Source organism: Microbulbifer mixtoriginis (SeqCode), assembly GCF_052467945.1.
In genome coordinates this window covers 3,877,988-3,934,151 of sequence record NZ_CP174328.1, presented here as the reverse complement: position 1 = coordinate 3,934,151, position 56,164 = coordinate 3,877,988, and the positions used below count along the sequence as shown (strand labels likewise).

The following is a 56,164-nucleotide window of genomic DNA, read 5'->3' as shown; positions in this document are numbered from 1 at the left end:
GCCGATGGCTGGCGGGTAACCGCCATGCATCGCAAGACCTCCAACACAGAGAGGCTGCGCAACATGGGGGTGGAGCTGGTTGAGGCCTCCCTGAACGATTCAGACTCACTGCGCTCAGCTATTCCTGACGATGTCGATGCCCTTTTCCATATGGCGGCCAATACTAGTATGTGGCGCGGTGGCAATGCACAGCAGTGGAAGGACAATGTGGAGGGGGCGGCGAATATTGCAAAGGTTGCGAGGGAGAAAAATGTTGGCCGTATGATCGTGACCAGTTCGATCTCCGCCTACGGTTACCACAGGGATACGATCACCGAAGAGAGCGAAAAGCGTGCAGACGATCCCCGCCATCATTATCTGTATACCAAAAAGCGTGAAGAAATAGCGGTGTGCAAAGAGATCGACAAGGGATTGGATGCGGTATTTCTCAATCCTTGTGCAATCGTGGGGAAATTCGACACCAGTAGTTGGGCGCAGACATTTTTTCTAATCGATAAAAACCAATTGCCTGGCGTGCCGCCGGGTTGGGGGTCTTTCTGTCATGCCGGGGCGGTGGCTCGGGCGCATATCGAGGCGGTCGAAAAGGGTCGCTGTGGAGAGAATTATATCCTTGCCGGCACCGATGCCAGTTTTCTGGAATTTTTTGGCAAGATAGCCGAGCTGCTGCACAAGCCTGTGCCGAAGCGTACAACTCCCGCCTTCGTTATTCAGTCTATCGCCTGGTTCTCTGATGTATGGTCGCGTGTGAGTGGTAAGGAACCGGTAATTACCCCGGAAAAGGCCACCCTGGTGACGCGCCGGGTTGTAGCTAGCAGTTCCAAGGCAGAACGCGAACTCGGTTATCAATCAGAGGTGACATTGGATGCCATGTTGTGCGAATGTCGCGACTGGTTAGTAGAGCAAAAATTATTGGAGATAAAGTGAATCGCAGTAATATTATTTTTATCCTGGTTTCCTTGTTGTTGGTTCTGCAGTTGATTCAGCACTATTTCTTTTCCGGAGCTCAATAGCGCTAGTCCTCTCCTTTTTGCTGGCTGTGCTCGGTATTGTTACCGAGCGCCGTCACTGCTTGAGATTAAGGAAAATAAATTTTAGGAACCTATTATGGAAGAGAAACGCTGTGGCTGGTGCCTGTCCACCCCGCTATATCAAAGCTACCACGATGAGGAATGGGGGCGCCCGGTAACCGATGAGGCCACCCTGTTTGAGTTTCTGCTGTTGGAGGGGGCCCAGGCCGGGTTGTCATGGATAACCGTATTAAATAAGCGGGATAACTATCGCCGTCTTTTCGATAATTTCAATGCAGAAAAAATTGCGCGCTATACGCCGCGCAAGATAGAAAAGTTACTACAGGACCCGGGGATCATACGCAACCGTCTCAAAGTGGAGTCTGCGGTTAAAAATGCCCGCGCAACTCTGGCACTGCGAGAGAAAGGGCAAACACTCTCTGACTTTCTCTGGCAATTTACCGACGGCAAGGTGATCGTGAATAAACCCCGTTCCCTCAAGCAGGTACCGGCCAGTACAGCGGAATCTGATGTGATGAGTAAAGCGCTTAAAAAAGCCGGCTTTAGTTTTGTTGGCTCTACCATTATGTACGCCCATATGCAGGCCACGGGGATGGTTAATGACCATTTGCACACTTGCCCTGCGCGTCAGCGCTGCCTGGATGAAGCCGAGGCGGCGGGACTACTTTAGAAAGCAAATAACCGCTGTGGTTAGCCGGTTCCGATCTTTATTATCAGCGCATTTGCCAATGAACAGGAGGCCCTTATGAGTCTTGATGGTATTGGTGAAAGTTACTGGCCCCTTTTCACTGCTGGCTTTTTACGGATTGCGGCCGCAGTGCTGGTTATTGCAGTGACTCTGGGGGTGGCCCACCTGGCGCGAAGTGCTATAAATCGATTAACCAGCCGGCTCGATGCGACACTGGTGCCGGTGTTGCGCAATATTGCGACCTGGGCCATTTATATTGTCGGGGCGCTGGTGGTTCTGGATGTGTTTGGGATCAATACCACGAGTCTGATCGCCTTACTCGGTGCCACCGGTTTGGCGGTGGGGCTGGCCTTAAAGGATACCCTGCAAAATATTGCGGCCGGTTTTATTTTGCTGAGTTTGCGCCCCTTTCGTGTCGGCGATGTGATTCAGTTTGGCCAGACCATGGGCACTGTGCGTCAGGTGGGTCTTTTTACCACTGCGTTGGATACTAGCGATGGCCTGCGAATTACAGCACCGAACAGCACCATTTGGGGGCAGACCCTCACCAATTACAGCCACAATCAGACTCGTCGTGTCGAAATAGTGGCGAGCATCGCCTACGGAGACGATATCGAGGCGGGTATACAGGTATTGCGCCGACTAGTGGCAGATGAACCGCGAATTCTACCGGAGCCCCAGCCGAGCTTCGCGGTTCGCGCACTGGGGGATAGTGCGGTGAACCTGCAAGTTCGGATTTGGACACCGACTGTTGAGTACTGGGATGTCTATTGGACTCTCATGAAGCGCTTGAAGCCCGCCCTGGAGGGCGCGGGTTTAACGATCCCCTTCCCCCAGCGGGAGCTGCATATTGTGCAGAAGCCCGAGTGGCCCGATCCCAGCTCCCCCGAGCCGAAGACATAACACAGAGTCCCGAATGATCCGCCATTTTAGGCGAAACCCTCACCAAGACTGCTCGTCTCGACGCGCAGATATAGCGTTTGAAAGAGCTCGAATCGACAGTTCAAAGATTTCGTGTCAAAGTTAGCGGCGTTTTTTTGTACAACTTTTGACCGAGATAGGAAAATGCCGATTAAGCTGAACAACCCTTTGATCCCCAGCCTGCTGGCTGTCGCTATCCTTGCGGGCTGTCAGGGCGATAAGAGCGCTCAAGCAGGAGCGAATGCCGACAAAGCTCAAGGTGCCGTTGCCGAGGCCCCTGTAACCGTTGATGCGGTGGCTGAGACCAAGCGTCTGACCGAATGGCTGGATGCGCGTTACGAAGAGCAGCTGCAGTTCAGCCCCATGCAGCTGTCCTATCTCGGCCGCAAGGAGCAGTACGACCAGATCGACGATATGAGCGAAGCTGCCGAGGCGCGCCAGCTGGCCTGGATGGAAAAGGCCGTTGCAGAGCTGAAGAAGAACTTCGACTACGACAAGCTGAGTCAAGAAGGGAAAACGTCCTACGATATTTGGGTTTACCAGTTTGAGCAGGCCAAAGCCGCCGAGCCCTTTAAGCGCCATGGCTATATTTTTGAGCAGATGGGCGGCGTGCAGTCGCAACTGCCCAACTTTCTGCTGAACTTCCACAAGGTGGACAATATCGAGGATATGCAGGCGTATATCGCCCGTATCGGCGGTATTTCCCGGGCTATCAATCAGCTGCGCGAGCGCGCTGAGCAGTCTGCCAAAGAGGGCATTCGCCCACCGCGCTTCGCTTACGAGGGCGCGATCGAGCAGTCCAGCAAGCTGATCGACGGCGCCCCCTTCACCGATGGTGAGGACGCCCCCCTATGGGCCGGAGCCAAAGGCAAAGTCGCTGAACTGTTGGAAGCCGGCAAGATTGACCAGAAGCAGGCCGATAAGCTGACCGCAGACGCGCGCAAGGCCTTGGAGACCGAGTTCCTGCCTGCCTATAAGACCCTGGTTGCCTGGCTGAAGAAAGATGTACAGAAGGCCTCTGCAGAGCCTCAGGGCGCCAGCAGTCTGCCGAATGGTATGGCCTACTACAACCAGCGCCTGGCAAATACCACCACTACCAGCCTGACCGCTGATGAAATCCACAATATCGGCCTGAAGGAAGTAGCGCGTATTCGCAGCGAGATGGAGACCATCAAGAAGCAGGTGGGCTACGAGGGCAACCTGCAGGAGTTCTTCACCTTTATCCGTGAAGATGGCCAGTTCTACTACCCCAATACCGACGAAGGCCGCCAGGGTTACCTGGATGATTCCACGGCTTTCCTTGACGACATCACCAAGAAGCTGCCGGATTACTTCGGCCTGCTGCCCAAGGCTGAGCTGGTGGTTAAGCGGGTGGAATCTTTCCGCGAGCAGGATGGTGGTGCCCAGCACTACTACCCGGGCACTCCAGACGGCTCTCGCCCTGGCATCTACTATGCGCACCTGTCTGACATGAGTGCCTACTCCACGACCGATATGGAAACTGTGGCTTACCACGAGGGCAACCCCGGCCACCATATGCAGATTTCCATTGCGCAGGAACTGGAGGATATCCCACAGTTTCGTACCCAGGCGCACTTCACCGTATATGTCGAAGGCTGGGCCCTTTACTCTGAAAAACTGGCTAAGGAGATGGGTGCATTCGAGGACCCCTACAACCTGTTTGGCCATCTGACCGCAGAAATGTGGCGCGCCATCCGCTTGGTAGTGGATACCGGCATGCACGCCAAAGGTTGGAGCGAGGAGCAGGCGATAGAATACTTCCTGGAAAACTCCGCGATTCCTGAAACAGCCGTGCGCTCCGAAGTACGCCGCTATCTGGTGTGGCCGGGTCAGGCTACCGCCTACAAGATCGGGATGCTGAAGATTCAGGAGCTGCGCAAGCAGGCCGAGGAGCAGCTGGGCGAAAAATTCGATATCCGCGGTTTCCACGACACCGTACTGGGTGGCGGTGCACTGCCGGTACCAGTCCTGGAGAGCCGAGTGGCTGCTTGGGTGGACTCAATTAAGAGCGCTTAAAAGCTAACTTGGTTATTGAATTAAAGCCGGGCATTGCCCGGCTTTTTTTATGAGGGTGACTCTTACCTTTCCCATTTTTTAATTGTTTGGCCAAAGAGAAAAAGTTAAAACTCTCATTATTCATTAAACCTTAAGAGCGCAACGGAACTGCTGGGTAAATTTCCAGCTGAAACTGCTGGGAAAGTTTGACAGTGAACTATGTGGGTTGGAGGGAGTTAAAGAATTGTTTTCTCAGAATTATTAGGTTGACTTAAGATTTTCTCAGCTTTTTCAGGTTTTTTAAAGTCGACGTTAATCCATTCGGTTGAGGTGTCGGATAATGTTTCTTAAGCTACATTTATTCTCTTTGATTAATTTTTCTGAGTAATATTTAAGGTGATGCAATAAGTCATAGTCGAATATGCCCACGAAAGGCTGGTCAATATCTACGTTGAGAAAATCGTATTCGATACGCCCCTTTTGGGAAAGAATCTTGGCAATCTCTAAAGTGTAAAGTTGGTTTTTATCCATAGAACGCTGTATGTTGGTTAAAGCATCATGAGCCCAGTGAATGCGTCCCCATTTTCTCAGCGAGTGGTACTTCATACTTGAGCTTAGTAGTTTTGGGTATCCAGAGCACAAGACCAGTATGTAGTATTTTTTTTCTGGAAATTCATGAATAATGTCTCTTAGGATTAAACTAGACGGGTTGTTTATAGCTATAGCCGCATCTGCAAATACACAACAAATACCCTTTTCTTTAGCTGTTGGGTAAATTTTGAAGGAAGATTGAAAGTTGGACTTCATCGATTCAAAAGAGACTGGAGGGAAAGCCGTCTCGGCACTAGCTGCAGCTGTTACCAGTTGGTATAGGCTATTTGTAGGTAAATCTAGGGCCGCATCTCCTCGATTTTTGAATAAAAAGATTTCTCCACTATCTATGTTTAATGTTGGAATAATAACGTAGTTATCTAAATCATTAAATTTTAAATCTTTTGTGTAGTATTTCTCCATGATCTCATGTAGGCGTCGGCCGAAATAGGCTGGTGAGAAGAGCCCAGCCCCAGTGAGCAGCTTGTGATACCAGGGGGATTTAAAGATATAAGTAGTTTCATCTTTATAAATATTTATTAGGTAGTCTAGGTGAGAAATATTCTTCCCATAGTAGTCTGGAATAGCTTTACCTGGGATGTTGATTCCAGTTGCTATAACGGCTCCAGTGGATACTCCGGCAAAAACATCAAATACTTCATTAATCGGTTTTCCTAGGTTTTTTTCGATATATTGCAGGACATAGAGGGGGATAAGTCCGCGAACGCCCCCGCCCGTAATGATTAGTACTTTGATTGTATCTTTATCTTGCAGATGATCTAAGTTTCTAACAAATCTTTTTGAGATAAATTCTCTGTTAAAGGTGACTGATTGAGGGAAGCATTTGTTATAAATGTAGGCCGTAAGAGCATAGGCTCCAGATAAAGTTGTTAAGGTAAAGAATAGTCTTTTGGTTAGCTGACCGGCCAGTTTCAACATAAAAGGAAACCATGTTTGTTCAGTAACTAGTCCTTAAGCAATGCACCTTTCTCATCGCGGAACTATTGTAATGTAAAATTTATACCTAATATGAAAATCGTTTGGTTTTGATTTATATGACCCCAAAGAGGAGAATGTCTTTTGATATCACCTGTTGAAAGTAAGGTGTCTAGCTTAAGGAAGGAATTAGAACTTAAAAAAGGCTGTGTATGAAAAAAATTATCATTATTTTATGTTTGTTAATTGCCCAATTAGTTGCTATTCCACTTTGGGCCAAGACGGATACTAAGGCGGTTTCTACCGAAATTACCGTGCGTGCCAAAGCCAAGGATGCCAAATTTATCGGTTCCTCCATTGGGGGTGCCATGATCATTATCCGTGCGGCAGATACTGGGGAAATTCTCGCACAGGGCCTGACTCAAGGGAGCACCGGCGATACTGGTAAGATTATGAAGACCCCGCGTGAGCGCTATGCGCCTATCGCCGAGGGGGCGGCTAAATTCACCGCTAATCTGGATATTAGTGAGCCAGTTTTTCTTACCATTGAGGTGCTGGCCCCCTACATCAAAAAGCAGGCCCGCGTGGTGGCGCAGACCCAGACCTGGTTGGTGCCCGGCAAGCCTATTGGTGGCGAGGGCTTGATTGTGGAAATCCCCGGCATGGCGGTGGACCTGCTCAGCCCACAGACTCACCTCTACACCGGTTTGGATAAGAGTCCATTCGAGATCCGCGCCAATGTGGTGATGATGTGTGGTTGCTCCTTTACCGATGGTGGCTTATGGGATGGCAGCAAGATTGAAGTCACTGCGATAGTGAAGCGAAATGGAGGCGAATTTGCCACAGTGCCACTGAAAATCCAGGACACTATGAATACCTTTAGTGCGCCCTTCGCCACGGATTTACCCGGCGTCTACGAAATTCTGGTTTACGCTTATGACGCTAAAACCGGAAATACCGGTGTTGATAGGGGCAGTTTTATTGTGAAATAAACTGGATTGGCCGGGGCCAAGGCAATGAGCAGAAATAGGACAGGGGACTATGAGGTGTTTATGCGTGGTATGAATACGCGAGTCCCCGGCTTTTATAGCTCCGCTGTAAATCCCGGCCAGGTGCTCCTGCTGGGCCTCTGCTATGACGGGGCGTGAGCAAAAGGGAGCGATGTCCCGGCGCGAGTTGCTGGAGGAGCACCGCCCAGAACGGATCCACGCCCGCCTGGGGCGAGAGCCGAAATCTCAACGGGTCTCCGATTTTGTTCTGGGGGCTATCGATGGCTGCGTTACCACTTTTGCCATAGTGGCCGGGGCCTTCGGTGCGGGTTTTTCCGAGTCGGTGGTGTTAGTTATGGGGTTCGCCAATCTGATTGCGGATGGCTTCAGTATGGCGGTGAGCAATTACGAGGCCGTCAGTGTGGAGCGTGAACAAGCTGCGGCGGCCACACGTATCGAACGCGAGCATATCGCACTGGTACCCGAGGGAGAGCGAGAGGAGATTCGCCAGATATTCCATCGCAAGGGATTTCGCGGGCAGGTGCTGGACGAGATCGTCACTACCATTACCGCCAATCGCCAGCTATGGATTGAGACCATGTTGGCGGAGGAATACGGTATCAGCCGCACCAAACGCAAACCTCTGGGCAGTGCTTTGGTGACCTTCTTCGCATTTATTGGCATGGGCACCGTGCCGCTGTTGCCCTACCTTCTCCCGCCACTGAACTCTTCACAACAGTTCTATAGCAGCGTTATTCTGGCGGCTTTAACCTTCTTTGCCATAGGTCTGTGCAAGGGCCTGGTATTTTCCCAAAAGGTTTGGATGGCGGGCTTCAAGACTCTGGTATTTGGTGGCGGTGCCGCCGCGCTGGCATTCGCTGTAGGCTTCTTCCTGCGCGACCTTATCACTTGACCTAGGCGGCTACTACCCGGTTGCGGCCACTGTTCTTTGCCCGGTACATACGCTTGTCCGCCTCCGCCAGTAGTTGGTTGTGAGGGTTGCCGCTTCCCTCTACCACGCCAAAACTGATGGAAACTTTTACCGGCTGTACGTAGCGGCGGCTCAGGGCCTCAACCTTGCGACGCAATTTTTCTGCCAGCACCCTGCCGCCGCGCACATCGGTATTGGGCAACAGCAACAGAAACTCCTCTCCGCCCCAGCGTGCAACAACATCCTCTGCGCGGGTGTTTTCCCCGAGAATTTTCGCTACGTCCTGCAAGATGCGGTCACCAAAGCCGTGGCCGTAGGTATCGTTAATGCTTTTAAAGTTGTCCAGGTCGCCAATCAGTATCACGTAGCGGCCCTGTAACTCCTTGTTGCGCCGTTCCATATCGTGGATAGCCCGGTAGGCCTCTCGGCGGTTCGCCAGCCCGGTGAGAGCATCGGTGGAGGCACTTTTTTCCAGTTCACCGGTGAGGCGTTCGAGTAGCTGTTGGGTGTGATGGCGACTGCTGTCGAGTAGTGCGGTGAGAGCGGTAAGAGCGCCAAAGACCGCAATAAAACGTGCGCGATAGGCGGTGTCATATTCCGCCTTCAGGCCGGGGAAATCCGGGTAGAAAAGAGCCGTCGCGGTGACTAGGCCGATGGCGATCAGCGCCACTGTGCCGGTCTTATAGCCGTATAAATTGATAAATCCTGGCACCAACATCACCGCCCACATTAGGCCAGTGTTGTTAACCCCGCCGGATAACAGCAGATAAAAGTAGAGTACCAATAAAAGAATGCCTACCAGTAGCGGTGTTTTTTGGCTGGGGCCCATCACATTGATGGTGACATAGGAGCAGAGTATCACTACTGCGGCGGCGGAAAGGGTCGTGGCCTGCAGAATATCGGCGGCGCTCAGGGCAATAACCGCCATGACACCGGTTACTGCCATGGCAAAAATTAACATGTAGGAGGAGGCCATGATACGGCGGCGCAGGTCGATGCGCTCCAGCTCCGCCACCGGTGTGCCTAGTGCGGTGTGATGCTTGTTATACCCTGAGTTCATAGTCGTCTCTGTTCCTGTACAGACTGCAACTTCCGTCGGTCGTAAGCGCGATTACTGTCACTTATTTCACCGGCAGAGTGAAGCTGCGCCGAGTATAGGAGGATTCGCCCGATGACCAAAGCCGCGAGCTACAGTATCTGTAAAGCAAACGTTAGAACTGAGAAACCGTGACACAAATTCATCTGACTTGGGGCAATATCCTGACATTACGTGGGGACGCACTGGTGTGCCCCGCGCACAAACATCTTATTCGCGGGCGCGGCCTTTCGGCGCAGATTTATGCACAGGGTGGCGTTGAGCTTGCGACTCAGTGTGGTAGGCAACTTAAATGTGCCGTAGGTGAGGCGCGGCTAACTAATGCCTACCATCTGCCGGTGGATTATCTGCTGCACACGGTTACGCCGCAGTGGAGCAGTGGTGATCAATGGGGCGCTTTGGCCATTGGCCAGCTACGGCGTTGTTATGAGAGTGTGTTGTGTCTTGCGAGGGAGAAGGGGTTGAAGCGTATTCTCTTTCCCGCATTGGGTGCGGGTACCAATCGATTTCCCCATGCCATTTCCGCACACCAGGCCCTGGAAGTTCTCAATGAGTATTCCGGTGAATTTGATCAACTGACGGTTTGTTTACATTCTCCCGCCGCTCTTGGAGAGTGGGAGAGGGTTGAGCGGCGTTTCTACACGGTGTGAGATTACCTGATCACAAAAGTGTACAGTCGTGCTTATTTAGTAAGGGCTAATTAAGCCTTTTCACAATGTCCTTGAAAAAGGCTGAAGAAGTTGTTCCTTAACTAGAAGTTAGGCACTTACAAAGCTGAGCGCGAGGAGATAATAAAGCTTGAAAAATCGTCCAGTGAATTTCAAGCCTCCCTACCCCGCATGGGAGCTAGACCTTCCCTCTAACCATTGGTATGTCCAGTGCCAGGTTGGCTTACAGTTTGCGAGTGGACAACGTGACGATTCGCTATTCCGATTATTGGCCAGGTTTTTATCCAGTGCTAAAGGTTTGCTGCACTTTGAGCGGGCGGGACACATCGATGTTCAGAGAGCTTATAACGATATTGCTATAGCCTATTGGGACAACGATGAATCAATGGGGAAATGGCTTAGGGAAGAGGCTACTGAGTTACGGGAAATTATTCAGAGTAAGTCGGGATTTTGGTATGAGGCGTTAGCCGCTCCACGCTCACACTTTGAAGTATCTTCCTCCACACCTATGGCTGACTGGGGGATTTTTCGCCACTTTGATATTTGTGAGCAGCATGAACACGCTTACTGGGGGGCGATGCGGGATCGAATTAGTGCGGCGGAGAATGATGGGCTTCCGGGTCAACTGCAAACCTTGCGGGCAATACCAGTTGGGAAAAAGTCAGATACAGAAATATCTCTTCCCGGTAATTTATGTATGATTCGTACAGTTCAAGGGTACTCGACAGCCAGTTCCACGGAGCGGCATGCCTACCGGGAATCTCTGTGTTCCGAGTATGAACAGGGGGTGCATTATTTGCAGTCAAACCCAATAGAATCGCGCTGTCTTAGTGCTCGCCTGTTAAAGGATGAGCATCCTGCACTGGGCAGGCCGGACACTGAAACTATTGCTTGGTTTGCATCCCTGGCGGATTTGGAAAACTGGGTACATCACCACCCTACCCATAAAGCTATTTATGCGGCTGCGCAGTGTTATGCGAGTCGCTTCGCCTCTGGGATGCAACTTTTGTTGAGTCACGAAGTGGCAGTAGTGCCGCATGGCAAGGGGCGGGCTTTTTATCAGGGCTGCCATCCTGATACAGGGTTGAAGCGTTTTCTCAAGTAAAAGTAAAGTGTATCTGTAGCTCTCAGAAAAGTGATATAGACACCTTAAAATAAAAGCAGTGAAGTTATTTTAATGTGTTATTGCATGGCAATTAAGTCGGTTCCATACGAAATTGATGACATTATTCGCAAGGTATATAAATACTCTGATTTGGGTAATTATCTCGATGAGGAGAATCGTTTTCTAAGAAATCTGGTTTCCGAGGGATCAACGCTTATAGATTTTGGTTGCGGTAATGGTCGTCATCTCAGGCTATTAAACGATCGTCTTGAACTCGGATTGGGAATAGATAATGACCATGGGCATATTGCGAGTGCACGAAATTTGAGTAAAGGAATAAGAAACCTCCAATTTTTACTTGCAGATGCCAAGACATTTACATCGGAGCGTAGGTACTCTATCGCCATATCTATGTATAACACGGTTGGTAATATTTACCCAGCGAGTAGAGTCATCGAAGTAATGCAGAGTGTATGCCAGCGTAAAGGGAAATTGATTGTCAGCGTTTTCTCAGAACAATCTATCGAAGAAAGAGTGGTGTTTTATCAGAAAATTGGTTTTGGTATAAAGCGGGTATCAGAGAATTCCATTCTGACAGACAAAGGTGTGGAGTCCTCTCATTATAGCAGGGTACAACTTTCTAAGTTGATTCCTGAGGCTGAAATTATACCCTGTAGCAAATTTGGATGGCTGGCGGTTAAGTCAGTTTAAATGAATTTGATGATCGATTATCTCTTGTTAGATATTTCTTGCTACTGGGTTTTTAACCATATAACCGTACACTTTGTTAAAAAGTTTGTGCATCTAAAACTCGACATTATCAACACCTTCAAGGGATTTATGACTGGCATGGTCTTCAATTGATAAGTCGGTCATATCCCAAAATCCTGTGGCTACTAGGGTGGCTTTCCCAGAGGACTTTATTTCTTTTCTGGATGATACAAGCTCTAGAAGGAGGTCATTTTCGAGTTTTTTAGCATGGTGAATAGCGAGTACCTTTGATTCTTTGGTGCTTTCATTAAATTTAAGTATCTTCATGGGGTTTAGTTTTAATTTATTGTTGTCAGGAAGGCAGCTGCCTCGGAAATTGTAAAAACTACAAGGTATTAATGTTAATGAAGGTAATTGTTGTTTCTGATATTTGGGGGCGGACAGAAGCCTTGGACGCCCTTTGTTTGCGAACTTTTGAGGATTATACAATCCTGGATCCATACTCCGGTAGTGAGATGAACTTTGAGATCGAGGGGGACGCATATAAATATTTTATCAACGAATGCGGCCTGGAAAGGTACTATTCCTATGTAAGCAGTTACATTAAAGAGCAGCGTTATAGTTATAATCTGCTGGGATTTAGTGTGGGCGCAACAGTCGCTTGGATGTTAGCCTGTAGTGATCAAGCTGAATTTATTAAAAAAACAGCCTGCTTCTATGGTTCCAGGGTTCGCTATCTTCTCAATGAGAGGCCAACCCGAAGTGTAGACTTTTTTCTGGCAAATAAAGAGCCCTCCTTTAATGTTTTGGAGTTCTCCCGCGAACTCTCCAATATACCGATGGTGACTTTACATAAAACACAGTTTTCTCATGGATTTATGAATAGTTGTTCTGAAAATTTTAATCCTGAAGCTTACAGGCACTACCGTGATTGGCTGAAAAGCTGGGCTAATGGCGCCTAGGCAACAGAGTGCGGAGAAGAAAAGGGTTGGAAGCTGAGGTCTGAAAAGGGAGGGCTAAGAAAAAAGGTCTGAATATTTTATGTGAAAAATAAAAGGACCCGAAGGCCCTTTTATTTCCTGGAAAAGTAAAATCTTAAAGATATTTACTGACAGGAGCTCGCTTCCCAGTACTGCGGCGCTGCAGTCGGAGACCACCAGTTGGGTCCGAAGGTAGAGACGTATACCTGGCCTTCGAAAGTTACCTTATCGCCAACTTCGTAGCCGGCATCACCCGCGTAGGGCTGTTGGAACACTGGGCAGGAATCTGCCGAGTCCTCATCGCCATTGTCGCCATCAGAATTTCCGTCTGTGTTGTCACCGGAACCGTTATCTGTATTGTCGCCAGATCCATTATCGGTGCCGCTGTTATCGCCTGACCCTGTACCGGAATCGTTGCCAGAGTCGCCGCCGCTTGTTTGACAGGTGGTTTCATTCCACAGCGATGGTGCCGCACTCGGAGACCACCAGTTTGGCGCATGAGTGGATTCGTAGGCGACACCTTCGAAGACAACAACATCACCGACCGCATAGCCTGGATCGCCAGCATAGGGCTGCTCAAACGCCTCGCAGGCAGAGTTTCCGGTGCTGCCGCTATCGCCAGTGTCTCCAGTATTCCCTGTGTTGCCGCTATCGCCGGTGTCACCCGTATCTCCGGTGTCCCCGGTATTTCCAGTATCACCCGTGTCGCCAGTACTTCCAGTGTCTCCGTTGCCATCATCCCCAGAGCTCGATCCGCCTTGCCCGAAGACCTCCAGCGCCGCATCCAGAAGTGGATACTGGTATTGGTTATTCTCGCGCAGCATACCGCCCCGGAGCTGCCAGATCATTACACCGCCCAGGTCTTGCTCGACCACGTAACGGGACCGCTCGGCGATTGAGGTGGTGTCCTCGAAGGAAATGAAGCCGCCATCTGGGAACCACCCATAGTGAGTGACTGCTTCTGGGTCGTAGGCGGTCTGGAATGATGCGTCGCTCTGCATTTTCTCAACGATCTGGTAGTAACGTGTCTCGGTGTCGGAACCCCAGTGAGCGACATCCTGCCCCGATGCGGCTTCGCCGATCGCGGTGGCGCCGGCGACACTGCGGCCGTAGTGAGACATACCCAGGATGATTTTTTCTGACGGGATATTGCCTTCAGTCATCCACATATTGCGGCAGCTGTCCGCGTCGAAGCCCTCATTGACTTGGCCGGCATAGGGGTAAAGTGGCGAGGTGTGCTGGGCTACTGAATCCCAGTCGCCACCGAAGTCGTAGGTCATCAGGTTGACGTAGTCCAGTGTTGCACCGACCTCGGCAAAATCGTAGCCTTCTTGTGCAATCGATGGGCCGCAAGCGACGGCGGCGGTTAGCTCCAAGCGCTTGCCGGTCTCGGCTTCGACTTCATCGAAGCGCGCACGCAGCTCCTTCAGTAGTGTGGTGAAATTTTCTTTGTCGATCGAACGGCCACCGTTGGGTGCATAGCCCGGATATTCGAAGTCGAGGTCGAGTCCATCGAAGTCCCAGTCGGTTAGTAGGGTTACCGCATTTTCGATAAATGCTGCACGTGTGTTGGCGCTTTCCATCATCTCAGAGACTTTATGGGAGAGCGTCCAACCGCCCACAGAGAGAATCGCCTTGGCACCATCGTCGTGTACCGACTTTACGAAACCGGATTCGTGATCGTTCCAGCTCTGGCAGACTGCGTCCTGCTTGCTTGCATCGTACTGGCTGTAGGGATGCCAGAACGGCGGTGAGCACTTGACCGGACCATTGCCGGCGCCGCCGGAGAAAGATTGAGCCCCCATTCCGTAAAAGACATAGGGATCAGTAAAGTAGATGGTGCCCTCTTCGTCATTCCAGGCAAAGGCGTATTGCACATGGGTCAGTTTGGAAAAATCCACATTGTCGTGGGTGAAGGAGGAGTCGGCCCAATACTCCCAGTCGGCCCAGTAAGCGGAAACACGTTTGGTTTCCTGGGCGCTGACATTGGCACTCAGCACGAATGCCGCAGCAAGCGTTGCTACTTTTTTTAATCCAAATCCGCGCTCATTGCGGCACCCCACTAACATCCCTGTTCGATCCTGAAATTGCAGGAAAGAAAACATTACAGTGACCTCCCATGGGCCTTAATTACGATGAAACTTAGCGTTATAGAACTAAACTTTATAGTTGAGGAAATTGGAAAAAAACCGGGGGATAAAAGTTCCATCTGAAACTTAGAGTACCATCGTAACTAACTCATTTTTCTCGATAAATTGTGCAAGAAAAGTGAAAGAATCAAGATGTAAACCGCTTTTTACAGGATAAAATTAGTTTCTATCACATTGGGGTAATGTGATAAATATTTGGTGATGATGGTCGAATTATTAGAGTTATTTAAGAATTAATTTTTATGATGTGAGCAAAAAAAATAAAAATGGTATTGGTCTGGATAATACCCAGGGGCAGTTGCCTAGGTGTCGCTGTCAGCGCTTTCCAAAAATAAATAGCAATAAGCGCTGGTTGCCCGGATAAAGTATTTTTTCTAGATTGCTTAAGTTTTCGGTGTAGGTTGTCACCAAGTGTAAAAAATAAAAAAGGGCCCTATAGGGCCCTTTTTAAACTGAAGAAAATTTTAATTATTTCTTCGTGCGCTTACGCATATTTTCCTGCAGGATTTTTTTGCGTATACGGATATGGTTGGGTGTCACCTCAACCAGCTCGTCCTCTTCGATAAACTCCAGCGCCTGCTCCAGGGTATGGCGGATGGGCGGAGTGAGGGTCAGGGCTTCGTCGGTGCCGGCGGCGCGAATATTGGTGAGCTGCTTACCCTTGGTGGGGTTTACCACTAGGTCGTTGCCGCGGGAGTGGATACCGATAACCTGGCCTTCGTAGATATCTTCGCCGTGGCCGAGGAACAGGCGTCCACGGTCCTGCAGGGCGAACAGAGCGTAGGCCAGAGTCTTACCGTTCACCATGGATACCAGTACGCCGTTGATGCGCTTGGCCACTTCACCCTGTTTTACCGGGCCGTAGTGGTCGAAGATGCTGGTCATGATGCCGGAGCCGCTGGTCAGGGTCAGGAACTGGTTGCGGAAACCGATCATGCCGCGCGAGGGCACGATAAAGGTCAGGCGCACACGGCCTTTGCCGTCCGGCTCCATATTGGTCAGTTCGGCTTTGCGTAGACCCAGCTCTTCCATAATCGGGCCCTGGTGCTGGTCTTCAACGTCGATCACCACCTCTTCGTAGGGCTCCTGGATCTCGCCGTCCACTTCTTTCTGCACCACTTCCGGACGGGAGACGCCCAGCTCGAAGCCTTCGCGACGCATGGTTTCGATCAGTACCGACAGGTGCAGTTCGCCGCGACCGGATACGCGGAATTTGTCCGGGGAATCACCTTGCTCAACGCGCAGGGCTACGTTGTGGATCAGCTCTTGATCCAGGCGCTCCTTGATATTGCGCGAGGTAACGAACTTGCCATCCTGGCCGGCAAAAGGCGAGTCGTTCACCTGGAAGGTCATACTCACGGTGGGCTCATCCACGCTCAGGGCCGGCAGGGCCTCCGGAGTGTCTGGGTCGCACAGGGTATCGGAGATATTCAGTTCGCCCACACCGGTAATACACACAATGTCGCCGGCGCTGGCCAGTTCCACTTCGGTGCGCTCAAGGCCCAGGTAACCCATCACCTGCAGAACCTTCGCCTTGCGGGAGTTGCCTTCGCGGTCCAGTACCACCACCTGCTGGTTGGGGGCCAGGGTGCCACGGGTGATACGGCCAACACCGATAACACCGACATAGCTAGAGTAATCCAGGGCGGAAATCTGCATCTGGAAGGCGCCTTTTGGGTCTACCTTGGGCGGCTCAACCTTGTCCACGATCATCTGGAACAGCGGCGTCATATCGTCGGCCATATCGGTATCGTCGAGGCCGGCGATGCCGTTCAGAGCGGAGGCGTAAACAACCGGGAAGTCCAGTTGCTCATCGGTGGCGCCGAGGCTGTCGAACAGGTCGAAGACCTGATCCATCACCCAGTCTGGGCGTGCGCCGGGGCGGTCGATCTTGTTGATCACCACGATGGGGTTGAGGCCCTGCTCAAACGCCTTTTGGGTAACGAAGCGGGTTTGCGGCATGGGGCCATCCACCGCATCTACCAACAGCAATACGGAGTCGACCATGGACAGTACGCGCTCTACCTCACCGCCAAAGTCGGCGTGCCCTGGGGTGTCGACGATGTTGATGCGGTAGTCGTTCCAGCGAATGGCGGTGTTCTTGGCGAGGATGGTAATGCCGCGCTCTCTCTCCTGGTCATTGGAGTCCATGACCCGCTCGGCGCCTTCATCGCGACGGTCGAGTGTGCCGGACTGGGACAGCAGCTTGTCCACCAGGGTGGTTTTGCCGTGGTCTACGTGGGCAATAATCGCAATATTGCGCAGATTCTCTATCACTGGGGGCCTCTGGGCGTTAAATCTTGGTAAATCGGGGCGGGGGCCTGCGGGGTTTCTACAGCAGCATTCCGGCCAAAGGCGGCGATTATAGGGGGGCCGCATGACAATTGGGAGTGATTTTGAGTAAAAAATCACCGGTCGCGTTCAGAATAGTGACCAGAGGAACAGAGCAGGGAGGGCGCGGGCGAATCTGCCGCCCGCGCCGGGCAATTACTTCTTGATGCCGTCGGGGCGGTGCGGGATCTGTGGGCGCAATACGCCCACATTACGGAAGCCTTCATCTAGCAAGTGAGAGGCATGTAGGCGGCTCATTACGCCGCGCGCACAGTAAAGCAGGTACTCGCGCTCCTGATCCAGCTTGGCGAAGCTGTTATTGAGGCGGTAGAAGGGGATAGTCTCTACTTCGACGCCCTCTAGCTCCAGCGGGTCCATTTCTTCTTCATCCGGGTGGCGGATATCGATGATTACTGCGTTGCCGGCCTCCTCACGGATTTCCACTTCCGGTGCTTCACCGTCCACTTCTTCGATGACCTCGTCGATATTCTGAATCGATCGGTTGCCGATGGCGCGGTCAAGAATAGTGAAGTCAAAGCGGTTTTCCTCGGATTCCACTTTTTCAATCTTGGCGCGGGTGGTGGGTTTTACCGAAATTACACCGCAGTATTCGGGCATATTTGCGGCGAATTCCTCGGTGCCGATGGCCCGGGAGGTACGGATAATATCGGTCTTATCGGTAGTGATCAGTGGTCGCAGTACCAGGGTGTTGGTGACTCTATCGATTACTGACAGATTCTTCAGGGTCTGGCTGGAAACCTGGGCGATGGCCTCACCGGTTACTACTGCATCCACTTCCAGCTCTTTCGCGATAACGTCTGCGGCGCGCAGCATCATACGCTTGAGAATCACGCCCATGTGGGAGTCGTCTACGCGCTCGAGAATTTCTGCCACCACTTCGTCGAAGGGCACGGTGACAAAACGCACCCGGTGGGAGGCGCCGTATTTGTTCCACAGGTAGTAGGCCACTTCCTTAACGCCCAGTTCGTGTTGGCGCCCGCCCAGGTTGAAGAACAGGAAGTGAGTGCGGATACCGCGTTTCATGGTCAGGTAGCTGGCCACGGTGGAATCGAAACCGCCGGAAACCAGCGATAGCACCGGGTCCTGGGTGCCCAGGGGGAAGCCGCCGAGGCCGGGGTGCTGTTCCTCGATCACGTTGAGTTTGTCGTGGCGGATCTCCAATTTGACCGTGATATCCGGGTTTTTCAGTTTCACCCCGGCCGCCCCGGTATTCTTGTTGAGGCCGCCGCCCACGTACTGTTCCACATCGAGGGATTTGAAGTCGTGGTCGCCGGTGCGTTTTACCCGCACGCAGAAGGTCTTGTCCTTGAGGGCTGGGCCCCACACCGACAGGGTCTTCTCGTACATATCGTGCAGGTCGCCCAGGGGGAACTGGCGCACGCGGGAGAAGTTGGCAATGCCGGGGGTGTGAGAGAGCACCTCTTCAATGCGGCTGCCAAGGTGGGCCACGGCGTCCGGGGCGATCACATCGATCTTTTCCCAGTCTTTGCGCACCTGGATACGGTCGTCCAGCTGGCGCAGCAGGCGCTGTAGGTTGTCCTTGAGCTGGCGCGACATACGTTTGCGCACCGGATTGCTCTTGATGGTGATCTCGGGAAAAAATTTGACGACAAAGTGCATGGGAATCCGTGGGGTACCGCATGTTGATAGAAGGTGCGGCATTATAAACTAGCCGGACGCAAGTTGGTTGTGCACTGTTTGTGAGCAAGCTGGAGTATAAATGCGCCATTGTGGTGCATTTAGTTGTGGCTGCACAGCCACAATACATCTATCCTGCCCCAGTCGGCCCAGTACTGGGGCCCGCACCGGCACCAGCCGCCGCTGCGACGCTACTGCCCTAATTTGGCACACTCTTTGCTTTATTTCACGCCAGGTAAAGAGCGAATGCCAGCAGTATAGGCATAGCGACCAAATACTTTTCAAGACCTGGAGGACAGCAATGTCAGCGAAAACGCTCGGTTTGATTAATGAGAGTGAAGCTAAGTGGATAGACCTGCGCTTCACCGACACCAAGGGTAAAGAACAGCACGTATCTGTGCCCGTGTCAGAGATTGACGACGAGTTCTTCGAAGAGGGCAAGATGTTCGATGGCTCCTCTATCGCTGGCTGGAAGGGCATTAACGAGTCCGACATGATCCTGATGCCGGATGACGATACCGCTTTCCTCGATCCCTTCACCGACGAAAGCACCGTGATTATTCGCTGTAATATCGTCGACCCGATCACCGGCCAGGGCTACGAGCGCGACCCGCGTTCCATCGCGCTGCGCGCCGAGGAATACCTGAAGTCCACCGGTCTGGGTGACACCGCACTGTTCGGCCCAGAGCCCGAGTTTTTCGTCTTCGACGATATTACCTGGGGTGCCGAAATGGGTGGCGCCTTCTACAAGATCAACTCCGAAGAGGCGGCTTGGTCTTCCGGTCATAACTTCAGTGAGGGCAATATTGGTCACCGCCCCGGAGTGAAAGGCGGTTACTTCCCAGTGCCCCCGGTTGACTCCCTGCACGATGTGCGCGCCGCTATGTGTTCCGCTATGGAGCAGATGGGTTTGCGTGTTGAAGTACACCACCACGAAGTGGGCACTGCTGGCCAGTGTGAGATCGGCGTTGCCGCCAACACCTTGACCAAGAAAGCGGATGAGGTGCAGATCCTTAAGTACGCCGTACACAATGTGGCTCACGCCTACGGCAAGACCGCGACCTTTATGCCGAAGCCGCTGGTAGGCGATAACGGCTCCGGCATGCACGTGCACCAGTCCTTCACCAAGGATGGCGTTAACCAGTTTGCCGGTGATGCCTACGCGGGCCTGTCCGAGACTGCCCTGTACTACATCGGCGGTATTGTGAAGCACGCGCGCGCCCTGAATGCGATCTGTAACGCATCCACCAACTCTTACAAGCGCCTGGTTCCTGGCTTCGAAGCCCCGGTTATCCTGGCGTACTCCGCACGCAACCGCTCTGCGTCTATCCGTATCCCTTACGTGACTTCTCCTAAGGGCAAGCGTATCGAGACCCGCTTCCCGGATCCAACCGCCAACCCTTATCTGGCATTTGCTGCGCTGTTGATGGCGGGCCTGGACGGTATCAAGAACAAGATCCACCCCGGCGATGCCGCCGACAAGGATCTCTACGATCTGCCGCCGGAAGAGTTGGCCGAGTACCCGACCGTTGCTGCGAGTCTGGAAGGCGCCCTGGATGCTCTGGATCAGGATCGTGCCTTCCTCACCGAAGGCGGTGTATTCACCGACGACGCCATCGATGCCTACATCGACCTGAAGCGCGAAGAAGTAGAGCGCCTGAACATGACCACGCACCCGGTCGAGTTTGATATGTACTACTCCGTGTAATGGCGAGCGGCATCACGCCGATGTCGTCGAGTCGTTCTCGAAAAGCCCGCACCCTACTGGTGCGGGCTTTTTTATTGGAGGTACACTGATTGGGTTGGTTGCTTTTGCCGTCTATGGTCGATTTTGTATCTCTTGGACCCAAAAGCCCGCCCCTTTGAGACTGCGGCCCCCGTATTGGGCTGAGACAAGGACTACCGCCTCGCGGCTGAGTGAGTGATGGAAAATATGAAACTGCTTCAGGCCCTTTTCCTTGCTGTTCCCCTGGTGGCCTTTGCCGGCACCGATGGTGGGAATACCTCCAGTACTATTTACAAGGTCGTCGGCCCCGATGGTCAGGTGACTTTCAGCGATACGCCACCACCCAATGGGCAGGCGCAGGAGGTGCAATTGGCTCCCATCAATGTTCAGCCCATTGCCCTGCCGCGAACCCTGCCAACTCGTAAATTGTCTCCAAAAGATGAGACTGACACCGGCAAGGAGGGCTATACAGGCCCGGTTTCTATCCAGATAGTGAGTCCCCTGGATGGCGCCACCATCCCGCCGGGACAGCGCTTTATTCCACTACAGGTAGACGTGCATCCGGTGTATCCAGAGGGGGCGAGTTTCTTTGCAGTGGTAGATGGCAAACCCTGGCAGGGTAGCTCTTCTGGAGCGGGCCTGGATATCTCCCTGCTCGAGCGCGGCACTCATACTGTGCAGGCGGTACTCACCGACTCCAAGGGCCAGGTATTGGCACAATCTCAAGTGGTTACTCTCTATGTGAAACGTCCGGGTGGCAGATTGCCTGACAACTCGGCACCGCGTGCACCGCAAGCCCCCAGGGCTCCGGTTGGGCCGGGTATCCCCCAAGCCCAGCCCAGCCCCTAAATTTGCCCCGCCCTCAAGGCCCTCACCGATAACTTCTTTTTTGGTGGGGGTCGCCGTTTTTATCCTTGCTGGTTGAATTTTACTCTACGCACTAAAATGGTGCGCATAGGGGTAAGCTATCTCAAGTGCTTCGGTACATGTGTCAGCTGAATCGTTTAAACCCCCTAAGACCGAGTGGGTTGGGCAGTGCCTCCCATTAATTCCGTGCGCCATTTTGGTTTGCTTTTTGCACTGGCTAGATACAAGGGGTTATCGCGCCGGGCATAGGAGATTGTCCCGGCCCCTCGATGAAAAGCGGAAACGATTGAATGCTCAATGATCGCCAGTTGCGTCAGCTGCTAGACAGCCTAACTTCAGCGGTACTGGTACTGGATGACCAGTTATCGCTTTGCTACCTGAATAATGCCGCCGAGGATCTGTTGGCTGCCTCCAATGCACGGGTTGAGGGTATGCCTCTGCAGGAGGTGGTGAGGGAATCTAACGCCGCACTAAAAGCACTGCACAATGCGCTCCTCACAGGGGAAAAATTCACGGTGCGGCGCGCCCACTGGCGCTTGCACAACCTAAAAACGCGCACCGTAGATTACTCCGTCAGCCCTGTACCGGAGCTGGGGGTATTGCTGGTGGAAGTGCAGCCGATGGATCGTTTGCTACGCATTGCTCGCGAGGATGCGTTGCTCAGTACCCAGGAGACCGCACGCAATTTGGTGCGGGGTATGGCTCATGAGGTAAAGAACCCCCTCGGAGGGATTCGCGGTGCCGCACAGCTGCTGCAGCGCGAACTGCCCGATGCCTCCCTGGAAGAGTACACCCAGATCATTATCGAAGAGGTGGATCGCCTGCGTAATCTGGTCGATCGACTACTGGGGCCCCGCCAGCCAGTACAACTGGTGCCCAGCAATGTGCACGAGATCCTAGAGCGGGTGGCACAACTGGTCGAGGCCGAATGTGGGGGTGAACTACTGATTCGCCGGGATTACGACCCCTCTATCCCCGATGTGCCGGCAGACCCCGAACAGTTGATCCAGGCCTTGTTGAATATCGCCCGCAATGCCATGCAGGCCATCGATGAAAGTATTGGTCTCACTAATGGCGAAATGGTGCTGCGTACGCGGGTACAGCGCCAGTTCACGATTGGTCGGCGCCACTGCCCGCTGGTTTGCCGTATCGAAATAGAAGACAACGGCCCCGGTATTGCCGAGGAGATCCGCGAGCGTATTTTTTTCCCGATGATTTCCGGGCGCGCCGAAGGCTCGGGACTGGGGTTGTCTATCTCGCAAAACATCATCAACCAACACCGTGGCTTAATTAAATGCGACAGCCGACCAGGCCGCAGTGTATTCCAGATTTATCTGCCACTTGTTACCGAATCAGCCAATACAGGAACCTAGAGAATGAGCAATCGCGTTTGGATTATTGACGACGACCGATCAATCCGCTGGGTACTGGAGCGAGCGCTGTCACGGGAGGGGATTGAGACCCAGTGCTACGAGAGTGGTGATCGCGCACTGGATGATTTTTACAGCGACTCCCCGGATGTGGTGATCAGTGATATCCGCATGCCGGGCTCCGATGGCTTCAAATTACTGGAGAGATTCCAGGCGGAACGGTCGGGCCTGCCGATTATTATCATGACCGCACATTCGGATCTCGACAGCGCCGTGGCTGCCTATCAGGGTGGGGCCTTCGAATATTTACCCAAGCCGTTCGATATCGACGAAGCGGTAGCGGTTACCCGTCGCGCGCTGGCGCACGCCAAGGAACAGGCCCAGGAAGAGCGTGCGGAGCCGGATAATGGCGCAAGCAACAAAGAAATTATTGGCGAAGCGCCGGCCATGCAGGAAGTATTTCGTGCTATTGGGCGCCTTTCTCATTCCAATATTACCGTGTTAATCAACGGTGAATCTGGAACCGGTAAGGAGCTGGTGGCTCAGGCCCTGCACAATCACAGCCCGCGCCGTAACAAGCCGTTTATTGCCCTCAATATGGCCGCGATTCCCAAAGACCTGATGGAGTCGGAGCTATTCGGACACGAGAAGGGTGCCTTTACCGGCGCCAGCGCTCAGCGGGCGGGTCGTTTTGAGCAAGCCAACAGCGGCACCCTGTTTTTGGATGAAATTGGCGATATGCCGGCGGATACACAGACGCGTCTGTTGCGTGTGTTGGCAGATGGTGAGTTTTATCGAGTAGGTGGCCATACACCGGTAAAAGTGGATGTGCGTATTATCGCTGCCACTCACCAGAACCTGGAGGAGTTGGTGCGCGAGCATAAATTCCGCGAGGATTTGTTCCACCGCCTGAATGTGATTCGGATTCATATCCCGCGCCTAGCGGACAGGCGCGAGGATATTCCACGGTTGGTACGTCACTTCTTTAATGCCGCCGCCGCCGATCTCGGCGTAGAGCCGAAAATTCTCAGCAAAGATGCGGAGGAGTACCTCTCCGGTCTCGACTGGCCCGGCAATGTGCGCCAGTTGGAAAATACCTGTCGCTGGATTACCGTGATGGCCTCCGGCCGTGAAGTGCATATTGAAGACCTTCCGCAGGAATTGCATCAGCAGGGTAATGAAACCGAAACGCCACTGGACTGGCAAAAAGCCCTGCGTATCTGGGCCGATCAGGCACTGAGCGCCGGGCGCAAGGAAATTCTCAGTGAGGCCGTACCGGCCTTCGAGAAGGCCCTGATAGAAATCGCCTTAAAGCACACCGCTGGACGCAAGCGGGATGCTGCGGATCTACTGGGTTGGGGCCGCAATACTCTGACGAGGAAGTTAAAGGAGTTAGAAATTAATGGAAGTTAAGAACTGCTCAGCGCTTAACTTAAGGAATAGCTTTATAAATAATTAAGCGGATATTTCTTTTAAATCTTAATCGCTGAATAAGTACATACTTTTTTTGGCTTCTCTACCAATATTTATTTATTCCACTTAAATGTATTGGTAGAAGCCTGGAGAAAGTTTATGACTGCTGATGAGTTAAGTGTTCTCGATAGTGTGCCATTTCTATTCTGGGTAAAAAGTAGAGATGAGCAGTATTTATGGGGAAATCGAAAAATTTGTGAATTGGCTGGTGAGGATGTAGCGGGAAAGACCGATGACCAGCTGGTTTGGGCAGAAAATGCCTCAGCACTGAAGGCGGCAGATATTCGCGTTTTTAATTCCGGTAAGCCAGATTATTTACTTGAGCATGTGGTAAAATCCAGTAAGGGTGAGGAAACCCTTAGCGTTTGTAAGTGGCTCGATGATTTTGAGGGGCAGCAGTGTTGTTTTGGGATCTCTTTTGTTATCGAGTGACTTGAGGTTTGTTAGAGTGGGGTGGTCAAATTGGTAGTGGCCCCGTAATATCCGTGTTGTTTTAGTTCAAGGTTCCTATTCTTGTTTATCATCATAAGGTCGGTAATGTACAAGATTCTTGCCGATTTTAATTTGAAAGTGATTGTGGCTAAATCCCAGGACTCAATAGTTATAGGTCCTGGGATTCAACGAGCTTAAAGTATTTGATGAAACTAATTTTCTATATCGGTTTTTTTAAATCGGCCGATATAGCCGCCCCGGTAGTCTATCCTGCTGGAATCTGGGATGGAAAATAGAGCGTTTTGAGTCACTCGGATATAATAAAAATTCTCATCGATGTCTAGCAGCTCTGTGTCTCTCTCTCTCCATAAAACACATTCTTCAGATTGTCCTTCACAAGAGGCTAGATAAGGAAGAGTTCCATTTTCTTCAGTGTCCAGTGATGGATCATAATAGTGCTTAGTTATTAGGGTATCATTCTCAACCTTTTCCCAGGAGCCTATTCTCGGGCTGATGCCCCACTTGGATTCTGTCAATGGTTGTTCCTGATACAACGTTTCGATATGAAAAATTCCGTTATCTTTATAGGTTAGTGCATAGTTATAGTCAGTGAGAAAGGGTGCATTATATTCAAGCCTAATAGGAGTGGGTATATTTTTAGATACTTTCTCCATCATAAATCCAGAGAATATTTTCTTTTTATCGGTATTAGGGTTATTGCCTATACCAATAAACCTCAGTGTTTTGTTGAAAAAACCAAGCGGAATGTAGCGGACTTCAGTGCCCCCCTCATACTTCACTCTTAGATCTTTATCAAAGGTGTATGAATATTTTTCACTGTTTTCTGAGGATACACCATAAACTATTTCCCCGGTGCTCTCAGTTTTATTGGTGAACTTTGCAGGAAATATGTCGCAGTCACAGTTTTGATATGTTTCTGGGTGATAAGAGGCTGCATAAAATTCCTCTGGTAGGGAGTCCCAAGGGAAAGTTAGCTTAGTGTCAGTTACATGAAAGTATCTGCTCTCAGTACTCTCGTAGTCCCCATCAGGGCCTTCACACATACCTTTAAAATCGATTTTTACTATCTGGCTATAAGGTGTTGTGAAAGCATGTTTTGCTTCAAACTCTCTATCCCGCATATTTACGCAGCTCTCTTCTATATAGTATTCCCATGTAGAGTCTCCGATGAGGGAGCCGCTTATATTGCCAAATTCATCCGTGCTTAAAGTAAACTTTCCTACTTCTGATAAGTCTGCTGATCCACTAGTTTGGTGTTGTGTGCTTAGCTCAATGAGGCCGGTATCTAGAGTAGCATCTGAATCAGTTCTTCTTGTAGAGAAAATTATTTCTTCAGATGCATTGAGTTTGTAGCTTTGATCTCGCAAATATTTATTTTCTAGTAAATAATTAATAGATTTTAAATAGATGTCATGAGTATTTTTGCTTTGATTAATTATATCTTCAGATTTCTGTATGGAAAATTGAAAGTCTTTGATGAAATCTTTGGTGTTAGAGTATTTATCAACAGGAAAATAGTAGTTGTTTGTATCTGTTGTGGCGCTAGAAATAGTGGCCTTCATATAGGCGGCTAGCTGTATGGCTTCATCCAGTGGGACTTCGAAAGTATATTTTTTTAAATCCTCGACTGAAGTAATGAGTTCTCCATTGTTTGCCAAGTCAATAAGGTCTGCCATGACACCGGTGAAAGTTCCTACTGCAAATGCAGGGTTATTATTTAAATAACTTACTTCATTATTAATGGCTTTATCTTTTATGTCTGAAAATGATCCGGCATATGAGCGGAATTCGAAATCCCAGTCGTTGGGCATAGAACCCTTGGCCGAAAAAGTTACCAGTTCATTTTCGTGACTAGAGTCGACTTCAACACTAAATTCATTATTATTTTTTTGGTCGGCAATATATTCTTTCTCACCAATTCTGACGGTTACGACAGGAAAGTCCTTAAAGTCCTCGGTGAAAATACCATGTAGAGTGATTGCTGATGGGGAGGAGGGCTGTCCTGAGGTGTCGCCCCCGGTTGAAGGTGTGGATGGTGTAGATTGACTTGGGGTTGGCTCAGATGAATCGCCACTTTTGCTTCCACCTCCACTGCATGCACTAATTAATACTGTAGAAATAAGTAGTGTTCTATAGAGGTTGGTTATCCTTTTCATACATAGACTTCCAGTTGGTCGTGAAAATTTTGCGCATAATACATTTTTTATTTAAATATTCATCTTTGCGGTTGGTACGGCGGTGCTTCTACTTGTGTAGTTGGATGTGGCGTTAGTAGGTGTTTCAGCGTAGTGGCCGTTTGTGAGTCTTTACTATGGCTTCTGAGATTTTTTTAAAATATTTCTCTGAACTATGGGTGTGGGGAAATTATGGAAAAAAGTGTCTTTATAGAATGTTAAATCTGAGGGTTATAAATTGGGGAATGATGATGGAGCCAAATAGGTAGCAGTCTTAGATATGTGATGATTGTGTTAAGCTGAAGGCTGCTTGAATGTATTGAGCTTTATCTAGTTGGTTTTTTTATAAAAAAGTTTGGGGTCTTTTGAGGTATTTAAAGTTGACTCGATGATATTGAGGGGCAGCAGAGTTGCTCTGGAGTCTCTTAATTATTGAGTGAATTATTCAAAGGCATTTATAAAAATCTGGAACTTATAAGCAATCCGGAACTTACCTGGCAAACAAATTGATTATTGCTCTGCTTTTTCTGCTTTTTCCACGCCGAGTTTCTCTAGGTTTTTGACGATATCTTCAGCCGTAGTGGCGGGGTTGATATCTCTGTCTATTTTCAGAATGGTGCCATCTTTACCTATGTATACATTCACTCGCCGGGCGAGTTTTATAAAGGGGATTAAGACATCGTAGGCTTTGGCGACTTCTCCCGTGGGGTCGCTTAGTAAGGGGAAGTCGGCGGAATTGTACTTGGCAAACCGGACTTTCTCATCGAGTTCATCGGTGCTAGCCATAAAATAGGCAACGTTAAATGAGCGAATTTGCTCACCGTTTTTAACTAAGGATCTACATTCAATTGTGCAGTTCTTGGTAAAGACTCTGGGATACCAGGCAATTACCACCGCACTTTTTCCAACGTAGTCTTGTAGCGAGTGGGTTTTTCCATCTGTGCCCTTTAAGGAGAAGTCGGGAGCTTTTTGCCCGACCTCTAACGCCATCAGCGGTACGCTGAGTATTATGGCGACAATCAGGGTAAGCCAATATTTCATAGGGTCATCCGCTCCGGCAAAGGTGGCGTCTATGCTATTGCCGCTGTGTGCTTCCAACAATTATATGACGCTTGCAGGGTGAGGACCCTCTGTAACTGTCATCTTTGCCAAGAGTGACTGAATAGTGCCCACTGTGTGAGCCAGACTTTTCTGATATGGAGGGCGAGGTCTTATGCATTTGTGCGATAAGGCTTATGGACTTTCCTTGTCGCTGCTTTACCTGTTTACCGTGTGGCTAGTGTTCTTCACCCTGGCTTTGGGTGTCTATTGGGGATCCAATATTCTCGACGACATCGAATCCCCTAACAGCGGTGTTGTTGCAGCTACCCAACGTTTGTGGCGTTTATTTTAGCCTTTTCCTTCAATATGACTTCGGATCGTTTTAATGAGCACATGACGTTGCTAGTACGGGAGGTCAATCTCCTCAAGCGTGTCTATCTGAATGGGATTTTTTGGAAACAGGATGAAGGTGATCGCGCGCGTGAGTTGATTGCAGAGTATCTAGACCTTCGTGATTTTTATCCCTTTATCCCTTTATCCCTTTATTCCGGTAAGTACGGTAGATATTGCGCGCAGTGAAGAGGTTCTCAGAGAGTTTTGGCAGTTAGTACAGAATCATATTATCAGACTCTATAAGGCCGACTATTTTCGAGCTACACCGCGTCAGATTGGTGGTAGGGCTGCCGTAGTGAGAATTCCCGCACTGCTGTGGTTGGCACTGTACTTTATGACTTTACTAGCAATGCTTGTTATTGGTTTTTAGTTGGGGACTTGCCGTGCTGGTTAGGATCGGGTGGTGCTGGCTATGGCGCTGACTTTCGCCAAGATGATTTTGTTGATTGCGGATCTAGACAGGGTCAATGAGGAAGTGCAGATGGTGGATTAGGGACCGATGAGTAAGCTCAACCAGTGTCTCAGTGCGCTGCGAGAAGACCGGTCCAGAATTCTCGCAGCGCACCAATAATAAGAGGGTCTTAATTACGCATTATCTTTTTTATGCTGCATCAGCATATCTTTGCTTTCCGGTTTAGGGGGCATCAGCATATCTTCCGGATGGACAAATTCCCGCATAAAAATTTCCCAGAAAGCCAGGAACAGGGCTGCTAACAGGGGGCCCATGGCGAAGCCACTGATACCAAACAATATCAGGCCGCCCACGGTGGAAAATAGCACCAGATAATCTGGCAGCTTGGTGTCCCGCCCCACTAGAATAGGGCGCAACAGGTTGTCGACCAGGCTGATAACGGTAAACCCATAAGCTAACAGAATGGTCGCCTTAACCGGCTCGCCGATACCGTACAGATAGATCGCTGCGGGAAACCAGATGAGTGCTGCGCCAACGGCGGGTAACAGCGACAACAGGGTCATCAGTACGCCCCAAAGCAGTGGCGCGGGCAGGTCGAGGACCCAGAAAATAATACCGCCTAAGCTGCCCTGGGTAATCGCGACAACCAGATTGCCTTTAATTGTGGCGCGAGTGACTTCGGCAAATTTGGCCAGCAGTAGATGCTCGCGCTCATCCCCAAGGGGCAGTGCATGAATGATTAAATTGACCAGCCTGTCGCCATCGCGAATCAAAAAGAAGGTGAGGTAGAGCATCAGGCCGAGCATGACAAAAAAGTTAACGGTGTTCTGCCCAACTTCTATGGCATTTTTTGCAATAAAGCTGCCGGCATTCATCACGCCACCGAGAAGGCGCTGTTTTGCCTCATCGATGTCTACACCGATACCCTCGAGCATATCGTTCACTCGTGGGAAGGCATTGCGCACTTGCTCCAGGGATTTAGAGACATCAATTTGCCCTTCCTGTACCTTTTGATAGAGGGTCACTGCTTCATTGATAAAAGAAGTGGCCACCACCAGCACCGGTATTACCAACAATATGACGCACATAAAAAGCGTCAGCAGAGCCATAGAATTGGGGGAATTGGGAAAGCGCTGCATCAACAGCCGGTATACGGGATAAAAGATCAGAGCGATGGCACAAGCCCAAAAAATTGGCGTAAAGAAGGGCTTAATTAGTACTAAAAAAGCTACTGATACCAATATCAGCGAAAGAATAAATGAGCGCCTTTCTAATTTTTCCTGCACTGGGGTTCCCTCTACTTCTGCAAAGCCCTGTGGTATCGGGCGCCTAATTTGCGATCTATCTAAGCAGAAGCAGGGGGGATTTACCAGCGCCTGTAACCGCAGGTGTCAACGTGAAAGCGGATACCTTTATAGATTCCCAGCCCCATATTCCATTCCTTGCCTTTGTGCTTGTGGATATCTCTCAAGACAGGAACCAACTGCTCGCGGGTAAATTTATTTTGCGGCACCACGTCCAGGCCACAAAAGCGCAAATGTTTACTGCCTTTGGAGCCACCGGCCTTACTGTTGTAACTGGTGGTACGCCAGCCGGAGACCACTGTAACAGGGCCGATACGCGGTACTATCTCCCGCTGCAGCACCCTGAGGGTGTAAATCATTGAGCCCCAGTTTTCCACCGGAGGAATAGCGAAAGGGGGCTCATCCAGATCCCGCCAGTCGCTGCCCTGGCGCAGGAGCTCAAACGGGCTTACTACCTGGTCCACTCGGTTGATCTGTAGAAAATTCTTCAGTTTGTCGAATAGAGCCTGGTTTGCATTTTGTTTTAGGAAGCGGCTGAACACTCGCTCGGAGGCAGCTGGGTAGCCCTGGATATCGTAAACCTCGGGGATTCCCGGCAGCGGCAGGAGTTCGATAGGACTGATGAGCCGTTCTCGCAGATCCCGTGTTTTCTCCGAGGTGAATAACAGCACAATAATAATGGCGATGAGCAGTAGCCCTCCCAGAATTATTAACCTGCGCCGTTGGTTTCGTGTATTGCCTGTCGGACGATCACTGTTGTCTTGTATAGCCATGCTTCAATCCACCAGTTGCCATGTGCGGTAGCCACAGGTGTCGATATGGAAGAGCAGCTCTTTACCGAGACCCAGGCCGAAATTGCTCTCCGGGCCCAGGCGTGCATGCAGAGCTTGCAGTTCTTCCGCGAGTTCACCTTGGCTAATGTGAGAGGTTGGAATCAGGTCGAGGGCGCAGAATGCCCGGTGGCGAGATTTGTCGGCGTGTTCCAGCTCGCGGTTGTAGCTGTCGCTACGGAAGCCGGAAATGACCGCCACTGGACCGATTAAAGGAACTATCTCATCGCGTAGTAGTTTCAAAGTGGAGACCATGTTGGCCCACTCACCCTGCGGCGGAAGGGCGAATGGTGGCTTCTCGAGCTCCAGCCATTCGCGACCCTGGCGTAGGAGGTTGCTCACTGCAGTCACTTCGCCTACCCCTTGGCTCTCTAGGTAGTCAGTGAGTGCCTGTACCCGCGTGCGGTTTTCACCATTGCGTAAGAAATGATTGAAGCTCTCTTCACTGGCGATGCGATAACCGCGGGTTTCGACATAGGGTTTTTCTTGCGACTTCAGCCATAGCCACAGCCATAATGCAGCCAACACTGCGGCGAGTAGCAGCGTCAGGCTGGCGACCACCAAAAAATTGATTCGCCGGCCGGGCGGCCGGTGGGGGTAGAGTGTCCTGAAGCGGGTAAAAGAATTGCCTTCAGTCATGGGGTGCGGCTACAGCTCCGAAATATGCCTGAGACATGAAAGTCTTCGTGCCGACGCCTATTTCGTCGGCGCTTCTTTAAACACTATAGCCGCAAAAATCGACCTCTTACTGGGGGATTGAAAAACAAAAAAAGCCCCGGCACCTTGCGGTGGCGGGGCTTTTGCGCTTCTAAAAGAAGGCTATATCCAGACGATCAGACCTTGGGACCGGCGTTTTTCACATCATCGCTGACATTGAATTTTTCAATGTTTTCGGCGAACAGCTTGGCCAGTTTACCGGCCTGGTCGTCGTAGGCAGCCTTGTCTTCCCAGGCTTCGCGCGGGTTTAGGTAGGACTTGTCGACGCCCGGTACTTCCAGAGGAATATCCAGGTTCAGGGTTTCCAGGTGCTCGGTGGCAGTACCTTCCAGTGCGCCGCTCTGGATAGCCGCAACTACTGCGCGGGTTACAGGGATCGGGAAACGCTTGCCGTTGTCACCAGAGCCTCCGGTCCAGCCAGTGTTTACCAGGTATACCTTGGAGCCGAAGTCTTCGATGCGCTTCATCAGCAAGTCCGCATATTCACGCGGGGCGCGCGGCATAAACGGAGCGCCGAAGCAGGTGGAGAAAGTCGGGTGAATACCGGCCTCTGCACCCAGCTCGGTAGAGCCTACGCGCGCGGTGTAGCCAGACAGGAAGTGGTATGCGGCAGCCTCTTTGGAGAGGATGGATACCGGGGGCAGCACACCGGATACATCGCAGGTGAGGAAGACGACGTTCTTCGGCTCGCCGGCGCGGTTTTCCAGCTGGCGCATCTCTACGTGCTCCAGCGGGTAGGAGCAGCGACCGTTCTCGGTGAGGCTGGTGTCACAGTAGTCGGCGGTACCATTCTCGTTGGTGACTACGTTCTCGACGATAGCGCCGAAACGAATAGCGTCCCAGATTACCGGCTCATTCTTTTGGCTCAGGTCGATGGTTTTGGCGTAGCAGCCACCTTCCATATTGAATACTGCACCTTTGCTCCAGCCGTGTTCGTCGTCACCGATCAGGTAGCGCTCAGGGTCTGCGGACAGGGTGGTCTTGCCGGTGCCGGACAGGCCAAAGAACAGGCAGGTATCGCCGTCTTTGCCAACGTTGGCGGCACAGTGCATTGGCATCACGTCTTTTTCCGGCAGCAGGAAGTTCTGCACGGAGAACATCGCCTTCTTCATCTCACCGGCGTAACGCATACCTGCCAGCAGCACGCGACGCTGGCCGAAGTTGATGATGACGCAGCCTTCGGAATTGGTGCCGTCGCGCTCTGGCTCACAAACGAAGTTGGGAGCGTGCAGGATGCGCCACTCTTCCTTCGCCTTGGGGTTGTACTTTTCGGCGCGGATAAACATGTTGCGGCCGAACAGGTTGTGCCAGGCGGTCTGGGTAGTTACAACAACCGGTAGGTAGTGGTCTTCGTCCTGGCCGACGTGCAGGTGCTGCACGAAGGTGTCGTCACCGGCTACAAATGCCTCTACGCGGTCCCAGAGTGCGTCGAACTTGTCCTGTGGGAAGGGGCGGTTCACATTGCCCCAGGCGATGCTATCGGCGGTGGAGGGCTCTTCTACAACAAAGCGGTCCGCCGGGGAGCGGCCGGTGCGGGCACCAGTTTCAGCCACCAGCGCGCCGGTGTCGGAAAGTTTACCCTCGCCGCGCTTAAGAGCCAGCTCTACCAATTTTGCTGGTGAAAGGTTTTTATAAACCAGCGCGGTGTCGTCGATCTGTGCCATTCGTCGATTACCCGTGAATGTTATGTTGGATAGTAAAAAATAGGAGCCGTCCAAGTATTAGACAGCCAGGCAAAATTTGGGGGGCGCATTATGGCAAAATTCAAAATAAGCGGGTAGCAAACACGGTCACTTTTCGCGCTTTGACAGCGCTGTCACCCCAAATTAAGGCGTTCTGGATTCATAAGATCTATGTAGTATTTTTACCTTATAGATTTTGTGAATTTTTATGTTCTAAGTCGCGAATTGCCAGTAGCTGAGGCTGCTCAGTACTGGCAATAATTTCCCTAGTGCAGGGTGTGGGGTGGGGCATTGAGCAGTGACTCTACCTGCTCGCGATCAAAGCGGTATTGGGCATTGCAAAACTGGCAGTCACTGACGATTTCGCCATTTTGTTCTTCCAGTAACTTGTACACGTCTTCAGCACCGAGAGAGACCAGGGCGCGTGCGCTGCGCTCTCGCGAGCAACTGCACTTGAAGCGAATAGTGTCGGTGCCCAGGGTAGCCGGTTTCAGCTGGTGGAACAGGCGGTGAATCAGCTCGTCGTGGGGCACGTCGAACAGCTCTTGAGGGGTCACGGTATTTGCCAGGTGCAGGGCGGTTTCCCAGGCGTCGCTGTTTTCCTCGGCGCTGGCGGCATTATTACCGGGTAGCACCTGCAGCATAATACCACCCACGTTGCTGCCATCGCACTCCAGCCAGAAGCGTGTCTCCAGTTGTTCCGACTGGGCAAAGTAATCCTCCAGACACCCGGCCAGGCTCTCTTTTTCCAGCGGGACCACCCCCTGGTAGCGCTCGCCACGCTTGGGCTCCAGAGTGATAGCGATGACACCGCGAGGGCCGATCATATCGCTCAGGCTGGCCTCTTCACTTATTTGGGCGCCACCGGCGACACGGGCAATGCCGCGCAGATCACTGTGGTGGGTACACTCGGCCATAATCAGCGGCACATCGCCCTCACCGCGGGCCTGCAGGCTCAATATGCCCTCGAATTTCAGGGTGGTGGAGAGTAGGCAGGCGGCTGCGAGAAACTCTCCCAGCAAATGCGCTACCGGTGCAGGCAGTGGATTGTGCTTGAGCACTTCGCGGTAGGCGTCGGTGAGGGTCACCATCTGCCCGCGAATATCGTGTTGGGAAAAGATAAAGCGTTCCAGCTGATCGGACATAGATCGAGTGCCTCGGTATTAAAACCGCGGGATTTTAGAGGTGGATATGTCTAAATGGTAGCCGGCGCGGGTAATTGTGGCGCCGGCACCGGATACTAAGGTTGGCTGGGGAAGGGTTACCCGCAGCGATTGGCGATTTCCCGCTTGAGCTGTTCGGCCATTCTCTGGCGCTCCCGCTCTGAATAACGCACCTCTTTGCCACTCTTGTCGATAAAGGCCACCCGTCCATTAAGTGAACGCAGGCGCTGGCGCGCTTTCGTGCAAATACGCTGTTGCTCCTGTTGGCGTGCTTGTTGCTCTTGTTGCTGGCGCTGCTGGTACTCCCGCTCGGGGGCAGTGGCCGAGGACGTGATCAGACTCGGCCTCTTCTTAGTAGCCTTAGCGGCATTGATTGGGCCCAATTGTCCGGAAATATCCTGGGCCTTGCCCTCGGCCGGGGGGCGATCACTGAAGTGCACACGGCCATCGGCATCGACCCAGCGATAGAGCTCACCGGCGCTGGTGTTGGCAGCCAGCAACAGGCTGCCAACTAGGATTCCTCTCAGTCGTTTCACGGCTTCTCCATAGCCCACACAGCGGGCCTTACTCCTCTTTATTGGCCAGTCTGCTGAACAGCCCCTGCGAGTGGCGCTGGGGGATATGGTAGGTCTGCAGAATCATTGCCTCTTGTTCTTGAGCTTCGGCGTGATCTAGCACCATGCGATAGCCGGAGCGATCGCGCAGCTCTACAAAATTCTCTTTGTTGGTTTCCATCAATTGGGCAAACTCGTCGAAGTCCGCGACATTGTGGCCATTCACCGAATCGATAATCCAGTTTTTCCAATCGTGGTAACCCAGGTTGACGTTGGCGGGCAGGACCTTGAGCGCAACCACCAGCTCGCGGCGGCTCTCGTCACTCCACTGGTTGCGTGCATAGAGATAATCGATTGGCGCCTTGGAATGCCAACTCTTGCCCCACCGCTTGATCAGGTTCATGTTCAGAGGCACGAAGACCACGCCGCCATAAATGTAATAGCGCGGCTGCTGGTCAAATTGCTCACCCACCACCAGGGCGCGGGAGGGTGGCGGTGCTGCCAGGGCCACTTGCGCACTTTTTTCTTCACCATTGCGGGAAAAGCGCACCGGTAATTTGTCGCCGACATGATGGCGGTCCACCGCGTAGTGGTAGTTAGTGCGCTGGTTTTCACGCCATTCGACGGTGCGATCGGCGGCAACCTCGAAGCCATCAACTTCCAGCAACACGTCGCCGGGTTGGAAAATTTCGGCAGCGGGGGAGTCGCTAAATACCTTGACGATCATTGCGCCGTCCTGGTCCTCGCTGAGACCGGCAGCCTTCTTCATGGAAGGGCTCTCCAGGCTCTGGGTCACCAGGCCCAACTCGGGGAAGCCCTGGTGTTCGCCGTCTTTGGCGTCTTCGAGTACATGGGCGATTACGCTGGGAGGCACAAAATAACCCAGGTTTTCGGCGCTCTGGTTGGTCTGCATGGCCACACCGACGATGCGACCACCGGAAATGACCGGGCCGCCGCTATTGCCGGGGTTAATGGCCGCGTCGATCTGGCCGGCCATCAGATAGCTCTCGGCGTGGGCATAGTACTGGTGTTCCACCCTGGACAGTACGCCGCGGGTGATCGACAGGGACTTGCCGCCAATGGGGTAGCCGTACACGGTGACCTCTTCTTGCAGGTCCGGCAGTGTGCCCAGTGTCAGTGGGCGGGTGTCTTTGAAGAAACTGTCATCATCCACGGTGAGCAGAGCCAGGTCGGCGTCGTGGGAGACAAACTTCACTCGGGCGCGGAATTTCTTGGCGTCGCCGTGGCGTTGCACCTGAATAAAGCTACCGTTGGCCACCACGTGGGCGTTGGTGAGGATCTGCTTGTTGCGGATAACCGCGCCGGAGCCAGATAACTGCTTGGGGTTAAGCAACGCCCAGGGATTGAAGTAGTCCGGGGCGGCAGCAGTGGTGTAAATTTTGATTATCGAACGCTTGAGCTGCTCGTGTTCGCGGCTATCGGCGAGGGCCGTCTGCATTCCGAGCAGAAGCAGCAGGGAGATGGCGATCAGTCGTTTCATCGTGGCTGTTTTCTATCGGGTTAAGTGGGGGCAGTTTAGCAGCTATAGACAAAAATGGCGGAATTTTCACCACTTTTGTCATTTGAGCCTACTCCTGCTCGCGCAGGAAGCGGTGGATCTGGCGGCGCTGCTTTTTATTGGGTCGCTCGCGCTGAATCCCCGCATTGGCTGCCTGGCGTTCAGTGCGCTCCTTTTCGCGCCGGGCAATGCTGTCCTCGGTCTCGCGGTACAGGGTGCGGGCGATATCGGCACCGCGACGCTGGTCGGAGAGGGCAATAACCTCCACCTCAATCAAGTCCCAGCCTTGGCGGATACTCAAAAGCGCGCCAACGGTGAGATCTTTGCTGGCTTTGACCCGATGTCCATCGGCGTGCACTTTACCACCTTCGATAGCCTGTTTGGCGATACTGCGGGTCTTAAAGAAGCGTGCGGCCCAGAGCCACTTGTCGATACGTACTTTTTCCATCGAATCCTGTTGATCAATATAAACTTGGGCCCGGGTTATGCGGGCTTATTGTTACTGCGCTTTGTTACTGCGTTGCAGTGACATAATTTCATCGAAGTGATGAATCGCCGGGAAGTCGCTGATCTGCCGTTTGGGCCCGCGGCTGTCCGGCTGACGGATACACAACAGGTGGGCGATGCCATAGTCCTGTGCGGCGGCCAACACACTCTGGTTGTCGTCAACAAACAGCGTGCGCTCCGGGTCGAAGGCCACCTCCTCGCGCAGGGCGTGCCAGAAGTTTCCACTCTCTTTGGCATGTCCATAATCGTGGGAGGAAATGATGTCGTCAAACCATGGCTCGAGGCCGGTAATTTGCAGTTTGTGGTCGAGTCCATGGCGGTGTGCATTAGTGACCAGATAGGTGGGTTTACGCAGTTGTCGCAGTCCCTGGAGGAAGGCCTCGGTATGGGGGCGCAGGGCGATGCGCTCTTCGATCTCGCGCAGTATGGCGAGGATATCCAGCTTTAGAGTTTCCGCCCAAAAGTCCAGGCAGTACCACTCCAGAGTGCCGCGGCGTGCATCAATTTCCCGCTGCAGCTCTATTTGGGCCCGCTCGGGATCGAGACCGTGTACTTCGGCGTAGCGTTTGGGTAGATGATCGAGCCAGAAATGGTTGTCGTAGTGCAAGTCCAGCAGGGTGCCGTCCATATCCAGCAGTACGGTGTCGATACTTCGCCAGTCGAGCATGGGGCCTGTCTACCTCTCTGTGGTGGGGGTGGGAAGCCAAATTGTAGCCTTCCCAAAATATCCCCAGTATGAAGGTGGGCATTATGCCTGGGCACGGCGTATGCCGTACAGGATGGCAAACTGAGCACCGTAATAGCTGAGCATAATTGCTGTGTCGGCTAGAGGTAGCGGTGCTATGAACTTATTCACAGCGATCAATGCGTCGGACAGCATAAAAGTGAGTGCACCGGCGAATAGCAGCCCGGAATTGCCCCGATGAGCCCCGGCGCCTAGGGCCATGGCGACAATGGCAAGCAAGTAAAGAAGCACTGCTGGCGCCAGCTCCCCCGCTGCGGGAAGTATCCAGCGGGCCAGTCCCACTGCGGCCAGCAGAACAGGCAAGATACGTAACAGACTGCGGCGTTTGCGGAAGTTGGCAAAACGCAGGAAATTGGCCGCGTAGAGAAGTTGTGCCACCAGGAAAGCACCCAGGCCAAAGATAAACTGGTGGGCAAACCTCATTTCCAGGAGTACATCGCCGAGTGCGGAAAAAGCCAGGGCCGCAAGTGTCAGAGTGCGAGTGAGCCCATCCAGGTGCCGCATCGCCATCAGGGCGAGAATGGCGATTGGCAGAGCTTTCAGCGAAGCCATCCACAGCCCTTGAATTGCCATGCTGTCGAGGAGCATAAAAAGAGCGGCAAAGAATATAAATGCTACAGGCATAAATAGGCTTGCATGAGTTGCATCATGGGCATCGGAGGTCATATTCGGATTCATGGCAGCGCCTTTATTTTTGGTTTTATGTTTATCGGAAAGAAGCCAGTCACTAAATGTGGCACAAAGACGTGTTACCACCAACCGGATCGCCATGAATTCACAGCTCCGTGTGAAACCAGTTCCTTATGTTGGCGGCGATTACTTGCAGAGGGATTTCCTTGTGGGTCTCTTGGGGCGGCGTACATCTGGGTTACTATCTGCGCACAGGAAATTATAAATCGGTGGACTGCCTGTCTGCCGTGAGAGCCATTAACGGAGAGCTTCATCAATGAAGGCAGCCAATATTCTGGAAACCATCGGCAATACCCCGCATGTGCGTATCAATCATCTGTTTCGCCCAGATATCGAAGTGTGGATGAAGGTGGAGCGTTTTAACCCCGGCAGCAGCATCAAGGACCGTATTGCCCTGGCGATGATTGAGGATGCAGAGCGCCGCGGTGCTTTGCAGCCCGGTGGTGTGATTATCGAGCCCACCTCCGGCAACACAGGTATTGGTTTGGCCATGGTGGCCGTGGTTAAGGGGTATCGATTGATTCTCACCATGCCGGAATCTATGTCTTTGGAGCGGCGCCAGGTGATGAAAGCTATGGGGGCTGAGTTGGTGCTTACTCCCAAGGAGCAGGGTATGGGCGGGGCTATCGCCAAAGCCGAGGAACTATTGGCGCAGCATGAAAACAGCTGGATGCCGCAGCAGTTCTGTAACCGTGCCAATGCCCAGGTGCATCGTGACACCACTGCCAAAGAAATCCTCGCAGATTTCCCCGAGGGGCTCGATTACCTGATTACTGGGGTTGGCACCGGTGGCCACATCACCGGTTGTGGAGAGGTACTGAAGGAATCCTTTCCCAAGTTGCAGGTTTTTGCCGTCGAACCGGAAAATTCTCCAGTGATCAGCGGTGGTGATAAAGGGCTGCACCGCTTGCAGGGGATTGGTGCCGGTTTTATTCCCGAGATACTCAATACCAAAATGCTGGATGGCACCATTTTGGTAAATGGAGAAGACAGTTTTGAAATGGCGCGTAAGTGCGCTTTGAAGGAGGGGATTTTTGTGGGTATTTCCTCTGGAGCGAGCCTAGCTGCGCTGAAAAAGCGCGAGGGCGAATTTGCGCCTGGTAGCCGCGTATTGATTTTTAGTTATGACAGCGGTGAGCGCTACTTGTCGGTGAAGGACCTTTTCCCCTCCTGAGACTTTATACTCACCACCTGAAAAATAAGGGGGTTTTAATGAATAAGGCATTATTGGAGCAGGTGATTGCAATCTGCAAAAACGCCGGTGAAGCTATCTTGGAGGTTTATCACAGCAGTGCTGAGCTGGAGGTGGACACCAAGGCGGATGACTCGCCGGTTACAGCTGCTGATTTAGCGGCACACAAAATTTTAGCCCCTGCTTTGGAGCAGCTGATTGACGGTGTACCGGTATTATCGGAAGAGCAGGAAATGCCATCATTTGCCGAGCGCAGTCAGTGGCAGCGGTACTGGATTGTGGACCCGCTGGATGGTACCAAGGAATTTATTCGTCGCACTGGTGAGTTCACCGTTAATGTGGCCCTTATTGAAAATGGCGAACCTGTGCTGGGCGTGGTGCATGTGCCGGTACTGGATATCACCTATGCTGGCGGCAAGGGTGATGGTGCCTTTAAGCGCACTCTATCCGGCGATACAGAAATTCATGTGCGCCCTCTGAAGCCGCGCCTGGAAGCTGGCGATGCAGTGGAATTGGTTGCTAGCCGCAGCCATGGTGCCGGTGCCGTGGATCAACTGGTAGAGCGTATCGAATCCAAATTGGGTGCGGTGGTCTGTAAAAACATGGGTAGCTCTCTCAAACTGTGTCTGGTGGCTGAAGGGGCCGCTGATCTCTACCCGCGGCTCGCACCCACTTGTGAGTGGGATACAGCCGCGGCCCAGGCGGTGGTTGAAGCTGCCGGTGGCACAGTGGTGGACGATTCCTTCAAGCTGCTGCGTTATAACAGCAAAGATTCTTTGCTGAATCCGTTTTTCTATGTGATCGGTGATGCATCTTACGATTGGCAGGATTTGCTAAATGCAGAGTCTCCAGTGAACTAAGCTTGCCATGCCCCCACTTCGGTGGGGGTTCTATTTATTTTTATCGACCTTTAAAACCAGTACAAAAGGCCGGCGCTATGCCTCTTCAGGTGAGCCGCAAAGCTTCAGATCTGAATGAAACCCGCTGTTTACGCAGGCAGCTGGAACAAGAGATTGCCTGGTTACAGCGGCAGCAGGATGCCCTGGTGGAGCCGGAGGCAGAAAATCAAAAATTCCTATGGCGCACTTTTAACGGCATGATTTTTTCCCGTAGGGCACTTCTCGGAAGAATGCCGCGCTAAATTTTTCGTCGTTCGCACCTTGATAAGGTTTAAATGTCTCAGTGGTTAGGTTGTTTGGCGTCGCCCCTCCAATAACCATTCCGGCTAAATAATGCAATCCCTCGCAATGAGGTTCAACTCCGACCTAGACAATAAATTCAAAAATTAATTATTCAGCTTTCGGTTTATTCTGAAGTAATAGGTGCGGTTGCGCAGGGTTTATTTTATTGGGGAATTTGTTGATTTTCCTTGCCATATTTCGTTCGCAGTTTTGAAACCCGTCTACGCTTTGGAAAGCCAATGTATAAGAGAATTTTCTAATGCGCTATCCGGTTGTGCTTCACAACATTGAATACGCCGGCTTTGGTGCCATAGCACCCGACCTGCCGCATTGTCACTGCTATGCCGAAACTCTGGATGCCGCTCTACAAAAAATGGCGGAGACTATTTTTCAACGCCTGGAAGAATTACGGCAAGCTGGAGAGCCGATGCCACAGCCTCAAGACGTCGACAATTTGCGGGATAACCCAGCATTTGCCGGTGGTATCTGGGCCATTATTGATGTGGAAAGCCTTTAAGGATCATTATCCATATAAATTTGGCATTCGATTCGGATAAGTTTCTGAGGTGGATAACCATGACAGCTAAGCTTTGGTAAGGGGGATGAATTAAAAAGCGTCGTGCTGCAAGGATGGATGTAATGAAGACGGTGTTATGTGTCTTGGCTTTACTGTTATCACCATTGGTCACTGCAGTCGAATGGAATAATCCTTTCGATGGTATTGAGTCGGGTGAATATCGAATTATTACCACGCTGGGACTGGGTTCAGGGGAATTACAGCTCAATAATCAGCGGGATTTTTTTGGTTATGTCAGCGTTGGCGTGACACCCGCCGTGGGTGTTTGGCAGGTGAATTTACAATTTTCCCGCTTTGATGATAATCACGTGCGAATTAATCAGGTGGGGCTCAATTTTAAAGTGGATTTTACCCTGAATTGTTACGTTCAGTGTCTCTACTGGATGGCGGGGTGGAATTATGCCGATGTTGATCTGAATGATGTGCGTAAATATGGTTATTGGTATCACAATAAAGACAAGTGGCACCTGTATGATATTTATGACAAGGAAAAAGACTGGTATTACGACGGCCATTATTACCATGTGATCGATGCCAGTGGCAGCGATTCTTTCTGGAATCTTGGGGTCGGCTATCGGTTTATGTGGAACCAGGATTTTGATACTTCCATAGAATATAACTACAACGATATTAATTCTATCTACCGAGTGAACCTTGGGCACTTACGTACTTTAAGTCTTAATTTTTCCTATCGCTTTTAAATATAAATATAAGTTTATGTTAAGCGGAAAATTTGAGGTATTTCCCGCTTAACATACTATGTCCGGTTTTTCAGACCAGTTAATTAGTCATCGTGTTTTAAATACGGTAAATGGTTTTTATCCATAAGGTCCTGCCGGGCTCATTAACCCTATCCAACTGTGGGAAGTTGGGAATTTCCGCACCTGCGCGGCTGACATGTTCTGCATAGGTTTCATCTAGTAAGTTATCGACCCCTGCAGTGAATAGCAGCCGTTGGCTTGGGCGCCAACCTGCGTTAATTGACAGTACGTCGGCGGAATCCGTGGGCCCAAAGTCCTGCCCGATAATGTTACCCTTACCGATATCGACGCGATCCTGGCTGGCAATAGCCCGCCACAGAATACCCGCCGACCACTGAGCTTGCTCATAGTGCAGCCCCAGGCGTGTTTCCAGTGGGGGCAGTTGGGCCAGGGTGGTATTGTCTGTGTCGTTGGCACCACGCACTGAAGTGACAGTAAACTCGGTGCGCCAGTTTTCGTTTAATTGATAGCTGGCATCTAGTTCTAGTCCCCAGGTGCGCGCCTGAATATTGCGAATTACCACAGCGGTACGCTTATCCCCAGGCTCCCCCATATCCATTGCGTTGCCCATCGAGGACATGGTGCCCATGCCTGACATCACCGCAGCCTTCTGGTAATCATTCTGTACTAACAGGTAGTCGCGAACATCACTGGCGAAAGCGGAAATACTGGCAGACAATTTTTCAGTGCGATAGATAGTGCCGATATCCAGTTGACTGGTTTTTTCTGACTCCATATTGAGTGCGCTATAGGAATCTGCTGCTTCGCGGGAAAATATTTCCCAGTAATCCGGGAAGCGCTCACTGTAGCCGAGCCCGGCGTAGAGGGTGGCTGAGCTGGTGGAGGTACTTGGCAGCGCCAATTCATAGCGTATAAAACCGCTGGGCAGTTGTTCTGAGCGGCTCTCGCCAGCGGTGGGGTTATCGACCGAGGACATCATCGATAACGAAATTGTCTCGCGCAGGTCGCGTACTTCCCAGTCATCCAGTCTGGCGCCGGCGATCCAGCGTTGATCCGGAGCGAATTGCCAGCTGGCTTCAGAGAAAATGCCCAGTTGGTAAAATTCCGCATCCGTATTCCAGTTGCGCTGGCGGTAATCAACCATCGTCTGGTTCATGCTCATGCGTCCGCGGTGACGGTTTTCCCAGGTATCCAGGCCTGCTGTCAGCTCAAAGTTATCCGCAGGATTCAGCTGCAGACTCAGCTTGGCACCAATGGTTTCGCTGTCTAAATTCATGACGACTGGATTGGCAGCCATTCCCGAGGGATTACGCAGGCTGTAATTATCCATGATGTGATCGACATAGTTGTAATAGATCTGCACTTCGATGGTATTCAGCAGAGCGCCGATATTGCTGCGCCGGTATTTGGCTTTGTAGCTCTCGCGTGCAAATTTACTGCCATCTACTCCACGGTCGGCATAGGCCGCTTCGGCATCGCTAAAAGCTGTTTCGAATTCCAGGCGACTGTCATCGTCGGGGGTCCAGGCCAGATTGGCTTTGCCACTCCAGCGCTCGTAACCGGAGTGCACCCGATTGCCGTCGCCATCTTCATAATCATCTGCAGAGGCAGAGGTTGCCGAACCGCGCAGGGAAAATTCTGGGGTTTTGTAAGCCAGGTCAAAGAGCCCGTCTTTTCGATCGGCGCTGCCGCCAAGCAGACTCGCATGCATATCCCATTCGGGTTCGCTCGGGCGCTCCCGCTGTTGGTTGAACAGCACTACCCCGGCGGAATTGCCCGGTCCGTGAGTGACGCTCTGGGGGCCTTTAATTACCTCTATTTCGTCGAGGCTTTCGGGGAAAATATAGGCGGTAGGTGGGTCCATACGGCCGGGGCAGCCACCCATAAGAGACTCTCCATCCAATAACATGCCCAGGCGCGAGCCCCCCATACCGCGCAACAGCGGATCGCCACTGGTGCCGCCTTTGCGCACCACGGAAAAGCCGGGAATGGTTTTTAGGTAATCGGCGCCGTCGTTAGCTGGTAGGGGCTGTCGAGGCATTTTCGGGTCCGTCAGTAGGTTGAGCGGCAGTTCGGTTTTTACTCCGGTGACCACCATCTGCTCCATTTCCCCCTCTTTTTTTTCATTTCGCTCACTGGCCATTAGGGAAAATGGAAAGGTGCAACCAGCAATAATTGCCAGGCTCAGTGGTGTGTGTAATGGCTTTTTCTTTTTGAGTTTAATTTTTCGCATTGTGACTTATCCGTTTCTGGGCCGAAGGTCGGGCACGGCCATGGGGAGTGCGGTAAAAATTGAGCGCACGGGCTTATCCCCGCCGGCTAAGCAGCGGGAATTCCAGTTTTTTTAGTGAAGCGGGTCTACGGCTGTTGCAATATCCCAACCAGAAAAATTACCGGCAAAGGTAGTGCAGCGAAGCGCAGAAACAGGCCTCGACTATTTAGTTTTTGAAAAATAAGAAAACCGAGGTTTTAAACTGGAGGGGCGCGGATAAGGGGGCGGCTGTAGTATAAAGAAAGAGCGGGGTTAATGCCGTTGCTGAAAGGGGGAAGAATATTCCCCTCACTGGCGAAATGCAGGTCTAATGTAGGTACATGGACAAGACTGGCAGCGGCGGAAAAATTACAGTGATTGTCGGCAAAAGAATGCGCGGTCAGTGCATCGTGGTTGTGCCCACTGTGCCCACTGTGCCCACTGTGCCCACTGTGCCCATCACCATGGCTGTGATGATGGTCCTGAGCCTGGCTGGCCTGGGCATTTAATAACAGAGCGCTGCGGCTGTCGCCGTGACAAAAATCGTAAGGAGTGCCCGCAGAAAAAGGGGCGGGCATAAACCCTGCGGGAACCAAACCACGAGCACTGAGAAACACCAGTAAAAGCAGCAGAGCCTGCCACTGTGGCAGGTGAGGGCGGTTTTTACGGGTGCGCGGGCGACTCATAAATAAGGTTCTTGAAGTTACCGGGATAGACTTAATAAATTCCCGAAGGCAAGTGGCAACAGATTACCCGCTGGCTGTAAAAAGTGCCACTATCGGTAACAAATTTTTCTGTTTGCAAGTTTATTAATTTGTACAGTCGCATTCGGATAAATCTATTATCCGATTTTTTTAACGCAAAAGAGATTTTAAGCGTGCGCTGATGCCATGAAAAAACTGATGTTTTTTCTTCGCTTTATCACCGCTTAAAAAATTGATTTGGATTGCCTGTCGTTTGCCGACAAAACTGGGGTAACCATGCCAACAATTATCCGTTACCTTAAAGGCCACCAGAGAGCCCGGTCCCGGTAGTAGTTCATCACTGTAGTCGTCCAGGCTCTTGCCGCTGCGCAGGATACGCAGGCGTCCAGTGGGCGCAGACCAGTCGTTGTTCAGATAGATCAGTACGGTAATGAGTTTGGTTTTGGAGTCCGTATGGATACGCCCATCTTTGGCTCGGGAGTATCCGCGCAGGGTGGCCATCATCGGTTTATCAGATAGATCCAGCGCAAATTTTTCACCGAGAATACTTCGCACCTCTTTGCTGCCAAATTGTTCGACAAAACTGCTCAGGCGTTCCGAAGTTTTGACATCCTTGATATTGAAGCTGCCGCCTTTGTCTAGAGGAGGGAAGTCTGCGATCAGGGCGCTGGCCTCATCGGAGGCCAGGGAGCGCTCTAGGTAGAAATGGGGGAAAGGGGAAGTCTTTACTTCGGCACTGCTGAGTCGCTCGATAGTGATTTGGGACATGGTCAATTTAAGCTCCCTATACTGTGGGATTATTTTTTTAGGACATCGTTAACATCACAGTTCTTTTACCGCTTACATCAAATACTTTGAATTCTCGGCGATGCCGCTGGTTAGATTTTGCCGCTGCGCTTCAAACGCCAGTAGGCTTCCACTAGCGCCTGGTGCAAAAGCTCTGGACGGGAATCCACCACTAGTACATTACAGGCTTGTAACTGTTGCAATAGGCGCGCACGGCGACGAAGAAAATCCCTTGCGGCTGCGCCTTCGACGGCCTCGGAAAAATCCCCGATAGGCTTTTGTGCCATTCGGTCTACGGCGGTCTCCCGCAGGCTCGCCACCATCACTAAGTGATTGCGAGTGAGCAGCCGCACTGCGGTGAGCAGTTCACTGCTGTCTTCATCGCGCAGGTTGGTAATTAGGATCACCAGTGCGCGGCGCTTGTGGGCACCCAGCAGTTGCTGGGCGGCGCCGCTGTAGTCCGCGCTGCCAGTGCCGGAGTGCAGATCGTAGACATTGTTCAGCAACAGGTTGATGGCGCTCTCACCCTTTACCGGTGGCAGTTGCCCGCCGGAGCTGTCCTGTGCGGCGGCGAAGGCCTGCAGACCCACGGCGTCGCCCTGCTTTATCGCCACATAGGCGGATAGCAGCAGGCCATTGAGGGCATGATCAAAGTGACTCAGCTCGCCATCTTTAGCGCGCATGCGCCGACCGCAGTCGAGCATATAAATAATTTCCTGATCGCGCTCGTCCTGGTATTCACGGCTGATCAGTTTGTGCAGGCGTGAACTCGCGCGCCAGTCTACCTGGCGCTGGCTGTCGCCCAGGCGATATTCACGCAGCTGGCGAAAATCCATGCCTTCGCCGCGGCGCTGCTGCTGATGCAGGCCGAGGTGGCGCAGGGTTTGCTCGGTGGAGAGCGCCTGCAGGGAGGAGATGCCGAGAAAATTGGGGTAGACCTTTACCGACTGTTCGCGACCGAGCCACAGGCGTGTTTGCCAGAGGCCCCAGGGTGAGGCGGCGAGTACCTCGATTCGGCCAAACTCGGCGCTGCCACGGCGATGGGGTACCAGACTGTACTCAATGGCAACCTCCTGGTCAGGCTCCAGCAGCGCCTGGCGTGGTAATCCGTTGCTGTCCAGCTGTTGCGGTACGTTGTCACATACCGATAGCTTCAGGGCCCTCTGGCCATGATTGCGCAACTTCAAATGAACGCAGTTGCGCACGCCCAGGGCCAAATTAGCGGGCAGTTTGCGCTGGCCCTCCAGGCCCAGAATCCTGCGTCCGGTGAGGAAATCCAACAGCGCCGCGCCGATCAGTAGCCCCCCAACTGCCCACCAGAGGGACTGCAACAGCTCCGCAGATTGGGGTGCCCAGATGCGCGCGGCGCTCACCGTAAGCGCAGCCAGGCACCAGTAGCCGAGGAGCTTTACCAGGCGGTGGCTGGGCCCGGGCCTTCCGAGCTGAGGTTTTGCGCATGGAACCTCTGTCACAGCGACATCCCGTGTCACAGTCGCGGCGCCTCGACGCTATCGATAATCATGGCCAGAGCACTGTCGGTGGTCTCGCCATCGATTTCCATATCTGGGGACAGGCTCACGCGGTGGCGCATGACAGGGGTCGCCATCGCCTTGATATCGTCGGGCAGCACAAATTCCCGCCCCTGCAACAGGGCGCTGGCACGTGCGGCCTGCAACAGGCCGATACTGGCGCGGGGACCCGCTGGGCTGCGCAACTGGTTGGCGTCGCGGGTGGCGCGCACCAGGCGCACGGCGTAATCCAGTACCTGCTGGTCCAGGGCTACCTGGGGTACCAGGGCTTGCAGTTGTTGCAGTTGCTCCACGGTTATCTCGCCGGCGGGCTTCTCTCGCAGGTGCTGCTCGATGCGGCCGCTGCTGGCGGCGGCGGCCAGTTTCAGCTCGGCCTCCAGGCTGGGGTAGTCGATCAGAACTTTGAGTAGGAAGCGGTCCAGCTCCGCCTCCGGCAGTGGATAGGTGCCCTCTTGCTCAATAGGGTTCTGGGTGGCCAGCACCATAAAGGGGCTAGGTACGGGAAATGCCTTGCCATCGATTGTGACCTGCTTCTCCTGCATCACCTCTAGCAGGGCTGCCTGGGTTTTGGCCGGGGCGCGGTTGATTTCATCCGCCAGCAGTAAGTTGGTAAATACCGGGCCGCGGCGCACTTCGAAGCGGCTCTCGCCCATGTTGTACATGGCATGGCCGGTCACGTCAGCTGGCATCAGGTCCGGGGTGAATTGGATGCGGCGGAAGTGACCGCCAAAGCAGCTGGCCAGGGTACGCACCAACAGGGTTTTGCCAAGGCCGGGTACGCCTTCCAGCAATACGTGGCCGGAAGCCAGCAAGGCCACCAACACCTGTTCGACGACCTGCTCCTGACCGATCAGCAGGCGGTTGATATTGTTGCGTAGCAGTTGGAGTTGGGCGGAGGCAGCCTGCCAGTCCGGTGCCTCGGTGTGGGTTTTTGGTTCTGGGTTCAGGGTGGTATCACTCATAGGGCTGCCTCTATACGCTGCAGATTGCGCATTTGTTCGGTAAAGGTTTCTTCGCTGGTCGCCGGTGTGCCCCAAAGGCAGGCGGCCAGTTTGGTTTCACTGAGGCCGGTGGCATCACTGAGGTGCTGGCACAGTTTGCGCTTGGTCTTGGCGTTGGCGTCCGCAGCGCCGAGCCGGCGCAGCAGCTCTTCGCGCTGGCCGCGCAGTAACCGTTCGCACTGGTCGTCGCGCCAGTAGTAGTGGCCACAGGCGGAGATATGCTCCAACAGTGAGCGCCGGGCAATTTCAGGCGGAGGTTGTAACGGGCCAAAGCGACGCGCACGTAGAACCAGCCAGCCGAGCAAGGCGAGTAGGCCGGAGATAAAAAACTCAGAAGCGTACTTTTTCGCTAGAAAACCCAGGGAGTCGAAACGCGGGCGGGTCAGAAAGACGAAATCGCCACTTCCGGCCAAAAGCTGCAGGAAATAGGCGTGGTCGAAATGGCCGATGCGGTGGGATTGCCAGATAGTGTTATCGGTCAGCAGGGTGATAACCCCTTGACCCCGCTCAAATTGCATAAAAGGCACGGCTTCGTCTTCGCGCCATACCTTGGCGAAAAATACCGGGGCGCCCTCAGCGCTGCTGTTATCGATCCCCTCGTGATAGAGCAGTTGGCCTGCGTCGAAATGTAATTGAATCTCAGCCCCACCGGCGGTAGGCAGAGTGATCAAGTCTTCCGTTTCAACATCTGGGTTGCGGGGTTTTTTCTCTTTGGTCTCGGCCTGCTCTTCGGCTTCGTCGATTTTGCGATTGTATTCGCGCATGGCCTCACCGGGGCTCTGCTCCGGGCTCAGTTCGGCATCTTCGCCCAACAGTGGCTGCAGGGGATGCTCAAAGCGATATTCCTCGTGGCCTTCTACGATGGAGACACCCAGGTTTTCCAGCAGCCAGTCGCGTTCGGCACTGCCTCCTTTCTCGGAATCGAACCCTGCAGTACGTGCCACTACGATGGCGTGCCCCCCGCTTTCCACCCATTGCAGTAACTCCTCAACCCGCTGGGAGTTGTAAGCTTGGCTGGAGTTAGCGATAAACAGAGTCGCATTTGGGGACAGCCCATTCAGGACGGAGATATTTTCTGCCTGGCGCGGTTCCAGCCCTACTTGCGCCAAGTAGTGCTCGGCGGCCAGAAACAGATTGCGCCGCGCCTCAGGCCCCCAACCGCGATCCTTTTCTTCTGTGTAGCGTTCAAAAAAGGTGAGAAATAACCATACCAGTGCCGCACAGAGCAGCAGGGCGAAGCCAATTACTAGACGTTTAACGGTCATTGCCGAACACCTCCTGCCACTGTTGGCACAGGCCGCCCAGCTGCTCATCGGCGGGGGGGCGATGAGCATAGGCCAGCTGTTGCCAACTGCCGGTGAGTTGCTGCACAAACTGGCTCAGTGGGGCGCTGACTGGGCGCAGCGCTTCCTGTGGTGATCGCTGGCGCTGGCTTACCAGCTGGGCACACTCGCTTTCGGTAAGGTGGTCGCCAAACTGGAACTGGAAATCCTCAATTAAATGGGACAGGGTGGAACGATACAGGAGGCCGAGACCGGCGCGTTGATCGCCGGTCCGCCACAGGCGCATTACTTCCGCACATACGTCGTCGGGCAGGCTGGACTGACGTACATCGAGTCCGAACAGGGTTTCTGGCGCTACCGGTTTTGTTTTGGGTTTGTGTTGCCAGCGCAAGCTGTTGAGGATGGCTTCGCGGTGGCGCCACCCCAGATAGAGCAAGCCGGCAATCACGCCAATCCACAGTAGTAACTCAATGGGCTTGGCGAGCAGTGCTCCCCAGTTGATGTCTGAGGAATCATCAGCCTCCTGAGAGTTTTGCATAAGCCATTTGAATAGCCATTCGAATAGCTCAATGATCCACTCGGGAATTTTTCCTCGCTCTTCTTCAATTTTTTTCAGGCGCCAGCCGCTCTCCTGCTCAATGCTGTGAAAATCCTCTCCGGCGAGAATCTCGTCAATGTGTTTTTGCGCTTGAGCTGGGGTTTGCAACGTTTCCGCATAGGCTTGTGGCGCCGGTGCAAAGGAGGTGCCGGCCAGGACGCACAGTAACAACATGGTGGCTAGGTGGGAGGTGCTAGTGGCGGTCTTTTTACCAGCCCGCTGAGTGTGTCGGTAGCGCTCGACCAAATTGCGGAATTGAATCTCGATATCCCAGCCTTCCAGCTCGATGCGCCGGCCGATATACAGGCAAAAGCCGCTGACGATATAAAACGGCGCCACCGCCGCCATAATAAGTAAACAGAGAATATTGGATGCCCATTCCAGCGCCAGGGTCTCGCCGCGAATCAGTGGAATCCATTGGATATTTGCCACAATCTGCTCGGGAATAAACAGATAAATCAAGATAAAGGCTGCGATGAGGAAGAAGGATTCCAGGTGAATACCAGTCAAGGTCAGCCAGGTGGCCGCACCGGAGTGTTTGCGGTGCAATACACTGATACGCGCGCTACGAGCCGTGCCTTTGGATTGCTCCAGTACAGTGACCGGCATATCAAAAGAGCGGGTCGGGCTCAGGCGACGGAGGGTGATCCAGGCGAGCCAGTCGGTGCGGTTGTGGCGGAAAAACTCTTTGAGCGCTGCCAGTGCAGATACCGGCGCGCCGAACAGAGTGCGGCTGATCATGAACAGCGGCAGGCGGTCAAACACCGGTTTTAACCACCAGAGAGCGAACAGTGACCAGCCGGGATGAGCCGGGAAGAACCAGGCCAAGGCACCCAGTACCAAAGCTGCCGGCAACAACCAGACCAGAAACATCGGCAGCCAGTGCTTGCGGGTCAGAGCGACACCCAGATCGATGGATTCCCAGGGCGAGCGCAGGCGTGCCCGTACCGCCATATTTTTAACTTGCATGGCTGGAATCCCCGCGCCCAGCCAGGGCGAAGTAAGCGAATACCAGCAGCCACAGCAGGGCGCCGAAACCTAACTTAATTGTTATGGGCGTGGTAGCGCTGGAGGACCAGAAGGCTTCGAGGAAGGCGGCGATCACCAGCATCAGGAAAGTGCCGTACATGATTTTCATGGCCTCGACACTGGCCAGGCGCAGCGCCACAGAACGGCGGTGTTGTCCCGGCTCTACCAGCGAGCGCCCTAACAACAGGCCGGCGGCGCCGGCCAGTACTATGGCGGTCAGTTCAAAGGCGCCGTGACCGATCACAAATGGGTAAAATGTGGAGACAAATCCCACTCGCGTGATATGCCCAAAAGCCGCACCGATAAATAGCCCATTAAAGACCAGGAAAAAGATGGAGCCGAGTCCGAATAGTATGCCCCCGGCAAAAGTGCGGAAAGCAATGCCAATATTGTTCTTGATGTAGAAGCCAAACATGGCCAGATCGGTATCGGAGCCGCGCTCGCGTCCCAGCACGCGGTTGCCGGGATCGTACATCGATTCCAAGGATAATACGTCTCCTGGCGACATCACCGCATAAATCAGTGCGTCGTTATTGTAGGTGCCGATGCCCATCACTAGGGCGGGCAGTAAAAACAGTGCCGTTGCCAACAACACTACGCGGCCATTGGCGCGCACCGCCTGGGGAAATCCGGCCAACAGATAGTGCAGCCAACCTTTGCGGCGTAGAGTTTGCTGGCGGTAAACCCGGTGGTGGGCCGCTGTAACCAGCTTGTTGAGGTGGTCGATCAGGCGGCTGGTATATTGACGTTCTTTGGCCACCGCCAGTTGCTGACACAGCTCCCGGTAGACGACCGGAAGATCCAGGGCGCTCGCCTGCGTACTTTTGCCATCGCTTTTCAGCCAGGCTTCCAGCCGTGCCCAGCCGTCGCGGTAGCGATTCTCAAAATCTCTCTGTCTCATAACCCCTCAGCCCCTGCCGCCCAATAACCAACTACCTACAGAGCGCAGGTATTCCAGCGCAGCGCTATCTCTCTTCTCGGTAACGGGTTCGAGCAAATTGGCCAGCTCTTGTTGGCGCGCTTCGCTCAGGTCTTCGTGGCGTTCCAGTAAACTGATCAGGGCCAGCTGGTCCTGTTGTTTGAAATTGCGCGGTGGTGGAAGAGGCGTTGTATCCGGTAGGGCTACAGGCACCTTGTCCTCGTTCTTGTAGATCACCAGGGTACCTGCGGCCAAGTCACCGAGACGCTGAAAGTGTCGCCCGAGGGTCATGGCAATAACGCCGGTGGCGTAAGCGAAAGGGAGAAAGTCGGCAAAGCGCAAAAGGTTGCGCACTATGGAAGCACCCCAGGAGGTGGGGGTGAGATTGTCGTTGACTACCATCAGGCCGAAGGCCTTTTTACCCGGTGTCTGGCCGCCGCGCAGCACTTCAAAAAACACCGGGTAGAACCACTCCAGCAGGAAGGAGCAGACCAGCCAGATTCCTATACCGGCGGTTTCGGCAAAGGCCAAACCTATACCCAGAGCAGTCAGTATTAGGGTGCGGTAAAACACATCCACGGCAAAGGCGAGGATGCGCGGCACAGGCCCTGCAGCCCGTGCACGCAGATCGATACCCTCAGGGGTTTCGACGTTGTAGGTGGTATCCAGCAAGCTACCACTCCTGTTAGATGCTACAAATTAGGAACCTTGAGGGCCACCAAAAACTTTGCGGTAGGCGACGCCGTATGCAATAGAAGCTAATGGGAGAGCCCAGATAAGGCCTATCAACAGTGCCAAGCCACCTACAAGATAGATAAGAATTAATACAATAAAGAAGCCCAAAAAAGCAAACCAGTTGTTGGTAATGGCTTTGCGGGATGCTTCCAGAGCTTTCCAGGGGCCTAAATTTTGGTCAGCTACCAGGGGGAGAGCCAGCATATAGGCTATGACCAGATAAATTCCTGGGATTACCAGTAGAAGGAAACCAATACCCACTAATATGCTCATGATGATGTAAGTCACACATAAGGGTACTATTTTATCGAAGTGCGCAAAAACCTCAGTACCAGAGGTTTCTTCTTTTCTGGCGATCTTGATGCCCACCATCATCATCCCCACAGCTAGGGGAACCCCTACGATTCCGGTTATCAAGTTATAAATGATTGTTGATGAGAGGGATGCACTAGCGGCCCCTGTCAGATCAAATGCTGGGTAGCCAGTTAGTAGGCCGGCAACAAAACTGGTTGCAGCAATTGCGATGATATAAAGAATAATGGCAAACCAAACTGTGCGCTTTTTGCCTTTCGACAGCTGCCAGCCCTCATTGATGGCTTCGCCAATAGAAAAGGAATAATCACCGGCAATGCCTTTCTCGAGTGATCCAAAATCGCCAGCTTCACTATTTTCGGCAAGTTGGGACTCGGGAGCTTTATAAATATCACTCATCCTGTTTGATTTCCTTATTAAAAGTTAGCGGATTGGGATGTGCAGAGCCTTGATGACGAATATCGCACAGGCGCGTTGTGGGAACAATGCCACGCCAGTACAGCGGCAAATTAGGTGATGAATCTTTCTCAGCATAAAATTCCCCTTAGACGTAAAGAGGAAAGGTAATAATGAAGAAATTTCTATGGGCGGGGGCTGTGATAATAATGGTTATCACAGCTGGATATGTGGCACTGCCCTTTTATGCAATGGAACAGTTGCAGCGTGCGGCGCAAATGGCGGGTGCGCAAGAGCCAGAAAAAAGGCGAGAGAGTATCGATACGCTGGAACGCTACGTGGACTTTCCGGTATTACGTGACAATTTAAGAGTTCGTTTACAGGAACAGCTGCGCTCTTCTATAGGCAATTCAATTCCACAGGAATTTGATGAGCTACTAACCGCCGGTGCGAATTTTGTCATGGGGCCATTAATGCAACAGTTTGTAACCCCAGAGGGGGTCGCAGCCCTGTTGCGTGGCGGTGAGGACTTACAGGGGATGGAACGAAAGTTGTTTGGCCAGGACACAGCCCCCCAGGCAGATTCCTATCCGCAGACCCGGCAAGATTTTGAAGAAAAGCCTGAGAGCAGTTGGAGACGTCTCAAATGGCGTTTTACCGATATTAACCACCTGAGTGCGGATTACGGGGAGGCCAACCGGGCAGAACTGCGGTTGATTATGCAGCGCAATGGGCTGCATTGGCAGCTGGTGGATATCGAATTACTCAATGGCACCGAGGGGGAAGGTTGATAATGGAGATGGATAGTTCGGTTAATGTGTTTGGCGATGCACTTATTCCCTGCAGCCTGGCACCAATGACCGGTTTTTTTCGCGACGGCTGCTGCAACACCTGCAAAGAGGATCAAGGCTCCCACACGGTTTGTGTGGAAGTAAATGATGAGTTCTTGGCATTTTCCCGCAGCCGTGGCAACGACCTGAGTACGCCGATTGAGGAGTACGGGTTTCCGGGGTTGGCTCCGGGAGACCGCTGGTGCCTGTGCGCCGCCCGCTGGTTGGAGGCCCAGCAGCAGGATAGGGCACCGAGAGTTTTTTTACAGCGTACACATGTGAAAGCTCTGGAGATAGTACCTCTACAGCTACTGCGACAATACGCTGCAGATTTGAATTAATCAGTGCGGAAGAGAAATTGGCACAGCGAGCAAACTGTAAAGATTTGCTCCGCTGTGCCAATGTCATTTATCCAAAACCCCAATCAGGATGGCAGGAAGTCGATGGAGTAATTGCGGGTTGTGGCTTTAACATCCGCAGAACCAAAGTTAATCATGCGGATCCTCGCCAGCAGCTTGCGCTCCAGGACGGGGTTGTTCAGCTCACTCTCAATCAACTTGATGGACGAAATAGTGCCGTTTGCTTCAATCACCAGCTGCACGGTAATTTTACCCTGCAGGGTGGGATCACGGCGTAAGGCACGGTCATAGATCGCATTGATTGCCGCCTTGTTGGCCTCCATTATGCCGCGAATGGCATTGTCGGTTCGCGCCAATTTCTCACCCCTGACTCTCCTGGCTGCCTGCTTAGCGGAGCCCTTCGCCTGGGCCTGCTCAACCCGGGTGGTTTGTCGGCCTGCCAGTGATACGCCTCCCGTGTCAGTGCTGATGCTCCCGGCCCTGACACCGCCGCTCGAAGTTTTGGATTTGTCGCTGATCATATTGCGCTGTGTTTGTGCAGCAGTGGCGCTGCCGGCACTGAGCTGACCGCGGGTAACTTCACCCGTATCAAAACTCTCACGCATATCCAATAAATCGTCGGCCAGGGCATTGATGCCGCTGCTTGCCGCTTTTTCCCGCGCTTTTTGTATAGTGGCAACAGGGGGTGTCTCTACTTTACTGGGCTCGGGTTTCGGAGCCGGTTTCGGCTTTTCCTTCTCGACTTTTTTAGGTTCTGGTTTTTCTTTGGGTTTCTCTGCGTCAGGTTTTTTTTCCTCAGGCTTCGGTTTGGCCTTGGGTTTGGGCTTCGGCTTGGGGAGCTCCTTTTTCTCCAGGATAACCTTGGCCAGTTGTGGTGGCACTCGCTCTGCCTGTTCCCGGGTCAGCTCCGGCACTGGAGCAAAGGTAACGATGGAACCACAAACGGCGAAGACAATAAGCCCTGCACGCAGGAACTTTATAAAGCGCTGGTCTTCCTGGTTGGAAGCAGACCAGGGCAACAGGGTTTCCTGTAGTTGCCAGGGGGCATAGCGGCTGGTTGCAGTGCTCATATCAGCTTTCCACCCCCGCGGGATCTATTGGTGCTGTCTGCTCAACAGCAAAAGAGATATCGCGGTAATCTGCCTGGGCGCAGGTCTGCATAATCTGTTTGAGCAACTCATAGGGAACCTGCTCGTCACCCATAATGGTGACCGAGCGTCCCCTTTGCTTTTGCTCGTCGCTGAGTTCACCGGCGCGTTCGGCGCGGTACTCCAGTTCCTTCAAGAGGGGCTCGATATTTTCCTTACCAGCGTCAATATCGTTAATGCCCACGATCATGC

55 protein-coding genes (2 of these 55 cut by a window edge) are annotated in these 56,164 nt (G+C 52.5%); 25 read left to right on the top strand and 30 right to left on the bottom strand.

Annotated features, from left to right (window positions below):
• The 4 genes from ACJJIJ_RS17000 to ACJJIJ_RS16985 form a co-directional block, all read left to right on the top strand.
• Positions 1-924 carry the 3' portion of an SDR family oxidoreductase gene (locus ACJJIJ_RS17000; RefSeq protein WP_444937969.1) on the top strand. It extends 66 nt beyond the left edge of the window, so the window shows 924 of its 990 coding nt (coding positions 67-990); the start codon falls outside the window, past its left edge; the stop codon is at positions 922-924.
• A 180-nt stretch (positions 925-1,104) separates the two neighbouring features.
• Positions 1,105-1,698, top strand: coding sequence for a DNA-3-methyladenine glycosylase I (locus ACJJIJ_RS16995; RefSeq protein ID WP_444883106.1), 594 nt, complete (start codon positions 1,105-1,107; stop codon positions 1,696-1,698).
• A gap of 75 nt (positions 1,699-1,773) precedes the next feature.
• The gene (locus ACJJIJ_RS16990; protein WP_252083737.1) at positions 1,774-2,619 is read left to right on the top strand and encodes a mechanosensitive ion channel family protein; all 846 of its coding nucleotides are present in this window, start codon (positions 1,774-1,776) and stop codon (positions 2,617-2,619) included.
• Positions 2,620-2,781: 162 nt separating this feature from the next.
• Positions 2,782-4,674 carry a DUF885 domain-containing protein gene (locus ACJJIJ_RS16985; protein WP_444937968.1) on the top strand — a complete coding sequence of 631 codons (1,893 nt, stop codon included), beginning with the start codon at positions 2,782-2,784 and terminating at the stop codon, positions 4,672-4,674.
• A gap of 291 nt (positions 4,675-4,965) precedes the next feature.
• Here ACJJIJ_RS16985 and ACJJIJ_RS16980 read toward each other — a convergent pair whose 3' ends face one another.
• Complete coding sequence (locus tag ACJJIJ_RS16980; protein WP_444937967.1) at positions 4,966-6,183, bottom strand: patatin-like phospholipase family protein; 1,218 nt, start codon at positions 6,181-6,183, stop codon at positions 4,966-4,968.
• A gap of 209 nt (positions 6,184-6,392) precedes the next feature.
• Between ACJJIJ_RS16980 and ACJJIJ_RS16975 the strand changes: the two genes are divergently transcribed.
• From ACJJIJ_RS16975 to ACJJIJ_RS16965, 3 genes are read left to right on the top strand one after another with little or no spacing between them, the layout of a single operon-like run.
• Positions 6,393-7,172 (top strand): hypothetical protein, encoded by a 780-nt coding sequence (locus ACJJIJ_RS16975; RefSeq protein ID WP_444937966.1) that lies wholly within the window; start codon positions 6,393-6,395, stop codon positions 7,170-7,172.
• Positions 7,173-7,196: 24 nt separating this feature from the next.
• On the top strand, positions 7,197-7,328 hold the full coding sequence (locus ACJJIJ_RS16970; protein ID WP_444937965.1) for a hypothetical protein: 132 nt from the start codon (positions 7,197-7,199) through the stop codon (positions 7,326-7,328).
• Positions 7,315-8,082 (top strand): VIT1/CCC1 transporter family protein, encoded by a 768-nt coding sequence (locus tag ACJJIJ_RS16965; RefSeq protein ID WP_444937964.1) that lies wholly within the window; start codon positions 7,315-7,317, stop codon positions 8,080-8,082. Before ACJJIJ_RS16970 ends, ACJJIJ_RS16965 begins: the two co-directional genes overlap by 14 nt.
• 1 nt (position 8,083) lies before the next feature.
• On the opposite strand, the gene ACJJIJ_RS16960 is transcribed toward ACJJIJ_RS16965, so the two are convergent.
• On the bottom strand, positions 8,084-9,160 hold the full coding sequence (locus ACJJIJ_RS16960) for a GGDEF domain-containing protein (RefSeq protein ID WP_444937963.1): 1,077 nt from the start codon (positions 9,158-9,160) through the stop codon (positions 8,084-8,086).
• Between the two features lie 167 nt (positions 9,161-9,327).
• Here ACJJIJ_RS16960 and ACJJIJ_RS16955 point away from each other — a divergent pair, with 167 nt between their 5' ends.
• The 3 genes from ACJJIJ_RS16955 to ACJJIJ_RS16945 all read left to right on the top strand — a co-directional run bounded on the left by ACJJIJ_RS16955 (position 9,328) and on the right by ACJJIJ_RS16945 (position 11,680).
• Positions 9,328-9,846 (top strand): macro domain-containing protein, encoded by a 519-nt coding sequence (locus tag ACJJIJ_RS16955; protein ID WP_252083731.1) that lies wholly within the window; start codon positions 9,328-9,330, stop codon positions 9,844-9,846.
• A 148-nt stretch (positions 9,847-9,994) separates the two neighbouring features.
• Entirely contained in the window at positions 9,995-10,969 is a 975-nt protein-coding gene (locus tag ACJJIJ_RS16950; RefSeq protein WP_444937962.1) for a phenylacetaldoxime dehydratase family protein, read from the top strand.
• A gap of 84 nt (positions 10,970-11,053) precedes the next feature.
• Positions 11,054-11,680 (top strand): class I SAM-dependent methyltransferase, encoded by a 627-nt coding sequence (locus ACJJIJ_RS16945; RefSeq protein ID WP_444883097.1) that lies wholly within the window; start codon positions 11,054-11,056, stop codon positions 11,678-11,680.
• 93 nt (positions 11,681-11,773) lie between these two features.
• Here the strand turns inward: ACJJIJ_RS16945 and ACJJIJ_RS16940 are convergent, their stop codons facing one another.
• Positions 11,774-12,007 (bottom strand): hypothetical protein, encoded by a 234-nt coding sequence (locus ACJJIJ_RS16940; protein WP_444937961.1) that lies wholly within the window; start codon positions 12,005-12,007, stop codon positions 11,774-11,776.
• Positions 12,008-12,084: 77 nt separating this feature from the next.
• On the opposite strand from ACJJIJ_RS16940, the gene ACJJIJ_RS16935 reads away from it, so the two are divergent.
• Positions 12,085-12,642: a dienelactone hydrolase family protein gene (locus ACJJIJ_RS16935; RefSeq protein WP_444887485.1), complete on the top strand. Its 558-nt coding sequence runs from the start codon at positions 12,085-12,087 to the stop codon at positions 12,640-12,642.
• A gap of 143 nt (positions 12,643-12,785) precedes the next feature.
• Here ACJJIJ_RS16935 and ACJJIJ_RS16930 read toward each other — a convergent pair whose 3' ends face one another.
• The 3 genes from ACJJIJ_RS16930 to thiI form a co-directional block, all read right to left on the bottom strand.
• The gene (locus tag ACJJIJ_RS16930) at positions 12,786-14,765 is read right to left on the bottom strand and encodes a glycosyl hydrolase family 18 protein (RefSeq protein WP_444937960.1); all 1,980 of its coding nucleotides are present in this window, start codon (positions 14,763-14,765) and stop codon (positions 12,786-12,788) included.
• Between the two features lie 513 nt (positions 14,766-15,278).
• On the bottom strand, positions 15,279-17,087 hold the full coding sequence (typA, locus tag ACJJIJ_RS16925) for a translational GTPase TypA (RefSeq protein WP_252083725.1): 1,809 nt from the start codon (positions 17,085-17,087) through the stop codon (positions 15,279-15,281).
• A 210-nt stretch (positions 17,088-17,297) separates the two neighbouring features.
• Complete coding sequence (gene thiI, locus ACJJIJ_RS16920) at positions 17,298-18,782, bottom strand: tRNA uracil 4-sulfurtransferase ThiI (protein ID WP_444937959.1); 1,485 nt, start codon at positions 18,780-18,782, stop codon at positions 17,298-17,300.
• A 319-nt stretch (positions 18,783-19,101) separates the two neighbouring features.
• Here thiI and glnA point away from each other — a divergent pair, with 319 nt between their 5' ends.
• The 5 genes from glnA to ACJJIJ_RS16895 all read left to right on the top strand — a co-directional run bounded on the left by glnA (position 19,102) and on the right by ACJJIJ_RS16895 (position 24,668).
• Positions 19,102-20,508, top strand: coding sequence for a glutamate--ammonia ligase (gene glnA, locus ACJJIJ_RS16915; RefSeq protein WP_252086040.1), 1,407 nt, complete (start codon positions 19,102-19,104; stop codon positions 20,506-20,508).
• Between the two features lie 225 nt (positions 20,509-20,733).
• Entirely contained in the window at positions 20,734-21,375 is a 642-nt protein-coding gene (locus tag ACJJIJ_RS16910) for a DUF4124 domain-containing protein (protein WP_444937958.1), read from the top strand.
• A 308-nt stretch (positions 21,376-21,683) separates the two neighbouring features.
• On the top strand, positions 21,684-22,766 hold the full coding sequence (gene glnL / locus ACJJIJ_RS16905) for a nitrogen regulation protein NR(II) (protein WP_444887483.1): 1,083 nt from the start codon (positions 21,684-21,686) through the stop codon (positions 22,764-22,766).
• Positions 22,767-22,769: 3 nt separating this feature from the next.
• Positions 22,770-24,176 (top strand): nitrogen regulation protein NR(I), encoded by a 1,407-nt coding sequence (gene ntrC / locus ACJJIJ_RS16900; protein WP_444937957.1) that lies wholly within the window; start codon positions 22,770-22,772, stop codon positions 24,174-24,176.
• 159 nt (positions 24,177-24,335) lie between these two features.
• Entirely contained in the window at positions 24,336-24,668 is a 333-nt protein-coding gene (locus tag ACJJIJ_RS16895; RefSeq protein WP_444937956.1) for a PAS domain-containing protein, read from the top strand.
• A 212-nt stretch (positions 24,669-24,880) separates the two neighbouring features.
• On the opposite strand, the gene ACJJIJ_RS16890 is transcribed toward ACJJIJ_RS16895, so the two are convergent.
• Together ACJJIJ_RS16890 and ACJJIJ_RS16885 are read right to left on the bottom strand one after the other, a co-directional pair.
• Positions 24,881-26,845: a hypothetical protein gene (locus ACJJIJ_RS16890; RefSeq protein WP_444937955.1), complete on the bottom strand. Its 1,965-nt coding sequence runs from the start codon at positions 26,843-26,845 to the stop codon at positions 24,881-24,883.
• Positions 26,846-27,373: 528 nt separating this feature from the next.
• Complete coding sequence (locus ACJJIJ_RS16885) at positions 27,374-27,904, bottom strand: peroxiredoxin family protein (protein WP_444937954.1); 531 nt, start codon at positions 27,902-27,904, stop codon at positions 27,374-27,376.
• Positions 27,905-28,076: 172 nt separating this feature from the next.
• Here ACJJIJ_RS16885 and ACJJIJ_RS16880 point away from each other — a divergent pair, with 172 nt between their 5' ends.
• Entirely contained in the window at positions 28,077-28,256 is a 180-nt protein-coding gene (locus ACJJIJ_RS16880) for a hypothetical protein (RefSeq protein ID WP_252083717.1), read from the top strand.
• Between the two features lie 159 nt (positions 28,257-28,415).
• On the top strand, positions 28,416-28,667 hold the full coding sequence (locus ACJJIJ_RS16875; protein ID WP_444937953.1) for a hypothetical protein: 252 nt from the start codon (positions 28,416-28,418) through the stop codon (positions 28,665-28,667).
• A gap of 215 nt (positions 28,668-28,882) precedes the next feature.
• Here the strand turns inward: ACJJIJ_RS16875 and ACJJIJ_RS16870 are convergent, their stop codons facing one another.
• The 10 genes from ACJJIJ_RS16870 to ACJJIJ_RS16825 form a co-directional block, all read right to left on the bottom strand.
• The gene (locus ACJJIJ_RS16870; RefSeq protein ID WP_252083715.1) at positions 28,883-29,995 is read right to left on the bottom strand and encodes an AI-2E family transporter; all 1,113 of its coding nucleotides are present in this window, start codon (positions 29,993-29,995) and stop codon (positions 28,883-28,885) included.
• A gap of 80 nt (positions 29,996-30,075) precedes the next feature.
• Positions 30,076-30,786 (bottom strand): D-Ala-D-Ala carboxypeptidase family metallohydrolase, encoded by a 711-nt coding sequence (locus ACJJIJ_RS16865; protein ID WP_252083714.1) that lies wholly within the window; start codon positions 30,784-30,786, stop codon positions 30,076-30,078.
• A 3-nt stretch (positions 30,787-30,789) separates the two neighbouring features.
• Entirely contained in the window at positions 30,790-31,482 is a 693-nt protein-coding gene (locus ACJJIJ_RS16860; protein WP_252083713.1) for a D-Ala-D-Ala carboxypeptidase family metallohydrolase, read from the bottom strand.
• Positions 31,483-31,676: 194 nt separating this feature from the next.
• Positions 31,677-33,224, bottom strand: a complete 1,548-nt coding sequence (locus ACJJIJ_RS16855; RefSeq protein ID WP_252083712.1) for a phosphoenolpyruvate carboxykinase — start codon at positions 33,222-33,224, stop codon at positions 31,677-31,679.
• Between the two features lie 284 nt (positions 33,225-33,508).
• On the bottom strand, positions 33,509-34,387 hold the full coding sequence (gene hslO, locus ACJJIJ_RS16850) for an Hsp33 family molecular chaperone HslO (RefSeq protein ID WP_252083711.1): 879 nt from the start codon (positions 34,385-34,387) through the stop codon (positions 33,509-33,511).
• A 116-nt stretch (positions 34,388-34,503) separates the two neighbouring features.
• Entirely contained in the window at positions 34,504-34,941 is a 438-nt protein-coding gene (locus tag ACJJIJ_RS16845) for a DUF4124 domain-containing protein (RefSeq protein WP_252083710.1), read from the bottom strand.
• Between the two features lie 28 nt (positions 34,942-34,969).
• On the bottom strand, positions 34,970-36,418 hold the full coding sequence (locus ACJJIJ_RS16840) for a S1C family serine protease (RefSeq protein ID WP_252083709.1): 1,449 nt from the start codon (positions 36,416-36,418) through the stop codon (positions 34,970-34,972).
• Between the two features lie 130 nt (positions 36,419-36,548).
• On the bottom strand, positions 36,549-36,926 hold the full coding sequence (locus tag ACJJIJ_RS16835; protein WP_444883081.1) for an Hsp15 family ribosome-associated heat shock protein: 378 nt from the start codon (positions 36,924-36,926) through the stop codon (positions 36,549-36,551).
• 51 nt (positions 36,927-36,977) lie between these two features.
• The gene (gene yrfG / locus ACJJIJ_RS16830) at positions 36,978-37,652 is read right to left on the bottom strand and encodes a GMP/IMP nucleotidase (protein ID WP_252083707.1); all 675 of its coding nucleotides are present in this window, start codon (positions 37,650-37,652) and stop codon (positions 36,978-36,980) included.
• A gap of 81 nt (positions 37,653-37,733) precedes the next feature.
• Positions 37,734-38,501, bottom strand: a complete 768-nt coding sequence (locus tag ACJJIJ_RS16825; protein ID WP_252083706.1) for a lysoplasmalogenase — start codon at positions 38,499-38,501, stop codon at positions 37,734-37,736.
• A gap of 175 nt (positions 38,502-38,676) precedes the next feature.
• Here ACJJIJ_RS16825 and cysK point away from each other — a divergent pair, with 175 nt between their 5' ends.
• The 5 genes from cysK to ACJJIJ_RS16800 all read left to right on the top strand — a co-directional run bounded on the left by cysK (position 38,677) and on the right by ACJJIJ_RS16800 (position 42,071).
• The gene (gene cysK / locus ACJJIJ_RS16820; protein ID WP_252083705.1) at positions 38,677-39,594 is read left to right on the top strand and encodes a cysteine synthase A; all 918 of its coding nucleotides are present in this window, start codon (positions 38,677-38,679) and stop codon (positions 39,592-39,594) included.
• A gap of 38 nt (positions 39,595-39,632) precedes the next feature.
• Entirely contained in the window at positions 39,633-40,472 is an 840-nt protein-coding gene (cysQ, locus tag ACJJIJ_RS16815; RefSeq protein WP_252083704.1) for a 3'(2'),5'-bisphosphate nucleotidase CysQ, read from the top strand.
• A 77-nt stretch (positions 40,473-40,549) separates the two neighbouring features.
• Positions 40,550-40,753: a hypothetical protein gene (locus ACJJIJ_RS16810; RefSeq protein ID WP_252083703.1), complete on the top strand. Its 204-nt coding sequence runs from the start codon at positions 40,550-40,552 to the stop codon at positions 40,751-40,753.
• A gap of 299 nt (positions 40,754-41,052) precedes the next feature.
• Positions 41,053-41,310 (top strand): type II toxin-antitoxin system HicB family antitoxin, encoded by a 258-nt coding sequence (locus ACJJIJ_RS16805; protein WP_252083702.1) that lies wholly within the window; start codon positions 41,053-41,055, stop codon positions 41,308-41,310.
• A 122-nt stretch (positions 41,311-41,432) separates the two neighbouring features.
• Positions 41,433-42,071 (top strand): outer membrane beta-barrel protein, encoded by a 639-nt coding sequence (locus ACJJIJ_RS16800; RefSeq protein WP_252083701.1) that lies wholly within the window; start codon positions 41,433-41,435, stop codon positions 42,069-42,071.
• 97 nt (positions 42,072-42,168) lie between these two features.
• Here the strand turns inward: ACJJIJ_RS16800 and ACJJIJ_RS16795 are convergent, their stop codons facing one another.
• The 10 genes from ACJJIJ_RS16795 to ACJJIJ_RS16750 all read right to left on the bottom strand — a co-directional run bounded on the left by ACJJIJ_RS16795 (position 42,169) and on the right by ACJJIJ_RS16750 (position 53,638).
• Positions 42,169-44,325 carry a TonB-dependent copper receptor gene (locus ACJJIJ_RS16795; RefSeq protein ID WP_444937952.1) on the bottom strand — a complete coding sequence of 719 codons (2,157 nt, stop codon included), beginning with the start codon at positions 44,323-44,325 and terminating at the stop codon, positions 42,169-42,171.
• Positions 44,326-44,561: 236 nt separating this feature from the next.
• The gene (locus ACJJIJ_RS16790) at positions 44,562-45,029 is read right to left on the bottom strand and encodes a hypothetical protein (RefSeq protein WP_444937951.1); all 468 of its coding nucleotides are present in this window, start codon (positions 45,027-45,029) and stop codon (positions 44,562-44,564) included.
• A 168-nt stretch (positions 45,030-45,197) separates the two neighbouring features.
• Positions 45,198-45,815: a 2OG-Fe(II) oxygenase gene (locus tag ACJJIJ_RS16785; RefSeq protein ID WP_444937950.1), complete on the bottom strand. Its 618-nt coding sequence runs from the start codon at positions 45,813-45,815 to the stop codon at positions 45,198-45,200.
• Positions 45,816-45,925: 110 nt separating this feature from the next.
• A complete protein-coding gene (locus ACJJIJ_RS16780) occupies positions 45,926-47,305 on the bottom strand; it encodes a DUF58 domain-containing protein (protein WP_444937949.1) in 1,380 nt (459 codons plus the stop codon).
• Positions 47,306-47,319: 14 nt separating this feature from the next.
• Positions 47,320-48,324, bottom strand: coding sequence for an AAA family ATPase (locus ACJJIJ_RS16775; RefSeq protein WP_252083696.1), 1,005 nt, complete (start codon positions 48,322-48,324; stop codon positions 47,320-47,322).
• Positions 48,321-49,628: a DUF4350 domain-containing protein gene (locus tag ACJJIJ_RS16770; RefSeq protein ID WP_252083695.1), complete on the bottom strand. Its 1,308-nt coding sequence runs from the start codon at positions 49,626-49,628 to the stop codon at positions 48,321-48,323. The genes ACJJIJ_RS16775 and ACJJIJ_RS16770 overlap by 4 nt, the downstream gene beginning before the upstream one ends.
• Positions 49,618-51,213: a DUF4129 domain-containing protein gene (locus ACJJIJ_RS16765; protein WP_444937948.1), complete on the bottom strand. Its 1,596-nt coding sequence runs from the start codon at positions 51,211-51,213 to the stop codon at positions 49,618-49,620. The genes ACJJIJ_RS16770 and ACJJIJ_RS16765 overlap by 11 nt, the downstream gene beginning before the upstream one ends.
• A complete protein-coding gene (locus ACJJIJ_RS16760; RefSeq protein WP_444937947.1) occupies positions 51,203-52,174 on the bottom strand; it encodes a stage II sporulation protein M in 972 nt (323 codons plus the stop codon). Before ACJJIJ_RS16760 ends, ACJJIJ_RS16765 begins: the two co-directional genes overlap by 11 nt.
• Positions 52,175-52,180: 6 nt before the next feature.
• Positions 52,181-52,864 (bottom strand): RDD family protein, encoded by a 684-nt coding sequence (locus tag ACJJIJ_RS16755; protein WP_444937946.1) that lies wholly within the window; start codon positions 52,862-52,864, stop codon positions 52,181-52,183.
• A 27-nt stretch (positions 52,865-52,891) separates the two neighbouring features.
• The gene (locus ACJJIJ_RS16750; RefSeq protein ID WP_444887459.1) at positions 52,892-53,638 is read right to left on the bottom strand and encodes a hypothetical protein; all 747 of its coding nucleotides are present in this window, start codon (positions 53,636-53,638) and stop codon (positions 52,892-52,894) included.
• Between the two features lie 170 nt (positions 53,639-53,808).
• On the opposite strand from ACJJIJ_RS16750, the gene ACJJIJ_RS16745 reads away from it, so the two are divergent.
• Together ACJJIJ_RS16745 and ACJJIJ_RS16740 are read left to right on the top strand one after the other, a co-directional pair.
• Entirely contained in the window at positions 53,809-54,426 is a 618-nt protein-coding gene (locus tag ACJJIJ_RS16745; RefSeq protein WP_444937945.1) for a DUF2939 domain-containing protein, read from the top strand.
• Positions 54,427-54,428: 2 nt separating this feature from the next.
• On the top strand, positions 54,429-54,806 hold the full coding sequence (locus tag ACJJIJ_RS16740) for a DUF2237 family protein (RefSeq protein WP_252083689.1): 378 nt from the start codon (positions 54,429-54,431) through the stop codon (positions 54,804-54,806).
• Between the two features lie 83 nt (positions 54,807-54,889).
• On the opposite strand, the gene ACJJIJ_RS16735 is transcribed toward ACJJIJ_RS16740, so the two are convergent.
• Both ACJJIJ_RS16735 and ACJJIJ_RS16730 read right to left on the bottom strand, forming a co-directional pair.
• Entirely contained in the window at positions 54,890-55,894 is a 1,005-nt protein-coding gene (locus ACJJIJ_RS16735) for an AgmX/PglI C-terminal domain-containing protein (RefSeq protein ID WP_444937944.1), read from the bottom strand.
• A 1-nt stretch (position 55,895) separates the two neighbouring features.
• Positions 55,896-56,164, bottom strand: partial view of an ExbD/TolR family protein gene (locus tag ACJJIJ_RS16730; RefSeq protein WP_444887456.1) — the 3' portion only. Its footprint extends 253 nt past the window's final position; 269 of the gene's 522 nt are visible here — the last part of the coding sequence; the start codon falls outside the window, past its right edge; it ends in the stop codon at positions 55,896-55,898.

What these genes read in the sequence shown, in the direction of transcription:
- glnL (WP_444887483.1), top strand. Translation starts at nt 21,684, where the DNA reads ATGCTCAATGATCGCCAGTTGCGTCAGCTGCTAGACAGCCTAACTTCA.
- ACJJIJ_RS16795 (WP_444937952.1), bottom strand. Translation starts at nt 44,325, where the DNA reads ATGCGAAAAATTAAACTCAAAAAGAAAAAGCCATTACACACACCACTG.
- ACJJIJ_RS16775 (WP_252083696.1), bottom strand. Translation starts at nt 48,324, where the DNA reads ATGAGTGATACCACCCTGAACCCAGAACCAAAAACCCACACCGAGGCA.
- ACJJIJ_RS16835 (WP_444883081.1), bottom strand. Translation starts at nt 36,926, where the DNA reads ATGGAAAAAGTACGTATCGACAAGTGGCTCTGGGCCGCACGCTTCTTT.
- ACJJIJ_RS16805 (WP_252083702.1), top strand. Translation starts at nt 41,053, where the DNA reads ATGCGCTATCCGGTTGTGCTTCACAACATTGAATACGCCGGCTTTGGT.
- glnA (WP_252086040.1), top strand. Translation starts at nt 19,102, where the DNA reads ATGTCAGCGAAAACGCTCGGTTTGATTAATGAGAGTGAAGCTAAGTGG.
- ACJJIJ_RS16945 (WP_444883097.1), top strand. Translation starts at nt 11,054, where the DNA reads ATGGCAATTAAGTCGGTTCCATACGAAATTGATGACATTATTCGCAAG.
- ACJJIJ_RS16770 (WP_252083695.1), bottom strand. Translation starts at nt 49,628, where the DNA reads ATGACCGTTAAACGTCTAGTAATTGGCTTCGCCCTGCTGCTCTGTGCG.
- ACJJIJ_RS16975 (WP_444937966.1), top strand. Translation starts at nt 6,393, where the DNA reads ATGAAAAAAATTATCATTATTTTATGTTTGTTAATTGCCCAATTAGTT.
- ACJJIJ_RS16965 (WP_444937964.1), top strand. Translation starts at nt 7,315, where the DNA reads ATGACGGGGCGTGAGCAAAAGGGAGCGATGTCCCGGCGCGAGTTGCTG.
- ACJJIJ_RS16935 (WP_444887485.1), top strand. Translation starts at nt 12,085, where the DNA reads ATGAAGGTAATTGTTGTTTCTGATATTTGGGGGCGGACAGAAGCCTTG.
- ACJJIJ_RS16880 (WP_252083717.1), top strand. Translation starts at nt 28,077, where the DNA reads ATGCATTTGTGCGATAAGGCTTATGGACTTTCCTTGTCGCTGCTTTAC.
- ACJJIJ_RS16930 (WP_444937960.1), bottom strand. Translation starts at nt 14,765, where the DNA reads ATGTTTTCTTTCCTGCAATTTCAGGATCGAACAGGGATGTTAGTGGGG.
- ACJJIJ_RS16940 (WP_444937961.1), bottom strand. Translation starts at nt 12,007, where the DNA reads ATGAAGATACTTAAATTTAATGAAAGCACCAAAGAATCAAAGGTACTC.
- ACJJIJ_RS16970 (WP_444937965.1), top strand. Translation starts at nt 7,197, where the DNA reads ATGAGCAGAAATAGGACAGGGGACTATGAGGTGTTTATGCGTGGTATG.
- ACJJIJ_RS16735 (WP_444937944.1), bottom strand. Translation starts at nt 55,894, where the DNA reads ATGAGCACTGCAACCAGCCGCTATGCCCCCTGGCAACTACAGGAAACC.
- ACJJIJ_RS16790 (WP_444937951.1), bottom strand. Translation starts at nt 45,029, where the DNA reads ATGAGTCGCCCGCGCACCCGTAAAAACCGCCCTCACCTGCCACAGTGG.
- cysK (WP_252083705.1), top strand. Translation starts at nt 38,677, where the DNA reads ATGAAGGCAGCCAATATTCTGGAAACCATCGGCAATACCCCGCATGTG.
- ntrC (WP_444937957.1), top strand. Translation starts at nt 22,770, where the DNA reads ATGAGCAATCGCGTTTGGATTATTGACGACGACCGATCAATCCGCTGG.
- ACJJIJ_RS16765 (WP_444937948.1), bottom strand. Translation starts at nt 51,213, where the DNA reads ATGCAAGTTAAAAATATGGCGGTACGGGCACGCCTGCGCTCGCCCTGG.
- ACJJIJ_RS16860 (WP_252083713.1), bottom strand. Translation starts at nt 31,482, where the DNA reads ATGACTGAAGGCAATTCTTTTACCCGCTTCAGGACACTCTACCCCCAC.
- ACJJIJ_RS16855 (WP_252083712.1), bottom strand. Translation starts at nt 33,224, where the DNA reads ATGGCACAGATCGACGACACCGCGCTGGTTTATAAAAACCTTTCACCA.
- ACJJIJ_RS16760 (WP_444937947.1), bottom strand. Translation starts at nt 52,174, where the DNA reads ATGAGACAGAGAGATTTTGAGAATCGCTACCGCGACGGCTGGGCACGG.
- ACJJIJ_RS16740 (WP_252083689.1), top strand. Translation starts at nt 54,429, where the DNA reads ATGGAGATGGATAGTTCGGTTAATGTGTTTGGCGATGCACTTATTCCC.
- ACJJIJ_RS16785 (WP_444937950.1), bottom strand. Translation starts at nt 45,815, where the DNA reads ATGTCCCAAATCACTATCGAGCGACTCAGCAGTGCCGAAGTAAAGACT.
- ACJJIJ_RS16865 (WP_252083714.1), bottom strand. Translation starts at nt 30,786, where the DNA reads ATGGCTATACAAGACAACAGTGATCGTCCGACAGGCAATACACGAAAC.
- ACJJIJ_RS16910 (WP_444937958.1), top strand. Translation starts at nt 20,734, where the DNA reads ATGAAACTGCTTCAGGCCCTTTTCCTTGCTGTTCCCCTGGTGGCCTTT.
- hslO (WP_252083711.1), bottom strand. Translation starts at nt 34,387, where the DNA reads ATGTCCGATCAGCTGGAACGCTTTATCTTTTCCCAACACGATATTCGC.
- ACJJIJ_RS16980 (WP_444937967.1), bottom strand. Translation starts at nt 6,183, where the DNA reads ATGTTGAAACTGGCCGGTCAGCTAACCAAAAGACTATTCTTTACCTTA.
- ACJJIJ_RS16840 (WP_252083709.1), bottom strand. Translation starts at nt 36,418, where the DNA reads ATGCAGACGGCCCTCGCCGATAGCCGCGAACACGAGCAGCTCAAGCGT.
- ACJJIJ_RS16825 (WP_252083706.1), bottom strand. Translation starts at nt 38,501, where the DNA reads ATGGCGATCCGGTTGGTGGTAACACGTCTTTGTGCCACATTTAGTGAC.
- ACJJIJ_RS16885 (WP_444937954.1), bottom strand. Translation starts at nt 27,904, where the DNA reads ATGAAATATTGGCTTACCCTGATTGTCGCCATAATACTCAGCGTACCG.
- cysQ (WP_252083704.1), top strand. Translation starts at nt 39,633, where the DNA reads ATGAATAAGGCATTATTGGAGCAGGTGATTGCAATCTGCAAAAACGCC.
- ACJJIJ_RS16985 (WP_444937968.1), top strand. Translation starts at nt 2,782, where the DNA reads ATGCCGATTAAGCTGAACAACCCTTTGATCCCCAGCCTGCTGGCTGTC.
- ACJJIJ_RS16810 (WP_252083703.1), top strand. Translation starts at nt 40,550, where the DNA reads ATGCCTCTTCAGGTGAGCCGCAAAGCTTCAGATCTGAATGAAACCCGC.
- yrfG (WP_252083707.1), bottom strand. Translation starts at nt 37,652, where the DNA reads ATGCTCGACTGGCGAAGTATCGACACCGTACTGCTGGATATGGACGGC.
- ACJJIJ_RS16995 (WP_444883106.1), top strand. Translation starts at nt 1,105, where the DNA reads ATGGAAGAGAAACGCTGTGGCTGGTGCCTGTCCACCCCGCTATATCAA.
- ACJJIJ_RS16800 (WP_252083701.1), top strand. Translation starts at nt 41,433, where the DNA reads ATGAAGACGGTGTTATGTGTCTTGGCTTTACTGTTATCACCATTGGTC.
- ACJJIJ_RS16960 (WP_444937963.1), bottom strand. Translation starts at nt 9,160, where the DNA reads ATGAACTCAGGGTATAACAAGCATCACACCGCACTAGGCACACCGGTG.
- ACJJIJ_RS16745 (WP_444937945.1), top strand. Translation starts at nt 53,809, where the DNA reads ATGAAGAAATTTCTATGGGCGGGGGCTGTGATAATAATGGTTATCACA.
- ACJJIJ_RS16750 (WP_444887459.1), bottom strand. Translation starts at nt 53,638, where the DNA reads ATGAGTGATATTTATAAAGCTCCCGAGTCCCAACTTGCCGAAAATAGT.
- thiI (WP_444937959.1), bottom strand. Translation starts at nt 18,782, where the DNA reads ATGCACTTTGTCGTCAAATTTTTTCCCGAGATCACCATCAAGAGCAAT.
- ACJJIJ_RS16890 (WP_444937955.1), bottom strand. Translation starts at nt 26,845, where the DNA reads ATGAAAAGGATAACCAACCTCTATAGAACACTACTTATTTCTACAGTA.
- ACJJIJ_RS16895 (WP_444937956.1), top strand. Translation starts at nt 24,336, where the DNA reads ATGACTGCTGATGAGTTAAGTGTTCTCGATAGTGTGCCATTTCTATTC.
- ACJJIJ_RS16990 (WP_252083737.1), top strand. Translation starts at nt 1,774, where the DNA reads ATGAGTCTTGATGGTATTGGTGAAAGTTACTGGCCCCTTTTCACTGCT.